Origin of the sequence: Methylobacterium ajmalii (assembly GCF_036448855.1) — a bacterium.
Classification (GTDB): domain Bacteria; phylum Pseudomonadota; class Alphaproteobacteria; order Rhizobiales; family Beijerinckiaceae; genus Methylobacterium; species Methylobacterium ajmalii.
In genome coordinates, this window is sequence record NZ_JAZFXT010000028.1 from 166940 (window position 1) to 222639 (window position 55700).

The 55700-nt window shown below is 71.0% G+C and carries 52 protein-coding genes (2 of these 52 running past the window's edge); 34 read left to right on the forward strand and 18 right to left on the reverse strand.

The window, feature by feature from the left end:
- Positions 1-109 carry the 3' end of an FAD binding domain-containing protein gene (locus V3T34_RS14245; RefSeq protein WP_305079039.1) on the forward strand. It extends 947 nt beyond the left edge of the window, so the window shows 109 of its 1056 coding nt (coding positions 948-1056); its start codon lies off the left edge, out of view; its stop codon occupies positions 107-109.
- On the forward strand, positions 102-2339 hold the full coding sequence (locus tag V3T34_RS14250) for a xanthine dehydrogenase family protein molybdopterin-binding subunit (RefSeq protein ID WP_305079038.1): 2238 nt from the start codon (positions 102-104) through the stop codon (positions 2337-2339). Before V3T34_RS14245 ends, V3T34_RS14250 begins: the two co-directional genes overlap by 8 nt.
- Before the next feature lie 92 nt (positions 2340-2431).
- Here the strand turns inward: V3T34_RS14250 and V3T34_RS14255 are convergent, their stop codons facing one another.
- Positions 2432-3640 carry a Zn-dependent hydrolase gene (locus V3T34_RS14255; RefSeq protein WP_305079037.1) on the reverse strand — a complete coding sequence of 403 codons (1209 nt, stop codon included), beginning with the start codon at positions 3638-3640 and terminating at the stop codon, positions 2432-2434.
- A 234-nt stretch (positions 3641-3874) separates the two neighbouring features.
- On the opposite strand from V3T34_RS14255, the gene V3T34_RS14260 reads away from it, so the two are divergent.
- Positions 3875-4324 (forward strand): hypothetical protein, encoded by a 450-nt coding sequence (locus V3T34_RS14260; RefSeq protein ID WP_305079036.1) that lies wholly within the window; start codon positions 3875-3877, stop codon positions 4322-4324.
- 224 nt (positions 4325-4548) lie between these two features.
- On the opposite strand, the gene V3T34_RS14265 is transcribed toward V3T34_RS14260, so the two are convergent.
- Complete coding sequence (locus tag V3T34_RS14265) at positions 4549-4782, reverse strand: DUF2171 domain-containing protein (protein WP_060846912.1); 234 nt, start codon at positions 4780-4782, stop codon at positions 4549-4551.
- Between the two features lie 96 nt (positions 4783-4878).
- The gene (locus V3T34_RS14270) at positions 4879-6462 is read right to left on the reverse strand and encodes an aldehyde dehydrogenase (NADP(+)) (protein WP_305079035.1); all 1584 of its coding nucleotides are present in this window, start codon (positions 6460-6462) and stop codon (positions 4879-4881) included.
- 219 nt (positions 6463-6681) lie between these two features.
- Between V3T34_RS14270 and larC the strand changes: the two genes are divergently transcribed.
- The 5 genes from larC (at position 6682) to V3T34_RS14295 (ending at position 10922) form a co-directional block, all read left to right on the forward strand.
- A complete protein-coding gene (gene larC, locus V3T34_RS14275) occupies positions 6682-7983 on the forward strand; it encodes a nickel pincer cofactor biosynthesis protein LarC (RefSeq protein WP_305079034.1) in 1302 nt (433 codons plus the stop codon).
- A complete protein-coding gene (gene larE / locus V3T34_RS14280) occupies positions 7980-8804 on the forward strand; it encodes an ATP-dependent sacrificial sulfur transferase LarE (RefSeq protein ID WP_305079033.1) in 825 nt (274 codons plus the stop codon). Before larC ends, larE begins: the two co-directional genes overlap by 4 nt.
- Complete coding sequence (gene larB, locus V3T34_RS14285) at positions 8801-9478, forward strand: nickel pincer cofactor biosynthesis protein LarB (protein WP_060846908.1); 678 nt, start codon at positions 8801-8803, stop codon at positions 9476-9478. Before larE ends, larB begins: the two co-directional genes overlap by 4 nt.
- A 22-nt stretch (positions 9479-9500) precedes the next feature.
- Positions 9501-10616 (forward strand): aldo/keto reductase, encoded by a 1116-nt coding sequence (locus tag V3T34_RS14290; RefSeq protein ID WP_060846907.1) that lies wholly within the window; start codon positions 9501-9503, stop codon positions 10614-10616.
- Between the two features lie 96 nt (positions 10617-10712).
- Positions 10713-10922 (forward strand): hypothetical protein, encoded by a 210-nt coding sequence (locus tag V3T34_RS14295; protein WP_060846906.1) that lies wholly within the window; start codon positions 10713-10715, stop codon positions 10920-10922.
- Between the two features lie 218 nt (positions 10923-11140).
- Here V3T34_RS14295 and V3T34_RS14300 read toward each other — a convergent pair whose 3' ends face one another.
- A complete protein-coding gene (locus tag V3T34_RS14300) occupies positions 11141-12064 on the reverse strand; it encodes an SDR family oxidoreductase (protein WP_305079032.1) in 924 nt (307 codons plus the stop codon).
- Between the two features lie 103 nt (positions 12065-12167).
- Here V3T34_RS14300 and V3T34_RS14305 point away from each other — a divergent pair, with 103 nt between their 5' ends.
- Positions 12168-12800: a TetR/AcrR family transcriptional regulator gene (locus V3T34_RS14305; RefSeq protein WP_060846904.1), complete on the forward strand. Its 633-nt coding sequence runs from the start codon at positions 12168-12170 to the stop codon at positions 12798-12800.
- Between the two features lie 16 nt (positions 12801-12816).
- Here the strand turns inward: V3T34_RS14305 and V3T34_RS14310 are convergent, their stop codons facing one another.
- On the reverse strand, positions 12817-14271 hold the full coding sequence (locus V3T34_RS14310; protein ID WP_305079030.1) for a pyridoxal phosphate-dependent decarboxylase family protein: 1455 nt from the start codon (positions 14269-14271) through the stop codon (positions 12817-12819).
- 485 nt (positions 14272-14756) lie between these two features.
- Here V3T34_RS14310 and V3T34_RS14315 point away from each other — a divergent pair, with 485 nt between their 5' ends.
- The 9 genes from V3T34_RS14315 to atpC all read left to right on the forward strand — a co-directional run bounded on the left by V3T34_RS14315 (position 14757) and on the right by atpC (position 24120).
- Positions 14757-15077, forward strand: a complete 321-nt coding sequence (locus V3T34_RS14315; protein WP_305079029.1) for a hypothetical protein — start codon at positions 14757-14759, stop codon at positions 15075-15077.
- A 107-nt stretch (positions 15078-15184) separates the two neighbouring features.
- Positions 15185-17161 (forward strand): PhoX family protein, encoded by a 1977-nt coding sequence (locus V3T34_RS14320; RefSeq protein WP_305079028.1) that lies wholly within the window; start codon positions 15185-15187, stop codon positions 17159-17161.
- Positions 17162-17352: 191 nt separating this feature from the next.
- Positions 17353-17844: a glutathione peroxidase gene (locus tag V3T34_RS14325; protein WP_331369196.1), complete on the forward strand. Its 492-nt coding sequence runs from the start codon at positions 17353-17355 to the stop codon at positions 17842-17844.
- Positions 17845-17952: 108 nt separating this feature from the next.
- Positions 17953-18654 carry a DsbA family protein gene (locus V3T34_RS14330; protein WP_060846899.1) on the forward strand — a complete coding sequence of 234 codons (702 nt, stop codon included), beginning with the start codon at positions 17953-17955 and terminating at the stop codon, positions 18652-18654.
- A gap of 419 nt (positions 18655-19073) precedes the next feature.
- On the forward strand, positions 19074-19646 hold the full coding sequence (locus V3T34_RS14335; protein ID WP_060846898.1) for a F0F1 ATP synthase subunit delta: 573 nt from the start codon (positions 19074-19076) through the stop codon (positions 19644-19646).
- Between the two features lie 64 nt (positions 19647-19710).
- Positions 19711-21240, forward strand: coding sequence for a F0F1 ATP synthase subunit alpha (atpA, locus tag V3T34_RS14340; protein ID WP_060846897.1), 1530 nt, complete (start codon positions 19711-19713; stop codon positions 21238-21240).
- A 30-nt stretch (positions 21241-21270) separates the two neighbouring features.
- Entirely contained in the window at positions 21271-22155 is an 885-nt protein-coding gene (locus tag V3T34_RS14345) for a F0F1 ATP synthase subunit gamma (RefSeq protein WP_060846896.1), read from the forward strand.
- Positions 22156-22180: 25 nt separating this feature from the next.
- A complete protein-coding gene (gene atpD / locus V3T34_RS14350; protein WP_060846895.1) occupies positions 22181-23638 on the forward strand; it encodes a F0F1 ATP synthase subunit beta in 1458 nt (485 codons plus the stop codon).
- An 80-nt stretch (positions 23639-23718) separates the two neighbouring features.
- Entirely contained in the window at positions 23719-24120 is a 402-nt protein-coding gene (gene atpC / locus V3T34_RS14355; protein ID WP_060846894.1) for an ATP synthase F1 subunit epsilon, read from the forward strand.
- 77 nt (positions 24121-24197) lie between these two features.
- Here the strand turns inward: atpC and V3T34_RS14360 are convergent, their stop codons facing one another.
- From V3T34_RS14360 to V3T34_RS14370, 3 genes are all read right to left on the reverse strand, one after another.
- Positions 24198-25529 (reverse strand): sulfatase-like hydrolase/transferase, encoded by a 1332-nt coding sequence (locus V3T34_RS14360; RefSeq protein WP_305079026.1) that lies wholly within the window; start codon positions 25527-25529, stop codon positions 24198-24200.
- A 247-nt stretch (positions 25530-25776) separates the two neighbouring features.
- Positions 25777-27405, reverse strand: coding sequence for an acyl-CoA synthetase (locus V3T34_RS14365; RefSeq protein ID WP_331369197.1), 1629 nt, complete (start codon positions 27403-27405; stop codon positions 25777-25779).
- Complete coding sequence (locus V3T34_RS14370; RefSeq protein ID WP_288582777.1) at positions 27402-28004, reverse strand: nitroreductase family protein; 603 nt, start codon at positions 28002-28004, stop codon at positions 27402-27404. Before V3T34_RS14370 ends, V3T34_RS14365 begins: the two co-directional genes overlap by 4 nt.
- A gap of 161 nt (positions 28005-28165) precedes the next feature.
- On the opposite strand from V3T34_RS14370, the gene V3T34_RS14375 reads away from it, so the two are divergent.
- The 4 genes from V3T34_RS14375 to V3T34_RS14390 all read left to right on the forward strand — a co-directional run bounded on the left by V3T34_RS14375 (position 28166) and on the right by V3T34_RS14390 (position 30556).
- Positions 28166-28525 (forward strand): hypothetical protein, encoded by a 360-nt coding sequence (locus V3T34_RS14375; protein WP_305079024.1) that lies wholly within the window; start codon positions 28166-28168, stop codon positions 28523-28525.
- Positions 28526-28529: 4 nt separating this feature from the next.
- Positions 28530-28823, forward strand: a complete 294-nt coding sequence (locus V3T34_RS14380; RefSeq protein WP_305079023.1) for a hypothetical protein — start codon at positions 28530-28532, stop codon at positions 28821-28823.
- A gap of 10 nt (positions 28824-28833) precedes the next feature.
- Positions 28834-29010: a hypothetical protein gene (locus tag V3T34_RS14385; protein WP_167543914.1), complete on the forward strand. Its 177-nt coding sequence runs from the start codon at positions 28834-28836 to the stop codon at positions 29008-29010.
- Positions 29011-29170: 160 nt separating this feature from the next.
- On the forward strand, positions 29171-30556 hold the full coding sequence (locus tag V3T34_RS14390; protein ID WP_305079022.1) for an MFS transporter: 1386 nt from the start codon (positions 29171-29173) through the stop codon (positions 30554-30556).
- A 21-nt stretch (positions 30557-30577) separates the two neighbouring features.
- Here the strand turns inward: V3T34_RS14390 and V3T34_RS14395 are convergent, their stop codons facing one another.
- From V3T34_RS14395 to V3T34_RS14415, 5 genes are all read right to left on the reverse strand, one after another.
- Positions 30578-31963 (reverse strand): FAD-binding oxidoreductase, encoded by a 1386-nt coding sequence (locus V3T34_RS14395; RefSeq protein ID WP_305079021.1) that lies wholly within the window; start codon positions 31961-31963, stop codon positions 30578-30580.
- Between the two features lie 73 nt (positions 31964-32036).
- Positions 32037-32831: a shikimate dehydrogenase family protein gene (locus tag V3T34_RS14400; RefSeq protein ID WP_060846887.1), complete on the reverse strand. Its 795-nt coding sequence runs from the start codon at positions 32829-32831 to the stop codon at positions 32037-32039.
- Positions 32828-33544, reverse strand: a complete 717-nt coding sequence (locus tag V3T34_RS14405; RefSeq protein ID WP_305079020.1) for an FAD-binding oxidoreductase — start codon at positions 33542-33544, stop codon at positions 32828-32830. Before V3T34_RS14405 ends, V3T34_RS14400 begins: the two co-directional genes overlap by 4 nt.
- 237 nt (positions 33545-33781) lie before the next feature.
- Positions 33782-34387, reverse strand: coding sequence for a sulfite oxidase-like oxidoreductase (locus V3T34_RS14410; RefSeq protein ID WP_305079019.1), 606 nt, complete (start codon positions 34385-34387; stop codon positions 33782-33784).
- Between the two features lie 39 nt (positions 34388-34426).
- The gene (locus tag V3T34_RS14415) at positions 34427-35848 is read right to left on the reverse strand and encodes an SNF2-related protein (protein ID WP_305079018.1); all 1422 of its coding nucleotides are present in this window, start codon (positions 35846-35848) and stop codon (positions 34427-34429) included.
- Between the two features lie 132 nt (positions 35849-35980).
- On the opposite strand from V3T34_RS14415, the gene V3T34_RS14420 reads away from it, so the two are divergent.
- Both V3T34_RS14420 and V3T34_RS14425 read left to right on the forward strand, forming a co-directional pair.
- Positions 35981-36886, forward strand: coding sequence for an NAD(P)-dependent oxidoreductase (locus V3T34_RS14420; protein WP_305079017.1), 906 nt, complete (start codon positions 35981-35983; stop codon positions 36884-36886).
- A 189-nt stretch (positions 36887-37075) separates the two neighbouring features.
- Complete coding sequence (locus V3T34_RS14425) at positions 37076-37840, forward strand: alpha/beta fold hydrolase (protein ID WP_305079016.1); 765 nt, start codon at positions 37076-37078, stop codon at positions 37838-37840.
- Positions 37841-37967: 127 nt separating this feature from the next.
- Here V3T34_RS14425 and V3T34_RS14430 read toward each other — a convergent pair whose 3' ends face one another.
- Complete coding sequence (locus tag V3T34_RS14430) at positions 37968-39821, reverse strand: ABC transporter ATP-binding protein (RefSeq protein ID WP_305079015.1); 1854 nt, start codon at positions 39819-39821, stop codon at positions 37968-37970.
- Between the two features lie 413 nt (positions 39822-40234).
- Between V3T34_RS14430 and V3T34_RS14435 the strand changes: the two genes are divergently transcribed.
- The 3 genes from V3T34_RS14435 (at position 40235) to V3T34_RS14445 (ending at position 43616) form a co-directional block, all read left to right on the forward strand.
- A complete protein-coding gene (locus tag V3T34_RS14435) occupies positions 40235-40498 on the forward strand; it encodes a hypothetical protein (RefSeq protein ID WP_305077634.1) in 264 nt (87 codons plus the stop codon).
- 93 nt (positions 40499-40591) lie between these two features.
- Entirely contained in the window at positions 40592-42421 is a 1830-nt protein-coding gene (ilvD, locus tag V3T34_RS14440; RefSeq protein ID WP_305077635.1) for a dihydroxy-acid dehydratase, read from the forward strand.
- Positions 42422-42425: 4 nt separating this feature from the next.
- Positions 42426-43616: a winged helix-turn-helix domain-containing protein gene (locus V3T34_RS14445; RefSeq protein ID WP_305077636.1), complete on the forward strand. Its 1191-nt coding sequence runs from the start codon at positions 42426-42428 to the stop codon at positions 43614-43616.
- 183 nt (positions 43617-43799) lie between these two features.
- Here the strand turns inward: V3T34_RS14445 and V3T34_RS14450 are convergent, their stop codons facing one another.
- From V3T34_RS14450 to dnaE, 3 genes are all read right to left on the reverse strand, one after another.
- A complete protein-coding gene (locus tag V3T34_RS14450; RefSeq protein WP_305077637.1) occupies positions 43800-44711 on the reverse strand; it encodes an ATP-binding protein in 912 nt (303 codons plus the stop codon).
- 15 nt (positions 44712-44726) lie between these two features.
- Positions 44727-45353, reverse strand: a complete 627-nt coding sequence (locus V3T34_RS14455) for an AlbA family DNA-binding domain-containing protein (protein ID WP_305077638.1) — start codon at positions 45351-45353, stop codon at positions 44727-44729.
- Between the two features lie 303 nt (positions 45354-45656).
- Entirely contained in the window at positions 45657-49193 is a 3537-nt protein-coding gene (dnaE, locus tag V3T34_RS14460; protein WP_305077639.1) for a DNA polymerase III subunit alpha, read from the reverse strand.
- Between the two features lie 526 nt (positions 49194-49719).
- Here dnaE and V3T34_RS14465 point away from each other — a divergent pair.
- From V3T34_RS14465 to V3T34_RS14490, 6 genes are all read left to right on the forward strand, one after another.
- Positions 49720-51087, forward strand: coding sequence for a glutamate--cysteine ligase (locus tag V3T34_RS14465; protein ID WP_305077640.1), 1368 nt, complete (start codon positions 49720-49722; stop codon positions 51085-51087).
- A 234-nt stretch (positions 51088-51321) separates the two neighbouring features.
- Positions 51322-51756 carry a hypothetical protein gene (locus V3T34_RS14470; protein WP_060846875.1) on the forward strand — a complete coding sequence of 145 codons (435 nt, stop codon included), beginning with the start codon at positions 51322-51324 and terminating at the stop codon, positions 51754-51756.
- A 179-nt stretch (positions 51757-51935) separates the two neighbouring features.
- Entirely contained in the window at positions 51936-52202 is a 267-nt protein-coding gene (locus V3T34_RS14475; protein ID WP_305077641.1) for a sulfurtransferase TusA family protein, read from the forward strand.
- Entirely contained in the window at positions 52199-52837 is a 639-nt protein-coding gene (locus tag V3T34_RS14480) for an NUDIX domain-containing protein (protein WP_305077642.1), read from the forward strand. Before V3T34_RS14475 ends, V3T34_RS14480 begins: the two co-directional genes overlap by 4 nt.
- 150 nt (positions 52838-52987) lie before the next feature.
- Complete coding sequence (locus V3T34_RS14485; RefSeq protein WP_060846872.1) at positions 52988-53290, forward strand: hypothetical protein; 303 nt, start codon at positions 52988-52990, stop codon at positions 53288-53290.
- Between the two features lie 264 nt (positions 53291-53554).
- Positions 53555-53713 carry a hypothetical protein gene (locus V3T34_RS14490; protein WP_167543913.1) on the forward strand — a complete coding sequence of 53 codons (159 nt, stop codon included), beginning with the start codon at positions 53555-53557 and terminating at the stop codon, positions 53711-53713.
- Positions 53714-55103: 1390 nt separating this feature from the next.
- On the opposite strand, the gene V3T34_RS14495 is transcribed toward V3T34_RS14490, so the two are convergent.
- On the reverse strand, positions 55104-55304 hold the full coding sequence (locus tag V3T34_RS14495; RefSeq protein ID WP_060849328.1) for a hypothetical protein: 201 nt from the start codon (positions 55302-55304) through the stop codon (positions 55104-55106).
- A 306-nt stretch (positions 55305-55610) separates the two neighbouring features.
- Here V3T34_RS14495 and V3T34_RS14500 point away from each other — a divergent pair, with 306 nt between their 5' ends.
- On the forward strand, positions 55611-55700 hold the beginning of the coding sequence (locus tag V3T34_RS14500) for a hypothetical protein (protein ID WP_060846870.1). Its footprint extends 321 nt past the window's final position; 90 of the gene's 411 nt are visible here — the first part of the coding sequence; it begins with the start codon at positions 55611-55613; the stop codon falls past the right edge of the window.

Sequence of the window (55700 nt, forward strand, 5' to 3'; positions counted from 1 at the left end):
CCGCCTCGCGGTGCGGGCGCTGACCGCCGCCGCCGCCGGCACGCCCGCGCGCCTGCCCGCGCTGCCGGGTTCCGTCCTCGCCCCCGCCCCGGAGGCCGCGCATGTCTGAGACCGCTCTTCGCCCGATCCGCCACGGCTCGAATCTCGGCCAGCCCCTCACCCGCCGGGACGGCATCCTGAAGGTGACGGGCGCCGCTCCCTACGCCGCCGACCGCCACCCGCCCGGGATGCTCTATGCCGTGATGGCGGTGAGCCGCATCGCCCGCGGCCGGGTCACCCGCCTCGACGTCGCGGCGGCGCAGGGCCATCCCGGCGTCGTCGCCGTGATGACGCCGCAGAACAAGCCGGCGCTGGCCCAGCACCCCGACGAGAAGCACGACGGCTTCACCTTCCGGCTCGACCTCCTCCAGGACGACCGGGTGCGCTATGCCAACCAGCCCGTCGCGGTGGTGATCGCCGAGACCCTGGAGGCCGCCACCGAGGGCGCCGCCCTGCTCGATCCGGCCTACGAGGTCGAGGCGCCCGCGGTCGGCCTCGACGGGGCGGAGCCCTACACGCCAGAGGCGATCGGCGTCGGCGACCCGGCCGACATGGAGACCGGCGACGTCGCGGCCGGCCTCGCCGCGGCGGCGCGCACCGTCGCGGCGATCTACGAGACGCCCGCCCAGTACCACAACGCGATGGAGCCCCACGCCGTCGTCGCCACCTGGGACGGCGACCGGCTCGACCTCGACATGCCCTCGCAGGGACTGGCGATGGCGCAAGCGCGCATCGCCGGCCTGTTCGGCATCCCGCCCGCGAACATCCACATCCGCAGCCCGTTCCTCGGCGGCGGCTTCGGCTCGAAGGGGATGATCGCCGGGCCCCAGGTGCTCGGCATCATGGCGGCCCGCCTCGTCGGCCGGCCGGTGAAGCTCGTGATGAGCCGGCCGCAGATGTTCGGCCCGGTCGGCCACCGCGCCCCGACCCGCCAGACCCTGCGTCTCGGCGCGGCGGAGGACGGGGGCCTGACCGCCCTCGATCACGAGACGCTCACGGCGACGAGCACCTTCGACGACTTCGTCGAGCCGAGCGGCGGCGTCTCGCACACGCTCTACGCCGCCCCGGCGCTCGCCACCCGCCACCGGGCGGTGCGGCTCGATACCGGCACGCCGCTCTTCATGCGTGCGCCCGGCGAGGCCTCGGGCAGCGCGGCGCTGGAGGCCGCGATCGACGAGATGGCCGAGGCCTGCGGCATGGACCCGCTGGACTTCCGCCTGCGCAACTACGCCGAGACCGAGCCGGCCTCCGGCAAGCCCTTTTCCTCGAAGGCGCTGCGGGCGTGCTACGCCCAGGGCGCGGCGGCGTTCGGGTGGAGCAAGCGCCCGCTAGCGCCGCGGCAGATGCGCAATGCCGACGGGCTGCTGGTCGGCTGGGGCGTCGGCACCGCCACCTTCCCGGCGCTGATGTTCCAGGCCGAGGCGGTGGCGGTGGTGAGGGCCACCGGCGCGGCCTCGGTGGCGATCGGCGCCATCGACATGGGGCAGGGGGCCTGGACCGCGCTCGCCCAGATCGCCGCGGAAGAGCTCGGCCTTCCCATCGACGCGATCGACTTCCGCATCGGCTCCTCGGACCTGCCGAACGGCGGCATCGCCGGCGGCTCGGCCCACACCGCCACCGCCGGCACGGCGATCAAGGCGGCGGCAACGGATGCGATCGCGCAGCTGACGGCGCTCGCGACGCAGGACCAGCGCTCGCCCCTCTACGGCGCCGGCAATGCCGGGGTGATCGCCCGGGACGGCCGCCTGGTGCGGCGCGACGACGAGACCCGGTCCGAGAGCTTCGCCGACATCCTGACCCGGGCCGGCAAGGACGCCGTGGAGGGCAAGGGCGCGGCCGGGCCCGACGCGGCGCGGGAGCACTACGCCATGCACGCCCACGGTGCGGTCTTCGCCGAGGTGACGGTCGATCCCGATCTCGGCCAGATCCGGGCGACGCGCCTCGTCGGCGCCTTCGCGGCCGGGCGGATCATCAACCCGCGGCTGGTGCGCAGCCAGTATTACGGCGGGATGATCTGGGGCGTCTCCTTCGCCCTGCACGAGCAGGCGGTGATGGACCCCCGCACCGGCCGGCCGATGAACGCCAACTTCGCCGAGTACCACGTGCCGGTGAATGCCGACGTGCCCTCGCTCGAGGCGATCCTGGTCGAGGAGGAGGATCCCCACGTCAACCCGCTCGGCATCAAGGGGGTGGGCGAGATCGGCGTGACGGGAAGTGCCGGGGCGATCGTCAACGCGATCTGGCACGCGACCGGCAAGCGGGTGAGGACGCTGCCGGTGACGCTGGACAAGCTGCTGTAGGGCCCCCTTCGGCGAAGCGGGGTCCGGTTCGTCGAAAGAAGACGCGATCGGGCGCCGCTCCGGGGAACCGGCGGCGACCCGATCGGCGGCGATCACGCGCCGGCGGCCAGCACCCGCTCGGCCGCCGCCCCGAGCACCCGCACGCCGAGCGCCAGGTCCTCCTCCCGGGTGTCCTCGCTCCAGTGATGGCTGATGCCGCCGATCGAGGGCACGAACAGCATCGCGGCGGGCATCACCTTGGCGACGTTCTGGGCGTCGTGGCCGGCGCCCGAGGGCATCGCCTGCCAGCCGCCCGGGCACAGGACCTCGGCGGCCTGCGACAGGGCGTCCATCAGTCCGGGATCGCACAGGGCCGGGCTGTTGCGGGAGATCTCCTCCAGGGTCGCCGTGCAGCGCTCGCGCCGGTTGCTCTCGCGGATCAGCGCCCGCAGCGTCGCCTCCATCCGCTCCAGCACCGGCACCGACACGTCGCGGAACTGGAAGAGAATCTCGGCCCGGCCCGGGATGATGCTCGGCGCGCCGGGATCGAGGGTGATGCGCCCGGTGGTCCAGGTGCTGCGCTCGCCGCAGATCCGTGGAAACGCCTCGTCGATGGCCGAGAGCAGGCGCACGGCGGCGAGCCCCGCGTCGCGCCGCTCCGCCATCGTGGTGCCGCCGGCATGGTCCTGCGCGCCCTCGATCACGATCCGGAACTGCCAGATCGCCACGATGCCGGTGACGACGCCGAGGCGCAAACCGGCCGCTTCGAGCTGCGTGCCCTGCTCGATATGCATCTCGAGGAAGCCGCGGTAGCGCCCGGCCTCCAGCTGCATCCGCGGCAGTCCGGCGAGGCCGGCCGCCTGCAGCGCCTCGCGCAGGGGCGTGCCGTCGGTGCTGTTGCGGCTTTCGTCGATCGCCGCCTCGGTGACCTCGCCGATGGCGGAGCGGCTGCCGAGGAAGCCGACGTCGAAATGCCCCTCCTCGTCGGCGAAGGCGCAGACGTCGACCGGCAGCCCGGCCCGGGCGAGCGCGATCCCCGCCACGACGCCGAGCGCCCCGTCGAGCCAGCCGGCCTCGTTCTGGCTCTCGATGTGGCTGCCGACGAGGAGATGCGGCCCCGCGCCGGGATGGCGCCCGAGCACGGTGCCGACCCCGTCGATGGTGGGAGCGAGCCCGCATTCCTCCAGCCGTCGCATCAGCCAGCGCCGGGATTCCATGTCCTGCGGCGAGTAGGTCGGACGGTGCACGCCGGTGCGGAAGCGGCCGATCGCCCGCAACGCGTGGAGGTCCTCGAGAAAGGCCCGGGTGTCGATCTCCGCCATGGTCCTCGCCGTCCTCGCCGGGGCTCGCGCCGCGCCGAAGGGAACGACGCGGCGCGGGATGGAGCACGATCCGTACCACGGGAGTGTTCAAGATATAACAAACTGGGACCTGACCTGCCCGCCTCGCGTGCCTGCAGGCTGGATAAACGGGCCGGAGCGGTGCGGTTCAGCCGCCCGCCGCCACGAACGGGGCGGGGCGATCATTCAGGGTACACACAGAAAGGTACTTTCAGGATGAGCAAGCCATTCGGTCTGGCGGCGGCCGCCCTCGTGCTCGCCGCCCTCTCGATCGCACCGGCCTCGGCGCACGGCCGTCACCACGACCACCATCATGGCCGTCACCCTCATGGGCATCATCATGGGCATGAAGGCCGGCATGGGCATCACGGCTGGGACGGATGGCACCGGCACGGGGATCGACACGGGGGCGGTCCGCGGATCTACGTCGACCGGCGTCCCGTCGTCGTGCGGGGTGGGGCCCGGCCCGTCTTCATCGATCGGCGCCCGATCTATGATCGGCGCCCGATCCTGGTCGACAGCGGGCCGCGCCGCGTCGTGGTGGCGGGAGGCTACCCGGCCTACGCGCCCCGCCCCGGCTACGGCTGCTCGACCCGGCAGCGGGTCGGCCTGACGGAGTGGGGGATGCGCAAGGTCGTGACCACCCGGACCTGCATCGTTCCGTAAAAGTCCCGCCGCATGAATCGAGGCGGAACCAAGGCTCGACCGCACGGACCTTGGTACCGGGCCCTGATCCGGAACCACGCGACCGCGGACCGGATTTATCCCCGGCAACGCGGCGGCGACGCCACCGCGCGGCACTCGCCCTCCCGGGCGTTTCCTCCCTGGACTTCGGGCCGCCCGACGAGGGCGGCCTTTTTTCGTCGGCGAGGATCGCTCGGGCGCCGCCCTCAGGCCGTCGCCCACTCGTCCTTGGCCTCGGCGGTCGTGCGGTTGAGGCGCACCTGCCCGTCCTCGACGCTGGCGATCGAATCGACGTGGATGAAGTGGTGGTGGCCGCCGGCCTCCGGGTCGGTCTTCGTCAGCTTGATCCGCTGCCCGTCGAGATGATCGATCGTGCCGACATGGCCGCCGTCGGAGCCGACGACGGGCATGTGCTCCTTGATGCGGCTGGTCTCGATCATCGCGTGCTCCTGTGCTGGTGCGGCGATCAACGAGAATACGGGGGGTGAGTTCCAAGCGCTCCGGGAGGCCCCGCGGCCGCCCGGAGCGGGGTGGGATCAGGCCCCCGGCACCACGACCTTGCCGTCCTCGCGGCGCCACAGCTTGAGGGGGTTGCCGGTGCGCAGGGCCGCCGGCAGCAGGGCCTCGGGCAGGTCCTGATAGCTCACCGGGCGCAGGAAGCGGTCGATGGCGAGGCTGCCGACCGAGGTGGTTCGCCCGTCCGAGGTCGCCGGATACGGCCCGCCATGCACCATGGCGTGGCCGACCTCGACGCCGGTACCGAAGCCGTTGACCAGGATGCGCCCGACCCGACGCTCCAGCACCGGCATGAGCGCGCGAGCCGCATCGTGGTCGGCCTCGTCGAGGTGCACGGCCGCGGTCAGCTGGCCCTCCAGCCGCTCCAGCACCGCGCGGATCGTCGCGAGGTCGGGGCAGCGCACGACGAGCGAGGCGGCGCCGAAGACCTCCTCGGCGAGGGTGTGGTCGGCGAGGAAGGCTTGCGCTGTGGTCGAGAACAGGGCCGCCTGGCCCTGGTTCGTGCCGCCGGCGAGTCCGCGCGCCAGCGTGGTCACGGCGGGGTTGGCCTCGAGCGCCGCGACGCCGGCGCAGTAGGCCTTGTGGATGCCGGGCGTCAGCATCGTGGCGGCCTGGATCTCGGCCAGGGCGGCGGAGGCCGCGTCCAGGAAGCTGTCGAGGCCCGGGCCCTCGACCGCCAGGATCAGGCCCGGATTGGTGCAGAACTGGCCCGAGCCGAGGGTGAGCGAGCCGGCGAAGGCCCGGCCGATGTCGCGGCCGCGAGCCTCGAGCGCCGCCGGCAGCAGGACGACCGGGTTGATGCTGCTCATCTCGGCATAGACCGGGATCGGCACGGGGCGGGCGGCGGCGGCCTGCATCAGCGCCACGCCGCCGCGGCGCGAGCCGGTGAAGCCGACCGCGGCGATGCGCGGATCGGCCACCAGCGCCTGGCCGACCGGGATGCCGGCATCGAGCAGCAGCGAGAACACGCCCTCGGGCAGGCCGCATTGCTTCACCGCCGCCTGCACGGCGCGGCCGACGAGTTCGGAGGTCCCGGGATGGGCCGGGTGGGCCTTGGCCACCACCGGGCAGCCGGCGGCGAGCGCGGAGGCCGTGTCGCCGCCCGCCACCGAGAAGGCGAGGGGGAAGTTCGAGGCGCCGAACACCGCGACCGGGCCGACGGCGATCTGGCGCAGGCGCAGGTCGGGGCGCGGCAAGGGCTTGCGCTCGGGTTGCGCCGGGTCGACCCGGGCCTCCAGGAAGCCGCCGTCGCGCACCACCCCGGCGAACATCTTGAGCTGGCCGACGGTGCGGCCGCGCTCGCCCTCGAGCCGGGCGCGGGGCAGGCCGCTCTCGGCCATGCAGCGCACGATCAGCTCGTCGCCGAGGGCGAGGATCGCCTCGGCCACCGCTTCCAGGAAGCGGGCACGGTCCTCCAGCGCGGTCTCGCGGTAGGGGTCGAAGGCCTCGGCCGCGAGGGCGCAGGCCCGGTCCACGTCGGCCGGCGTCGCCGCCGCGAAGGCCGGCTCCAGGCTGTTTCCGGTGGCGGCCTCGACCGCCCGGAAGGTCTCGCCCTCGCCGCGGCGGGAGGCGGCGCCGATCAGGTTCTCTCCGGTGATCCGCATGGGTCGCGTCCTCTCCTGTGATGCGCGACCGCCCGGGCGGTCGGCGTCGTGTCGTTGGTGGGGCTTATGCCCCGGGGCGTGGGGAGGATCCACCGGGGCGGGGCGTGAAAGTCCGGGCGGTCCCCGCTGCGACCGTCTGTCCGGGGCGCTTGCCGTGAGGCCCCGCGGACCGATCTGCCCACGACCGGCGTCAGCTCCGAGGCCGGGACGAAGGACCCGATGCAGATTCATCTCGACGCCGTCGGGGGCGTGGCCGGCGACATGGTCGCGGCGGCGCTCCTCGACGCCTTTCCGGAGCACGAGGCGGGGGTGCGCGAGAGCGTGGCGCGGGCAAGCCGCGGCCGCACCGCCTGCACGCTCCTCGCCCATGGCGACGGCGTGCTCCAGGGCCGTCGCTTCGCCGTCGCCGGCCCCGAGGGCGAGGCGCCCGACCGCCCGGCGGACGACCACGGCCATCACCACCACGATCACCATCATCACGGCGACCACACCGCCCATCACCACCATGACCGTCACCACCATCACGGCGGCGGTCACGCGCACCGGCACTGGTCCGCGATCCGCCGCGACCTGGAGGGGAGCGGGCTGTCTCCCTCGGTGCTCGCCCACACGCTGGCGATCTTCGGGCATCTCGCCGAGGCCGAGGCGCGGGTGCACGGCATCCCGGTCGCGGACGTGGCGTTCCACGAGGTCGGCGCCTGGGATTCGATCGCCGACATCGTGGCGGCGGCGCACCTGATCGATGCGATCGGCGCCACCCGCTGGTCGGTCTCGGCCCTGCCCCTCGGCTCGGGGCGGGTGATGACCCAGCACGGGCCGCTTCCGGTCCCGGCGCCCGCGACCGCGCTCCTGCTCGAAGGCTTCCTCACCCTCGACGACGGCGTGCCGGGCGAGCGGGTGACGCCGACCGGCGCGGCGATCCTGCGCCATCTCTGCGGTGAGCAGCCCAGGAAGAGCGGGCCGCGCCGGCTCCTGCGCAGCGGCCTCGGCTTCGGCACCAAGGTGCTGCCGGGCCTGAGCAACGTGCTGCGGGTGCTGGCCTTCGAGGAGCAGGGCGAGACCGGCTCTCCCGGTCACCGCGAGCTCGGCATCATCGAGTTCGAGGTCGACGACCAGTCGGCCGAGGACCTCGCCATGGGGCTCGACCGGTTGCGGGCGCACGACAAGATCTTCGACGTCGTGCAGATGCCGGTCTTCGGCAAGAAGGGCCGGATGATGACCCATGTCCGGGCGCTCGCCCGGGCCGACGCGATCGAGGAGGCGATCGAGGCCTGCTTTCGCGAGACCACCACGATCGGGCTGCGCCACCACACCGTCTCGGGGGCGGCGCTGACGCGGCGCCTCGACACCGTCGAGGTCGCGGGCCGGACGGTCCGGGTGAAGAGCGTCGCACGGCCGGGCGGGCGGACCGCCAAGGCGGAATCCGACGACGCCCTGGCGACCGAGGGCCACGCCGCCCGCCAGGCCCTGCGCCGCGAGGCCGAGCGCCTGGCCCTCGCACTGCCGGAGGACGGGCGATGAGCGCCACCCTCGCCTCCGTCCTCGACGGGCTCGGGCCGATCGCCGTCGCGGTGAGCGGCGGGGTCGACAGCCTGACGCTGGCGACGATCGCGCATCGCACCAGCCCTGAGCCGCCCCTGATGGTGCACGCCGTCTCCCCGGCCGTGCCCGGCGAGGCGACCGCGCGGGTGCGGGCGGAGGCCGCCCGCGAGGGATGGCGGCTCCGGGTGATCGAGGCCGGCGAGTTCGCCGATCCGGCCTATCGCGAGAATCCGGTCAACCGCTGCTTCTTCTGCAAGACCAACCTCTACGGGGCGATCCGGCGGGTGACCGGGCGCCAGATCGTGTCCGGTGCCAATCTCGACGACCTCGGCGAGTACCGCCCGGGCCTCGACGCCGCCCGCGAGCACGGGGTGCGCCACCCCTTCGTCGAGGCGGGGTTCAGCAAGGCGATGGTGCGGGCGCTCGCCCGCGACCTGGGCCTCGGCGCAGTGGCGGAGCTGCCCTCGGCGCCCTGCCTGTCGAGCCGGGTCGAGACCGGCATCTGGATCGAGCCCGAGACCCTGGCCTTCATCCACGCCGTCGAGCGGCTGGTCGGCGAGGATTTGACGGCGACGGGCGCCGAGAGCGGTCCCAGGAGCGCGGTGCGCTGCCGGGTGCGGGCCGCCGGTATCGTGGTCGAGCTCGATCCCCACAGCCTCGCCGGCCTGCCCGATGCGAGGCGGGCCGATCTCGGCCGCCGCATCGCGGCGCGCGCGCCGGCCCGGCTCGCCGCAGCGCCGGTCTCCTTCGCGCCCTACCGCACCGGCAGCGCCTTCCTGACGGGGGGGCCGGCCCGATGAGCCTTTCCGACGAATTCACCCTCGACTTCGCCCGACCCGAGCGCATCGGCCTCGAGGAGGCGGTATTCGCCGCCGGCAAGTCGCCGGCCCAGATCGACGCCATCCTGGCGGCGGCCGACGAGCGGGGCGCGCGTTTCCTCGTCACCCGCCTCGACCCGGAGCGCCACGCGGCCCTCCGGTACAGGGACCGGCTCGATTACTGCGCGGTCTCGCGTACGGCGTTCTTCGGCGCGGCGCGTCCGGTCGAGGGGCCCGCCCGCATCGCCATCGTGGCGGCCGGCACCTCGGACGTGCCGGTGGCCCGCGAGGCCGAGCGGACGCTGGCCTACCAGGGCCATGCCACCACGCTGATTGCCGATGTCGGGGTCGCCGGCCTGTGGCGGCTGACCCGGCGGGTCGAGGAGATCCGGGCCCATCCGATCGTCATCTGCGCCGCCGGCATGGATGCGGCGCTCCCCAGCGTGCTCGGCGGCCTCGTCGCCGGCGCGGTGATCGCGGTGCCGACCTCGGTCGGCTACGGCGTCGCGGAGGGCGGGCGCGCCGCCCTCGACGCGGTGCTGGCGAGCTGCGCGCCCGGCATCGCGGTCGTCAACATCGACAACGGCTACGGCGCGGCCTGCGCGGCGCTCCGCCTGCTCCACGCGGCGAACCGCCTGACGGAGTCGTCCCGATGAATCCCGCTCAAGGAGAAACGCCATGGAACGTCGCAGCTTCCTGCAGGGTGCGGCCCTCGGGGCCGGTCTCGCGGTCTCCGGCTCCGCGGGGGCGGCCGTGAACGCCCCGCCCGCCCCGTTGCCCACCACGCGGCCCAACGACCCCGCCGACCTGCCGCTCGTCACCGATCCCGGCGAGCGCCGGGGCGAGATGCTCTACCGGCCCTTCGGCCGCACCGGCGAGAAGATCTCGGCGATCGGCATGGGCGGCTTCCACCTCGGCAAGTCCGCGGTGACCGATGCCGAGGCGACGCGGCTGATCCACGAGGGCGTCGACCGCGGCATCACCTTCATGGACAATTGCTGGGACTACAACGAGGGCCGCTCGGAGGAGCGGATGGGCATCGCCCTCGAGCAGGACGGCTATCGCAACAAGGTCTTCCTGATGTCCAAGATGGACGGGCGGACCAAGCAGGAGGCGATGAAGCAGATTGACCAGTCGCTGCGCCGCCTGCGCACCGACCGGATCGACCTCGTGCAGCACCACGAGATCCTGCGCTACGACGATCCCGACCGGGTCTTCGCCGAGGGCGGCGCCATGGAGGCGTTCCAGGAAGCCAAAAAGGCCGGCAAGCTGCGCTATATCGGCTTCACCGGCCACAAGGACCCGCGCATCCACCTGCAGATGCTCGAAGTGGCGGCCGAGCGCGGCTTCCACTTCGACTCCGTGCAGATGCCGCTCAACGTGATGGACGCGCATTTCCGCAGCTTCGGCCACCTCGTGCTGCCCTACCTCGTCCAGAACGGCATCGCGGCGCTCGCCATGAAGACCTTCGGCGACGGGGTGATCCTGAAGAGCGACGCGCCGATCAAGCCGATCGAGTACCTGCACTTCTCGCTCAACCTGCAGACCTCGGTGGTCATCACCGGCATTCAGAACCAGCGCGACCTCGACCAGGCCTTCGAGGCGGTGAAGACCTTCAAGCCGATGGACAAGGCGACGGTGGCGGAACTGCTCACCCGCAGCCGCCCCTACGCGCTGGAGGGCAAGTACGAGCTGTTCAAGACGAGCGCCACCTTCGACGGCACCGCCAAGAACGCCGCCTGGCTCGGCGAGGACGTGCCGGGGGTGAAGAAGCTGGCGCCCACCATGGAGTGAGGGCGGCGCATTTAAGACACAACCATGACGGCTGCCGGCGCGTTGACCCTGCGTCTTCCCGCCGGCACGACCTAGTCGTCAAGGATGGCCGCCCCCATGAACGAACCGTCCACCCCGCACCGCAACCCGTCCGCCGAACTCCACACGATGAACGAGCGGTTGGCCGCCTGGGCCGCCTGCGCCACCGAGGACAGCCCGGCGCTGATCGAGCGCTTCGAGGCGATGGGTTACGCGGTCCGCGGCAAGACCCGCGAGGAGGTGGAGGCGGTTTTACGCTGCCCGCCGGAGCGGGCGGGGCGGGGGTGAACGAGGCGTGTCTTCGCGCTCGCCGCGCGACCGTCTGCCGTCCTGCATCGCACCGCGTAAAGGCAGCACCGCGTCGCCTGCGAGGTGGACGGGCCCTGCCTCGCCCACGGCGACGGAGCGCTCTGCGCGATCGGCCGCCTTCGCGGTACAGGGCGGGAGGTTCACGAGAGATGCGGAGGCGACCAGCCCTGCGCTGACCATCCGGGCGAGGATCGGCGTCATCGGACCTCCGGGAAGCTCACGCCGGCGAGGCGCTCGGATATCTCCCACAGCCGCGCGGCCGCCGCCTCGTCCAGCGCCTGGGAGGGGATCCGCGCGGGGCCGGGCGCGCCGCGGGTCTCGCCGAGGCGGATCGGGCCGTAATAGCCGCCCGCTTTCGCCGCCGGCGCGGCCGCGGCGTAGAGGGTCGGCAGCGCGCCCTGCGCGACGGGCTGGAACAGGAACCACAGGAGGCTCCGCGCCAGCCCGCCGACGCTGCGGGCGCCGGCGCCGTTCGGCAGCAGATCGGTGCGGGCGATGCCCGGATGGGCGGCGAGGCTGGCAAGGCCCCATCCCCCGGCATCGCTGCGGCGCTGGAGTTCGAGGGCGAACATCAGGCAGGCGAGCTTCGACTGGCTGTAGACCGCCATCGGCCGGTAGGCGCGCTCCGACTGGAGGTCGTCGAAGGCGATGCGCCCGCTGCGGGCCGCGACGCTCGACAGCGATACGACCCGCGGGGCGCCGGCCCGGCGCAGCAGCGGCAGCAGGCGCGCGGCGAGGGCGAAGTGGCCGAGATGGTTGGTGGCGAATTGCAGCTCGTGGCCGTCGGCGGAGACCTGCCGCGTCGGCGGGGCCATCACGGCGGCGTTGTTGATCAGGAGGTCGATCCGGTCGCTTCTTCCCGCCATCCGCTCGGCGAAGGTGGCGACCGAGGCGAGGCTCGCGAGGTCGAGGGGCTCGAACGCGACCCGCGCCTCCGGCACCGCCTGCCGGATGCGGGCGAGCGCCGCCGCGCCCTTGTCCGGGTTGCGCCCGGCGACGATCACCTCCGCCCCGGCGCCGGCGAGCGCCAGGGCGTCCTCGAGGCCGAGGCCCCCGGTTCCGGTGACGATCGCGGTGCGTCCCGCCTGGGACGGCAGATCGGCCAGCGTCCAGCCCGACATGGTCGCGACTCCCTTTCACCGAGTGCATGATCGCACTCAGTGCAAATTTATTACTGCACCGGGTGCAACTTTTCAAGGGGGGAGCGTCGTGCGAGAAGGCCGCATGGAGAGCGAGTCTGGACAGCCCGTGAGCCTGCGCGCGCGCAAGCGCCAGGAGACGCTGCGGCGGATCGCCGAGACCGGCCTGCGGCTGTTCGGCGAGCGCGGCTACGAGGCGACGACGCTCGACGCCATCGCGGAGGCCGCCGGCATCTCGCGTCGGACGTTCTTCTCCTACTTCCGGTCGAAGGAAGAGATCCTGCTGGACTGGCAGATGCGGGGTTTCGGCGCGCAGCTGCGCGAGGCGGTGCTGGCCCAGCCCGACGCGGCGCCGGTCGACGTCGTCCGGGGCGCCATGCTGCACCTGGTGGCGGGCATCCGCACCCAGGAATTCATCAGCATCGACCGGGTGCTGCGCGCGAACGAGACCCTGCAGGCACGCAAGCAGGCGACCTACGGCCTGCACGAGCGGGCCTTGCACGAGGCCCTCGTCGAGCGCTGGCCGGACCCCGCCCGCAGCCAGGCCTTGCGCCTCGTCGCGATGGTCTCCCTCGGCGCGATGCGGCTGGCGATCGAGGCCTGGATCCAGGCCGGCGGCGACCGGAGCGCCGCCCCGTTCCTGGAGGAGGCCTTCGCGCAGATCAGGGCCGAGGTCTGCGGACACTCCGGAACGAGCAGGGAGCTATCCGCATCGTGATGCTCTGGCCTTCAGTTCACCCCACCCGCAACCCCGCGGCGATCTCCCGGATCGCGTCCCACGCCGTCATCACGTCCGCCCGCGTCGTATTGGTCTGGCCGACCTGGAAGCGGAGGACGAAGCGGTCCTCGTGGCGGGTCTGGGTCAGGTAGGTGCGGCCGTCGTCGTTGATCCGCTCCAGAAGCCGGGCGTTCAGCGCGTCGAGGTCGTCCGCACCAGCACCGGTGCCAGCACCGGCACCGGTGCCGGCACCGGCAGGGGCGTAGCGGAAGCTGAACAGGGACAGGACCGGCGCCGAGGTCAGCTCGAAATCCGGGTCGGCGTCGATGATCCCGGCGAGTTCCCGCGCCCAGGCGACGTGGGCGCGGATCATCTCCCGCAGCGTCTCGACGCCGTAGGAGCGGATCACGAACCACAGCTTCAGGGCCCGGAAGCGGCGCCCCAGCGGGATCGACCACTCGTTGTAGTCGACGACGCCGTCGCGCCCGAGCGTGCGCAGGTAGGCGGGGCGCAGGCCCAGCGTGTCGGTCAGCGCCTTCGGGTCGCGGACGAAATGGGCCGAGCAGTCGAAATGGGTGAACAGCCACTTGTGCGGGTTGAACACCAGGCTGTCGGCGAGCTCGGCGCCGCGCATCAGGTCGCGGAACTCGGGACAGATCATCGCGCTGCCGGCCCAGGCGGCATCGACGTGGAGGAACACCCCGTGCCGCTGTGCCACCGCGGCGACCGCCTCGATCGGGTCGCAGGCGCCGATGCCGGTGCCGCCCAGGCACGCGACGATGGCGGCCGGCACCCGCCCGGCCTCCCGGTCGGCCCGGATTGCCGCGTCGAGGGCGTCCGGGTCCATGCCGTGGAGCGGGCCGGTCACGGGGATCCGCACCAGGTTGGCGTCGCCGATGCCGGCGATGCGCACCGCCTTGTCGACGGAGGAATGGACCTGCTGCGAGGCGTAGACCCGCAGGGCCGGTCCGCCCGCGAGGCCGCTCGCGTTGCCGGTGAAGCCGAGCGCCCGCTCGCGCGCGGTGAGGAGGGCGGCGAGCGTCGCGCCCGAGGCCGAATCCTGGATCACGCCGGAAAAGGCTTCCGGCAGGCCGATCATCTGGCGCAGCCAGTCCATCACCCGGGTCTCGAGCTCGGTCGCGGCCGGCGAGGTCTGCCAGAGCATGCATTGCGCGGCGAGCGCCGCGGTGACGAACTCCGCCACCAGGGAGGGCGGGCTGGCATTGGCCGGGAAGTAGGCGAAGAAGCGCGGGTGCTGCCAATGGGTCATGCCCGGCATCACCACCCGGTCGAGATCGGAAAAGATCCGCTCCATCGGCTCGCCCGCGGCGGGCGGGGTCTCGGGCAGCTGGCGGAAGATCTCGCCGGGGGCCACCTGCGCCCGCACCGGCCGCTCGCCGACGCCTTCGAGGTAATCCACCGACCAGTCGGCGGCCCTGTGCGCCCAGGCCCGAAACGTCTCGTCGTCCATCGCGTCCGCGCTCCTCCCGACGGCCCGGTCTTCCGGTGCCCGGACGGGGGTCTAGAGCATTTTCCGACGAAGTGGATGCCGGTTCGTCGACGAAAATGCGGCAAAATCAAAAACCTAGAGAGCTTCGCGATTGCAACGCGATCGTGAAGCGCTCTAGCAGGTTTCGAGGAGCGCGCCTCCCCGCGCCGGGCCCGGGGCCGGCAATCGAGGCCGGGGCGCGGCAGCAGGCGTTTCCCGGCGGACAGTCCATCGCGCGGGCGATCCACTTGAGCGCCCCACCGAAACATGCCACGCTCAATCAAGCGAGAAATATTTTCTGTTATTTAACTAATTTACGGTTGTAATGATCGAGTATCGAATCATTTCAGCGTGGTGCCGCAGGTCGTTTGCATCAATTTATCGATGATGGATTGGATTGTCGCCATCTGTTTCGGGACTTCTTAACACGTCGTGTTAGTTCATGGGGCGGAGACGAGAGGAGCGGGATGTTCGGCAGACGCACCCAGGCGAGACCGTCCGGCACGCTGACCCAGCGCCATGCCCGCATGAACCGCGACGGGGCGGACCAGGACACCTGCCTGATCTCTCTCGGCGATCAGCCGGTCTCGTTGCTGGTGCGCCTCCAGCCCGTCACCGCCGCGCCGGAGCACCGCCACAAGTGGCGCGTGGCCGAGACCTACGGGCCCTGCCGGGGCCTCGCCCGCGCGCCGCTCTTCGATACCCCGGACGCGGTGATCGACTGGATCGCCCACAGCCTGCCCGACCCGACCCCGCGGCCCTGGCTGGACGCGCACCTGCTGCCCTGAGGCCCGCCCGCCCGGCCGCGGACGCATCGACGAGCGCCGTCATCCCGCCGCCATGGTCCGCCGGGTAAGCTCCCGGGTCGCATGACAGGGAGCGCCGAGGGGACCCGATGACGCAGCCGTCGCTGAACCGTTCGCAGCAGGCCGAGGCGGCCGAGGATGCCGGCTCCAACCCGAGCCCGAACCCGACCCTCGGCGAGGTCGTGGCCCGGCGCTTCGACCGGCGCGAGATCCTGCGCGGGGGCCTGGCCGCGAGTCTGGCCGTCTCGGCGATCTCGGCGACGCTCGCGCCCCGGGCCGTCGCGGCGGCGACACCGGAGACATTCCCGTTCCGCGAGCTGCCGGCCGGCGCCGACGAGCGCCACCATGTGGCGGAGGGCCACGACGCCGAGGTGCTGATCCGCTGGGGCGACCCGGTCCTGCCGGGCGCGCCGGCCTTCGACCCGCACAAGCAGAGCGCCGCCGCGCAGGCGCAGCAATTCGGCTACAACAACGACTTCCTGGGCTTCTTCCCGCTACCCGGCGCGAGCGACCCGGCCGGCCACGGCCTCCTCGTCGTCAATCACGAATACACCAACGAGGAGCTGATGTTCCCCGGCCTCGGCCGGCAGGACGGCAAGGCGGCCTTCGCGGGCATGAACCGCGATCTCGTCGACATCGAGATGGCGGCCCATGGCGGCTCGGTGATCGAGGTCAAGCGCGAGGACGGGCGCTGGCGCGTGGTGCCGGATTCCCGGTACGCCCGCCGCATCACCGCGACGACCCCGATGCGGATCGCCGGCCCCGCCGCCGGCTCGCCCCGCCTGCGCACGGGCGCCGACCCGGACGGCACCCAGGTGCTGGGCATGCTCAACAACTGCGCCGGCGGCGTGACCCCGTGGGGCACCTGGCTGACCTGCGAGGAGAACGTTAACTACTACTTCCAGGGCCGCCTGGCCGAGGGTTCGCCGGAGGCCCGCAACCACAAGCGCCTCGGCATGCCGGGCAACCTCTACGGCTGGGCCCGCTTCCACGAGCGCTTCGACCTGGCCAAGGAGCCCAACGAGCCGAACCGCTTCGGCTGGGTGGTCGAGATCGACCCGTTCGATCCGACGAGCGTGCCGGTGAAGCGCACTGCCATGGGCCGCTTCAAGCACGAGGGCGCGGCGGGCGCGATGGCGCGCGACGGCCGCTACGTCGTGTTCCAGGGCGACGACGAGCGCTTCGACTACGTCTACCGCTTCGTCACCGGGGACCCGGTGAACACCGCCGACCGGGCGGCCAACCGCGACCTCCTCGACCACGGCACGCTGTCGGTCGCCAGCTTCGACGCGGATGGCCGCGGGACCTGGCTGCCGATCGTGTTCGGGCAGGGGCCGCTGACGCCGGAGAACGGGTTTCGCGACCAGGCCGACGTGCTGGTCGAGACCCGCCGGGCCGCCGACCTCCTCGGAGCCACCAAGATGGACCGGCCGGAGGACGTCGAGGCCAACGCCAAGACCGGCAAGATCTACGTGATGCTGACCAACAACACGCGTCGCAAGGCCGACCAGGTCGATGCGGCGAACCCGCGGCCCGACAACCGCTTCGGCCACATCGTCGAGCTCTCGCCCGAGGGCGGCGACTTCGCGGCCGACGCCTTCGCCTGGGAGGTGCTGGTGCGCTGCGGCGACCCGTCGGTCGCGGCGGTCGGCGCCACCTTCTCGTCGGCGACGACGAAGGACGGCTGGTTCGGCATGCCGGACAATTGCGCGGTCGACGGAGCGGGCCGACTCTGGGTCGCCACGGACGGCAACTCGCCGTCGAAGACCGGCCGGGCCGACGGCATCTGGGCGATGGAGACGGAAGGCGCCCGCCGCGGCACCGCCAAGCACTTCTTCCAGGTGCCGATGGGGGCCGAGATGTGCGGCCCCTACTTCACCCCCGACGACACCACCTTCTTCGTCGCCGTGCAGCATCCCGGCGAGGCCGACGAGGAGGATCCGAACGCCGTGCCCGCCACCTTCGAGAACCCGGCGACCCGCTGGCCGGACTTCGACCCCGCCCTGCCGCCGCGCCCGGCGGTGGTAGCGATCACGAAGCGGGGCGGGGGGAGGGTGGGGGCGTAGACGCCCCTCGGGCCCGCAGCCTCCCTCGCAGGGCCATGCCCGCCGAGGGAGGCGCGTCGCAGCCGGTCCGCCGGACGGGCAGCGATCCGCGATGCCGCGGATCGGCCAACCTTGGGCCGGAACGCGGGCTGCCGTTCCCGTGTCCGCCTCCGCGCGAGACGAAGGGCGGCGGACTGGGGCATAAGGCGGCGATGACCACCGTCCACGACTTCGCCCCCGCCGCCCCGGACGGCACGCCCCACCCGCTGGCGCAGTACCGCGGGAAGGTGCTGCTCGTCGCCAACACCGCCTCGGCCTGCGGCTTCACCCCGCATTATGCCGGGCTGGAGGCGCTGTGGCGGCGCCACCGCGATGCCGGCCTCGTGGTGCTGGGCTTTCCCTGCAACCAGTTCGGCGCCCAGGAGCCGGGCGATGCGGCGGAGATCGCCCGGTTCTGCACGACGACCTACGACGTGACCTTCCCGCTCCTCGCCAAGGTCGCGGTGAACGGGCCCGGGGCCGAGCCGCTCTTCGCCCATCTCAAGCAGGCGAAGCCCGGGCTCCTCGGCACCCGGGCGATCAAGTGGAACTTCACCAAGTTCCTGGTCGGGCGCGACGGTCGGGTGATCGCCCGCTTCGCCCCCCGGGTGACGCCGCAGGCGCTGGAGGCGGCCGTGGTGGAGGCGCTGGCGGCGCGGGCGTGAGGCCATCATCCGGCCAAAATGGCCGAGCTAGACCTTCGGGGTAACGACAGCCCGTCGCGTGCCGGACCCGGGCTCCCGAGGCCCGCCCAGGATCCCCCGAGGACTCCCATGCCGCTTTCCCGCCGTACCCTGATCGCCGCCTCCCTGGCGGCGCTCCCCGCCCTCGCCCCGGAGGCGCGGGCGCAGGCCGACGGCCAGTGGCGTGCGATCACCGGCGACAACGGCCAGCCGCTGCCCAACACCCGCCTGCCGGGCGAGCTCGTCTCCGAGATCGGGCGGCTGCGCGGCGTGACCTGGATCGGGCCGCGCGAGGCCTCGGTCACCCTCTTCGAGTTCTTCGACTACAACTGCCCCTGGTGCCGGGCGGCGGCGCGCGACCTCGACGATCTCGTCAGGGCCAATCCGGACCTGCGCATCGGGCTGATCAACAATCCGATCCTGTCGGTGCAGTCGGCCCAGGCCGCCAAGGTGGCGCTGGCCGTGCAGCGAGCCGGCGGCTCGGCGGCGACCGCGGGGCTCTACGCCGCCCTCCTCGGGCCCGGCACCGCCGGGCGGATCGACGGGACGCGGGCGCTCGAGGCGGCGGCCCGCCTCGGCCACGACCGGGCGGCGATCGAGCAGGCGGCGGATTCCGACGAGGTGCGCGAGGCCTTGAAAAGCCAGATGCGGCTCGCCGCGAATCTCGGCCTGCACGCCACCCCGTCCTACGTCGTCGGCACCGCGGCCTTGCTCGGCTATCCGGGACCGAAGAGCCTCGCCCGGGTGCTGGCCGCGGTGGCCGAGTGCGACGAGATCGCCTGCGCGAGCTGACTTCCCGGACCGCCCCGGCCTCCCGGACCGGCGCGGCCCGAAATTTTTCGGAAACCATCACGAAACCTCGCCCGTCCGCCCCGGTGCCGGCGCGGCCTTGCACGGCGCGGCGCCGGCGGGTTTTCGCGCGTGCCATCCGACCAACGTCGAAGGCGCGCCCCGGGTGAGGCCCGCGATGACGCGCGGAAGGCCCCCGGACCGGATTAAATCCAGGGCCCGCCTCGCGATTGGCGCACGCCCGCGCTCGCCTTGCGCCCCCCGAAAACCCATGCTAGGCCGGCGCCGCGCCGGGGGAGGGGGCAGTCTTCTCGCGCCGGAGCCTTTCCCATCATCGACGGGCCGCGCGCCGCCGCCGCTCCTTTTCAGGCCGGCGCGATGCGGCCGGACCCGTCGGGCCAGGACATGAAGAGAGAGCGCTGGTGGCTCAGAACGCATCGGAATCGGGTTCTCCCCTGGCGGGCGTCGCCGGGCGGTACGCCTCGGCGTTGTTCGAGCTCGCCCGCGACGAGCGGGCCGTCGACGCGGTGGCGGAGGGGCTGGACCGGTTCGACGCCCTGCTGACCGAGAGCGACGACCTGCGGCGCCTGGTGCGCAGCCCGGCCTTCTCGGCCGAGGACCAGGTCAAGGCGATCGACGCGGTGCTGGCCAAGTCCGGCATCCAGGGGTTGGCCGCCAACTTCATCCGCCTCTCGGCCGCCAACCGCCGGCTGTTCGCCCTCCCCAACATGATCCGCGCCTACCGCGAGCTGGTACGCGAATCGAAGGGCATCGTCCGCGCCGAGGTGCGGCTCGCCGAGAAGCCCTCCGACGCGGTGCTCCAGGACATCAAGGCGTCGCTCAAGGACGTCGCGAAGGCCGAGATCGACCTCGACCTCCGCATCGACCCGAGCCTGATCGGCGGCATCGTCGTCAAGCTCGGCTCGCGCATGGTCGACGCCTCCCTGCGCACCAAGCTCAACAGCATCCGCCTGGCGATGCAGGGCGCCCGCTAAGGGCCCCGCCGCACCCGCCGCCTCCAGAACAACGCCCGACACGAACGAACGAGGGAAGGTCCAGATGGACATCCGTGCCGCCGAGATCTCCGCCATCCTGAAGGAGCAGATCAAGAACTTCGGCCAGGAGGCCGAGGTCACCGAGGTCGGTCAGGTCCTGTCGGTCGGCGACGGCATCGCCCGCGTCTACGGCCTCGACAACGTCCAGGCCGGCGAGATGGTCGAGTTCGAGTCGGGCGTGCGCGGCATGGCCCTGAACCTCGAGCAGGACAACGTCGGCGTCGTGATCTTCGGCTCCGACCGCGAGATCAAGGAAGGCCAGACCGTCAAGCGCACCGGCGCCATCGTGGACGTGCCGGTCGGCAAGGGCCTGCTCGGCCGCGTCGTCGACGCGCTCGGCAACCCGATCGACGGCAAGGGCCCGATCGTCGCCGAGAAGCGCAGCCGGGTCGACGTGAAGGCCCCGGGCATCATCCCGCGCAAGTCGGTGCACGAGCCGATGGCGACCGGCCTCAAGGCGATCGACGCCCTGATCCCGATCGGCCGCGGCCAGCGCGAGCTGATCATCGGCGACCGCCAGACCGGCAAGACCGCGGTCGCCCTCGACACCATCCTGAACCAGAAGCCGGCCCATGCCGGCACCGACGAGAAGGCCAAGCTGTACTGCGTCTACGTCGCGGTCGGCCAGAAGCGCTCCACCGTCGCGCAGTTCGTGAAGGTGCTCGAGGATAACGGCGCGATGGAATACTCCATCGTCATCGCCGCCACCGCCTCGGACGCCGCCCCGATGCAGTTCCTGGCGCCCTTCGCCGGCTGCGCCATGGGCGAGTACTTCCGCGACAACGGCATGCACGCCGTGATCGTGTACGACGACCTGTCGAAGCAGGCCGTGGCCTACCGCCAGATGTCGCTGCTGCTGCGCCGCCCGCCGGGCCGCGAGGCCTATCCGGGCGACGTGTTCTACCTGCACTCCCGCCTGCTCGAGCGCGCCGCCAAGATGGGCGACGCCGCCGGCAACGGCTCGCTGACCGCGCTGCCGGTCATCGAGACCCAGGCCAACGACGTCTCGGCCTACATCCCGACCAACGTGATCTCGATCACCGACGGCCAGATCTTCCTCGAGACCGATCTGTTCTACCAGGGCGTGCGCCCGGCGGTGAACGTCGGCCTCTCGGTGTCGCGCGTCGGCTCCGCCGCCCAGACCAAGGCGATGAAGTCGGTCGCCGGCAAGATCAAGGGCGAGCTGGCGCAGTACCGCGAGATGGCGGCCTTCGCCCAGTTCGGCTCGGACCTCGACGCCTCGACCCAGAAGCTGCTCAACCGCGGCGCCCGCCTGACCGAGCTCCTGAAGCAGCCGCAATTCTCGCCGCTGAAGATGGAAGAGCAGGTCGCGGTGATCTACGCCGGCGTCAACGGCTACCTCGACACGATCCCGGTCAACCGGGTCCGTGCCTTCGAGGACGGCCTGCTCTCGACCCTGCGCACCCGCCACGCCGACCTGCTCGACACGATCCGCTCCTCCAAGGAGCTGTCGGCCGACAGCGGCGCCAAGCTCAAGGGCGTGGTCGAGTCCTTCGCCAAGTCCTTCCAGTAAGCCTCCGGCTCGACACCAAAGGACCCTCCGATGGCGAGTCTGAAGGACCTGCGCAATCGCATCACCTCGGTGAAGGCGACCCAGAAGATCACCAAGGCGATGCAGATGGTCGCCGCCGCCAAGCTGCGCCGCGCGCAGATGGCGGCGGAGAGCGCGCGGCCCTACGCCGAGCGCATGGCGCAGGTGCTCGGCAACCTCGCCTCCAACCTGACGCCCGGGGCGGAGACGCCCCGGCTGCTCTCCGGCACCGGCCAGGACCGCACCCACCTGCTCGTCGTCTGCACGGCGGAGCGGGGCCTGTGCGGCGCGTTCAACTCCTCGATCTCGCGGCTCGCCCGTGACCATGCCCGGCGCCTGATGGCGCAGGGCAAGACGGTCAAGATCATCTGCGTCGGCAAGAAGGGCTACGACGTCCTGCGTCGCGAGTTCCGCGACCAGATCGTCGAGCTGATCGAGCTGCGCGGCGTGCGCCAGCTCGGCTTCGAGAACGCGGAAGGCATCGCCCGCAACCTGCTCGGCCGCTACGACGCGGGCGAGTTCGACGTCGCGACCCTGTTCTACTCGCGCTTCCGCTCGGTGATCGCCCAGATCCCGACGGCGCAGCAGATCATCCCGGCCGACATCGCCCCGACGGACGCCGCCCCCGCGGTCTCCTCCGACGCGGTCTACGAGTACGAGCCCGGCGAGGGCGAGATCCTCGCCGCCCTTCTCCCGAAGAACCTCACCGTTCAGATCCTTCGGGCGCTCCTGGAAAACGCCGCCTCCGAGCAGGGCGCGCGCATGGGCGCCATGGACAGCGCCACGCGCAACGCCGGCGAGATGATCAAGAAGCAGACCTTGATCTACAACCGGACGCGCCAGGCGATGATCACCAAGGAGCTGATCGAGATCATCTCGGGCGCCGAGGCGCTCTGACCGCACGCAATCAGGGATTAGCATCATGGCGAACACTGCCACCCCCGTCGCCGGCTCGACCAACACCGGCCACATCACCCAGGTCATCGGCGCCGTCGTCGACGTGCAGTTTCAGGGTCACCTGCCCGAGATCCTGAACGCCCTCGAGACCAAGAACAACGGCAACCGCCTCGTCCTCGAGGTCGCCATGCAGCTCGGCGAGAACACCGTCCGCTGCATCGCCATGGACACCTCCGAGGGCCTGGTCCGCGGCCAGGAGGTCACCGACACCGGCTCGCCGATCCGCGTGCCCGTCGGCGCCAACACGCTCGGCCGCATCATGAACGTCATCGGCGAGCCGATCGACGAGGCCGGCGAGATCAAGACCGAGTCGCTCCGCGCCATCCACCAGCCGGCCCCGTCCTACGCCGAGCAGTCGACCGAGGCCCAGATCCTCGTCACCGGCATCAAGGTGGTGGACCTGCTCGCCCCCTACGCCAAGGGCGGCAAGATCGGCCTGTTCGGCGGCGCCGGCGTGGGCAAGACCGTGCTCATCATGGAGCTCATCAACAACATCGCGAAGGCCCACTCGGGCTACTCGGTGTTCGCGGGCGTCGGTGAGCGGACCCGCGAGGGCAACGATCTCTACCACGAGATGATCGAGTCCAAGGTGAACATGGACCCCAAGGAGCACGGCTCCGCGGAAGGCTCCAAGTGCGCCCTGGTCTACGGCCAGATGAACGAGCCCCCGGGCGCCCGTGCCCGCGTCGCGCTGACCGGCCTCACCGTCGCCGAGCACTTCCGCGACGAGGGCCAGGACGTGCTGTTCTTCGTCGACAACATCTTCCGCTTCACGCAGGCGGGCTCCGAGGTGTCGGCGCTGCTCGGCCGCATCCCGTCGGCGGTGGGCTACCAGCCGACGCTCGCCACCGACATGGGCGCCCTGCAGGAGCGCATCACCACCACCACCAAGGGCTCGATCACCTCGGTGCAGGCGATCTACGTGCCGGCCGACGACCTGACCGACCCGGCGCCCGCCGCCTCGTTCGCCCACCTCGACGCCACGACCGTGCTGTCGCGCTCGATCGCCGAGAAGGGCATCTACCCGGCGGTGGACCCGCTCGACTCGACCTCGCGCATGCTGTCGCCGGCGATTCTCGGCGAGGAGCACTACACCGTCGCCCGCCGCGTCCAGCAGGTGCTGCAGCGCTACAAGGCGCTCCAGGACATCATCGCGATCCTGGGCATGGACGAGCTGTCCGAGGAGGACAAGCTCACGGTGGCCCGCGCCCGCAAGATCGAGCGCTTCCTGAGCCAGCCGTTCCACGTCGCCGAGATCTTCACCGGCTCGCCGGGCAAGCTCGTGGCGCTCGAGGACACCATCAAGGGCTTCAAGGGCCTGGTGGACGGCGAGTACGACAACCTCCCCGAGGCCGCCTTCTACATGGTCGGCTCGATCGAGGAGGCCAAGGAGAAGGCCCAGCGCCTCGCCGCCGCGGCCTGATCGGCAGCGATAAGACGGGCCCGGCTTGAACGCCGGGCCCTTTCGCGCGCGTCTGACGAAACCGGAAACGACCTGACCCCATGGCCACCTTCCAGTTCGACCTCGTCGGCCCCGAGCGGATCCTGTATTCCGGCGCGGTCGATGCCGTGCAGCTTCCGGGTTCCGAGGGCGAGATGACGGTGCTGCCCGGGCATGCGCCCGTGCTCACCACCCTCAAGACCGGCATGCTGGTGATCACCGAGAGCCCGCAGAAGGGCAAGCGGGTGCTGGTGCGCGGGGGCTTCGCCGAGATCAACGCGACCTCGCTCACCGTGATCGCGGAGCGCGCCACCCCGCTCGAGGAGCTGACGCCGGCGATCATCGATGCCGACATCGCGGCGGCCGAGCTCCTCTACGACGCCACCGACGATTACGACCGCAAGATCGAGATCGAAGGCCAGATCGCGCAGCTGCGCGAGGCCAAGGTGGCGCTGAGCTTCTGATCCTCGCGCCTTTCGGCGACGAGCGACCGTTCCTCGAAGGGCGGCGGAGCCTCACGGCTCCGCCGCCCTTCTCGCGTTCAGGGTTTGGCCGCGGCCATACCCGTGGCGGCGACCGGGATCGGCGACAGGCGGATCCACGGCACCCGGCCGGGCGCGAAGGCGTCGCGGGCGCTCCTGCGCCACAGCGGCGGGGCGTGGTCGCCGACGAGCAGGATCTCGGTCCCGGGATGGGCCACCGCGAGGCGGGCGACCGCCTCGAACACGTCCTGCCACACCTCGACCATGGCGCAGACCTCCCGGTCGGCGAATCGGCTCTCCGGCTCGCCGCAATGCTGGCGCGGCGTGCCCGTGCCGGGCGCCACCGGGACGTGCGAGGACAGGGTGAGCCAGTAGACGAAGGCCGGCCCCGGGGCCGCCATCTCGACCGCCATCGCCTGCGCCACGTCGGTGTCGCAGGCACCCGGGAAGGGGCCGCCGCAGGGATGGGGAAAGCGGGGCTCCAGCGCCTCGGCGAAGAGGCTGTGCTGGAAGCCGGCTTGCGGGTACCAGCGTGCCCGGTGGTAGAAGCCGGCATGGAAGCCGTGCAGCGAGACCGTGCGGTAGCCGCGGGCCGCGAACCGCTCGGGCAGGCAGGAAGGGGCGTCGCGCAGGAAAGCCTCGTCGTAGGTGCGGTAGGTGCCGCACAGCTCGCGCATCTCTCCCGACGCCGTCGCGCCGAAGAAGGCGGTGGTGCCGGTGGCGACGGTGTAGAGCCGGCGCAGGTCCGGAGCCTCGAACGGCGCGGCGAGGATCGCCCGCTCAGCCGGGTCGCGCAGGAGGCCCAGGCTCTCGACCACCACCATCACGACGCGGCGGGGTGGATGCGCCCGGTCGGGCAGGGCGTCGAAGCCGGAGGCGAGGCTCGCCGATTCGAACGGATGGCCGAGGCTCGCCAGCGCGCCGAAATCGTAGGCCGTGGTGCCGTTGGCGAGCCCGTCGCCGATCATCAGCGCGGCTGCCGCCGCGGCGAAGACCGCGCGGCTGCCCCGGCGCATCGCCGGCCCCGCCCGCACCAGGAACGCCAGGTAGGCGAGGTTGATGGAGGCTGCGGACACCGCGCCGGCCGCGTAGGCCGGGGTCGCGAGGAGCGAGGCCAGGACGCCCGGGTCGAGCGCCCGCCAGGTCGCCTCGAAGCCGAGGAAGAACATCCGGCCGACGACCTCGATAACGTCGAACAGGACCGTCGCGAGGCCGAGCAGAGCCAGGATCCAGCCGCGCATCCGCCCGCCCAGCAGGGCGACCGCCGCGTAGAGCGCGATGGCGCTGGTCCGTGCCGGCACCCCGGCGACGGTGCTGGCGGTCAGGGCCAGGATGTTCGGGAGCAGCAGACCGCCGGCGAGCAGCAGCAGATCCGATCGGCCCAGTCGCAACCTTGTCGGGATTCTTCGGACGAACTGGAACATGGCCAGCCACGGCAAGAGGTCGTTGTCGCGAGGACACGACCATCCCTAGCCCGGCCTTGGTTAAGGTCGTCCTCGGAGTTGGCGGGATTTCGTGGCTGACCGAAGGTTATCCGCAGTGATCCGGGGCGGGTCGGCCCGGATCTATGGATCGTCTGCCAATGATTGGCGCACGATCGATCCGTTGCGGCACCGTCCCGGGGACACTGCTACGGGGTCACGCCTCGTCGCGCAGCACCCGGCGGATGATCTTGCCGGTGGTGGTCAGCGGCAGGCTCGTGCGGAAGGCGATCTCGCGGGGGTATTCGTGCGCGGACAGGCGGGTGCGCACGAAGGCCTGGATCTCGGCCGCCAGCGCGTCCGAGGCGGCGTGGCCGGGGCGCAGCACCACGAAGGCCTTGACGATCTCGGTGCGCACCGGATCGGGCTTGCCGACCGCCGCGGCGAGCGCCACCGCCGGGTGGCGCAGCAGGCAATCCTCGACCTCGCCGGGGCCGATCCTGTAGCCCGACGAGGTGATGACGTCGTCGTCGCGCCCGACGAAATGGACGTAGCCGTCCGCGTCCATCCGGCCCTGGTCGCCGGTGGTCATCCAGTCGCCTGAGACTCCATCGCTCACGAACTTGCGCTCCGTCGCCTCCGGGTCGTTCCAGTAGCGCAGGAACATCACCGGGTCGGGGCGGGCGACGGCGATCTGGCCGGTCTCGTCGACGGCCGCCGGGCTTCCGTCCGGGCGGATCACCGCGACCCGGTGGCCCGGCACCGGCCGTCCGGTGGAGCCCGCCCGCGCCACGCCCAGGGCCGCGCAGGAAGCCAGCACCAGGTTGCACTCGGTCTGGCCGTAGGCCTCGTTGATGGTGAGCCCGAGCGCCTGCTCCGCCCAGTGGAAGGTCTCCGGCCCCAGCATCTCGCCGGCCGAGGCCAGGGTGCGCAACGAGCGCAGGTCGAAGCGCCGGCGCGGCTCCTCGACGATGCGGAGCATCCGGAGCGCGGTGGGCGGCACGAAGGCATTGGCGACCGCGAGGTCGGCCATCAGCCGGAAAGCCTCCTCGGGATCGAACTTCTCCGCCTTGCGCGCCACCACGGCGACGCCGTGATGCAGGCTCGGCAGGAGCGCGTTGAGCAGCCCGCCGGCCCAGGCCCAGTCGGCCGGCGTCCACATCCGGTCGCCGGGCTTCGGCATGAAGTCGTGCATCATCGAGAAGCCCGGCAGGTGGCCGAGCAGCACCCGGTGGCCGTGCAGCGCGCCCTTCGGCGGGCCGGTGGTGCCGGAGGTGTAGATCATCAGGGCCGGGTCGTCGGCCCGGGTGTCGACGGGCGCGAAATCGGCCGAGGCCGCCCCCACCAGGTCGGCGTAGCCGAGCGCGCCGTCGCCGGCCCCGTCGGTCGAGATCACCAGGGCGAGGCCGGGCAGGGCGTCGCGCAGGGTCGCCAGCTTGGCGACGCCCCCCGCATGGGTCACCACCGCGGTCGCGCCGGCATCCGACAGGCGGTGCAGCAGACCTTCCGGCCCGAACACCACGGCGAGCGGCAGCGCGACGGCGCCGAGCTTGTAGATCGCCAGGTGCGCCACCACCACGGCGGGGGATTGCGGCAGCAGCACCGCCACCCGGTCGCCCGCCCGGACGCCGTGGGCCCGCAAGCCGTTGGCGAGGCGGTTCGAGGCCTCGGCGAGGGCGGCGTAGCTCCAGGTCTCGACCCGGCCGGCCGGGTCGACGTCGAGGATCGCCGGGCGCGTCGGGTCGGCGGCGGCCCAGCGGTCGCAGACGTCGACCGCGATGTTGTAGCGCTCCGGGATCCGCCAGCGGAACCCGGAGACGAAACCCTCGTACGAGGTGGGGATCACGCCTCGCGCGGCGGGAACCCGCCCTCGAAGACGAAGTCGGCGAGGGGGTGGCGGCCGTTCGGGGTCTCGCGGGCGCGGGTCTCCTCCGGCAGGGTCGCCGGATCCGCCTTGCGGCCGACCGCGAAGGCGGCCTCGACCCGGTGGTGCGGCGGCAGGTTCAGCGCGGCCGGCGCCCGCTCGTGGTCGAAGCCGGTCATGCCATGGGCGTGCCATCCCATCTTCACCGCCTGGAGCTGGAACAGCGCCGAGGCCGTGCCGGCATCGAAGGAGGCGCTGTAGGAGGGCTTGAGCCCGTCCGGGGTGTTCATCATCCCGTTCGAGGCCAGGAACACCAGCGCGCCGGCATTCTTCACCCAGCCCTGGTTGAACGGCACCAGGAGCCCGAACAGCGTCTCCCAGGCCGGGGTGTCGCGAAGCGCGTAGGCGAAGCGCCAGGGCTGCGAGTTGTAGCCCGAGGGAGCCCAGCGCGCCGCCTCGATCATCGTCATCAGGTCGGCCCGGGGCACGGCCTCGCCGGTGAAGGCGCGGGGCGACCAGCGCTCGAGGAAGAGCGCGTCGATCGGGTGGTCGGCGGTACGGGAATTGGCGGATGTGGTCACGGGCGGAAGGATCTCCGTGGAACTCGCGCCGTCCTGCCAGCAAGCGCGACGGTTGTCACGGCCCGCCGCCCCGGACTTCCGGGGGACCCGACCCGCGGAAACCTCATACCTCCGGCGGTGTTGTCCCCCACATGCCGGATCGGCCGCGACAGGAGACTTCCATGGACAAGACGGATCGGGCGCGGCCCAGCTTGCGCGACTTCGACCCCTATACCGACCGCAACGGCCAGGACATGGGGCAGGACTCCCCTCTCGATGTCGGCGTGCCGCCGCGCACGCAAGCCGACATGGCCCACGACCCGATGGGCCAGGCCCGGGACGCCCGCGTCGCCTCCGACTTCAACCGCCTCGACGCGATCGGCGCGACCGACAGCAGCCAGGCGACCGAGGACGAGACCCCGCCCGAGAACCTGCGCCGGATCAGCGACCCCTCGACCGGCGGGCCTGCCGCCCAGAGTCCCGCCGCGAAGGAAGCCATCGACCGGGCGACCGCCGCGGTCGGCAAGGACGAGGGGGAGTGAGGCGATGACGAGGAAGCCCGACGACGTGGTGGGCAGCCGGGGCGAACCCGCCGTCGGCGGCGGCCACCAGACTCCCGAGCAGGCGGCGATCACCCGGCAGGAAGGCGGCGGCCGCGACGAGGCCGAGCTGAAGAAGGACTGGTCCTCCGCCGGCACCCCCGGCCGCCCGCCGGTCTCGGTCGGCGGCAGCTCCGGCGGTCATTCCGACCAGATCGCCGCGCAAGGTCCGCACGAGGGCCGCAAGGTGGCGGACGGCGAATACCGGACCGAGAAGACCGGAGGCGAGACCGATGGTTGAGGAGAGCGAGATGGCCGAGCGCAGGGACGAATCCGCGGAGCGGGACAAGGCGCGCCGGGACAAGATCACGGCCGACGACCTGAAGGGCGTGGCGGCAGTGCCGCAGGACGGCGACGGCGAGGCCAACACGTCGGGCGCCAATGCGGGCGACCGGCAGAAGGTCGAGGCCGATCCGGGGACGGGTTGAGCCGTCTGGAAAGTCGGGGGGACGAGAAAGTGTCTCCCCTTCCCGCCCCCGGGGAGGGGAGAAGACCCGCGCCCGCTTCTCGAGGATCTTCGACCTGCCCGAACCAACCTGTTCCGTGTGATTGCTTGCGGCGACGCCTCTGCGGGCGCAAACGGATGCCGTGACCGACTCCGTCCTCTCCCCCTCCGCCCGTTCCGCCCCCTCCGAGCTCACGCCGGCCCGGAGAAGACGGGCGACGGCCGCGATCCTCGCCGGCGTCGCGCTCGCCACCCTCGACACCGCGATCGCCAACACCGCGCTGCCGACGATCGCGGCCGATCTCGGCGTCGATCCGGCGGATTCGGTCTGGATCGTCAACGCCTACCAGCTCGCCGTGGTGGCCACGCTCCTGCCGATCGCGGCGCTCGGCGAGATCGTCGGGCAGAGGCGGGTCTATCTCGTGGGCCTGGCACTGTTCACGGTCGCCTCGCTCGTCTGCGCGCTCGCCTGGTCGCTGCCGGCGCTGGTGGCCGCCCGGGTGCTCCAGGGCGTCGGCGCCAGCGCCCTGATGGCGGTCAACGTCGCACTGATCCGCTTCGTCACCCCGCCCCACCAGCTCGGGCGGGGGATGGGCCTCAACGCCTTCGTGGTGGGCGTCGGCTTCGCCCTCGGGCCGACTGCGGCCTCGCTGATCCTGCTCGTGGCATCCTGGCCGTGGCTCTTCGCCGTCAACCTGCCGATCGGCCTCGCCGCCCTGGCGCTCGCCCGGCGCGCCCTGCCGGAGACCGGGCGCTCGGGCCACGCCTTTGACGGGGTCGCCGCGCTCCTCAACGCCGCGACCTTCGCGCTCCTCGTCCTCGGCCTCGGCGAGGCCGCCCATGCCGGGCCGCTCTGGCGCGTGCTCGCCGAGTTCGCCGGGGCGCTCGCCTGCGGCGCCCTGCTCCTGCGCCGGCAGGCCGGCCACCCGGCCCCGATGCTCGCCGTCGACCTCTTCCGCCGTCCGCTCTTCGCGCTGTCGGCGGCGACCTCGGTCTGCTCGTTCGCCGCGCAGGGCCTCGCCTTCGTATCGCTGCCGTTCCTGTTCCAGCACGCGCTCGGGCATTCGCAGGTCGAGACCGGCTTCCTGATGACGCCCTGGCCCCTGGTGGTCGCCCTGATGGCGCCGGTCGCCGGCCGCCTCTCGGACCGCTACCCGCCGGGTCTCCTCGGCGGGATCGGCCTCGCGCTCCTCGCCGTCGGCATGGCCTCGCTGGCGCTGCTGCCGGCCGCGCCGGACGTCTGGGGCATCGCCTGGCGGATGGCCCTGTGCGGGGCCGGCTTCGGCTTCTTCCAGGCGCCGAACCTGCGCGCCATCATGACGAGCGCGCCGGCCGCGCGCTCCGGCGGCGCCAGCGGCATCGTCGCCACCTCGCGGCTCGTCGGCCAGACCACCGGGGCGGCCCTGGTGGCGGCCTGCTTCGCGCTCGCCGCCGCGCACGGCCCCGTCCTCGCGCTCGGCCTCGGCGCCGCCTTCGCGGGCGTCGCCAGCCTGGTCAGCCTGTCGCGCCTCGCGCTCGAGCGGGAGTGACGCCCGGGCGGGGAGGGCTGCCTACCCCCGCGCCAGCACCTTGCCGGGATTCATCAGTCCCTGCGGGTCGAGCGCCGCCTTGATCCGGCGCGCCAGCGCCATCTCGTCCGGATGGCGGTGGCGCGCCAGCTCGGCGACGCGGTACTGGCCGATGCCGTGCTCGGCCGAGATGCTGCCGCCGTAGCGGTCCACCACCCCGTGGACGAGGCCGTTGATCGCCTCCGAGGCATGCTCCGGCCCGATCAGGACGTTGTAGTGGATGTTGCCGTCGCCCATGTGGCCGAAGGCGTTGACGCGGGTGCCGGGCGCGCCGGTCTCCAGGACCCGGCCGGCCTCGTCGAGGAAGGCGGGGATCGCGGTGATCGGCACCGAGACGTCGTGCTTGACGCTCTTGCCCGCGCGCGCCTCGCACTCGGTGACGTGCTCGCGCAGGGCCCAGAGGTCGGCGGCCTGGCGGCCGGATTCGGCCAGCACGCCGTCGAGCGCGTCCTCGCGCTCGAGCGCGGTGCCGAGCACCCCCTCCATCGCCTCGCGCAGGCCCGAGAGCGACGAGGCCGCCTCGATCAGCACGGTCCAGCCCGCCGTCCCGACCGGGCTCCTGAGGCCGGCATGCGTCTCGACGAGGGCGAGCGAGGTGCCGGAGATCAGCTCGAAGGCCTGGATGCTGTCGCCGATCTCCTCCTGCGCCAGGGTGAACAGGCGCAGGGCCGCCGCCGGATCGGGCACGGCGAGCAGCGCCGTCGCGGTGTGGCGCGGCTTGGGCACGAGGCGCAGGACCGCCGCCGTGACGATGCCGAGCGTCCCTTCCGTGCCGATGAAGAGCTGCTTCCAGTCGTAGCCGGCATTGTCCTTGCGCAGGGCCCGGAGGCCGTCGACGATGCTGCCGTCGGCGAGCACGACCTCGAGGCCGAGGACGAGGCCGCGGGTCATGCCGTAGCGCACCACGTTGATGCCGCCGGCATTGGTGGCGATGACGCCGCCGACCAGCGCCGAGCCCTCTGCCGCGAAGCTCACCGGCAGCAGCCTGCCGGCTGCCTCGGCGGCGTCCTGCGCCAGCTTGAGCACGCAGCCGGCCTCCGCCGTCAGCGTCAGGCCGACCGGATCGACCCCCCGGATCGCGTTCATGCGGGCGAGCGACAGCACCACCTGCGTGGCGGAGCCGTCCGGCACCGCGCCGCCGGCGAGCCCGGTATTGCCGCCCTGCGGCACCAGGGCGGCCCCGGCTTCGGCGCACAGCCGCACCACGTCGGCGACCTCGGCGGTGGAGGCGGGGCGCACCACGCAGGCCGGCCGGCCCGGAAACAGGCGCCGCCAGTCGATGGCGAAGGGCGCCATGTCGGCCTCCTCGGTGAGGAGGCCGGCGGGGCCGAGGCGTGCCCCGAGGCGGTCGATCAGGGACTGGGTCATGACGGCATTCTGGGCTGACGAATTCACGGCTGTCGAGATCATGCCGGGGCCCTCGCGCGGGAGGCCCCGCCGGTCAAGGGCGCATGCGCAGGAAATCCGCCATCAGGGCGAGCTGGCCCTCCAGCATCGGCAGGCCGGGATGGGTGCGGCAGCCCCGCGCGGCGGCGGCCGCGAGGAGCGGGGTCTTCGCCGGCTGCATGATGATCTCTGCGACGAGCTGACCGGCCGCGAGACCGGCGGGGTCGAGCGGCAGGGGATCGTCCGGCCGCAGGCCGAGCGAGGTCGCGTTGACCACGAGGTCGTGGCCGGCCGGATCGGCGGCGCTCGCGAGCGGCAGGGCGGGATGGAGCCGGCGCAGGCGCGCGAACAGATCCTCGACTCGCGCGGGCGTGCGGTTGTGCACGGTGAGGCGGCCCACCCCGGCCTCGGCGAGCGCGAACGCGATGGCGTTCGCCGCGCCCCCCGCTCCGGCGAGATAGGCGCTCGCTCCCCGCGGGTCGTGGCCCGCCGCCCGCAGGCCCGCCACGAAGCCGGCGCCGTCCAGGATCTCGCCGACGAGGCGGCCGTCGGGCTCGCGCCGCACCGCGTTGACGGCGCCGACGAGCCGGGCCGCGTCGCTCACCGCGTCGAGGAGCGGCACGATCGCGGTCTTGTGCGGCACCGTGACGATGGCGCCGCCGAAGCTTTGCGTCGCCCGCAAGCCCGCCACCACCGTGGGAAGGTCGGCGGCCGCGACGTGGAGCGGCACCATCACCCCGTCGACTCCGCGCTCGGCCATCAGGCGGTTGAGGCCCTGCGGCGCCTTCACCTGGGCGATCGGGTCGGCGAGGATCGCGAAGACGCGGGTGCGGCCGGTGATCTCCGTCACGGTGTCTCTCCTCCGAAGCGCTCGGTGCGGATCGTGGCCGCCGGCACCCCGGCATCGACCAGGAGGTCGGAGACCGCGGAGACGAAGGGATTGCTCCCGCACACGAAGGTGTGGGCCGGGGCCCCGAGGGCGGCGAGCGACTCGCCGATCCGGGCGGCGTCGATCCGCCGGCCGCCGGGCTCCCGGGTCAGCGCCAGCCGCAGCCCGAATCCCGGCTCCCCGGCGTCGCGGCGGATCAGCTCGTCGCGGGCGATCACGTCCGCGGCGGTGCGGGCGGAGTAGAGCAGCAGGGCCGGCACGTCGGGCGCGGCCTCCGCCCGATGGCGCAGCATGGCGAGCAGCGGCACCACCCCGGAGCCGCCGCCGACCAGCAGCAGCGGCCCGCCCTGGGCCGGCTCCCAGACGAAGGCGCCGCCGATCGGCCCGCGCAGCTCGATCGCGTCGCCGGGCTCGGCCACGTCGGAGAAGAAGCCCGAGACCTCGCCGTCGTCGAGGCGCTCGATCAGGAGGTCGATCGCCTCGGGGCGCGTCGGCGAGGAGGCGATCGAGTAGCTGCGCTGCGCCTGGTAGCCGTCCGGCGCGGTCAGCCGCACGTCGACGTGCTGGCCGGCCCGGAACGGCCGGTCCCAGCCGACCGCCAGGGTGAGGCGCCGCACCCGCGGCGTCTCGGGAGCGGCGGCGACGATCCGGGATTCCTGCCAGATCAGGGCCATCGCGGAGCCTCATGGCGCGAAGGCCCTGCCTCGAAGACGGGGAGGGCTGCGATCGAGGATGTCGTCCCACCCGCGACCTCATCCTGAGGTGTCAGTCGATCGACGATCGACTGACCTAGAAGGAGCCTTCCAGACATCACGGCGACGGCTGGAGCCCTCCTTCGAGGCCCACTGTGTGGGCACCTCAGGATGAGGTCGTGGACGGGACGGAGGGAGTCGCTCAAGGCGTGCGGAGCCTCAATCGCCGGTGAAGCGCTGCTCGCGCCAGGGATCGCCGTACATGTGGTAGCCGCGCAGCTCCCAGAACCCGGCCTCGTCCACTTTCGTGAAGCGCAGGCCCTTCACCCACTTGGCGCTCTTCCAGAAGTAGAGGTGCGGCACCAGCAGGCGGGCGGGTCCGCCGTGGTCGGGCGTGATCGGCTCGCCGGCGTAGCGGGTCGCCACCATGGCCTTGCCCTCCGTCAGGTCGGCGACCGGCACGTTGGTGGTGTAGTCGTCGTAGCCCTCCGCCAGCAGGTAGGCGGTCGGCGCCGCGATCCCGGCCGCCGCCAGCAGGTCGTCGATCGTCACGCCCTCCCAGTCGGTGTCGAACTTCGACCACTTGGTGACGCAGTGGATGTCGCCCTTCCAGCGGGTGCGCGGCAGGGCCTCGAACTCGGCCCAGGTCCAGCTCTTGAGGGGCTTCGATCCCTCCCGCAGGGTGAAGCTCCAGCGGGCCGGATCGATGCGCGGCGTCGGGCCGAGCTGGAGAACCGGGAAATCCTCGGTCAGGTACTGGCCCGGCGGCAGGCGCTCGGCCTCCGGCCGCGGCGGGCGGCGCCCCGTGAACCCTCGCGTCACCATCGCGTGCCTCCTGTCCTGCCCGGCCCTCGACGGCCGGGATCAGCCGGCCTCACCATCGATGATCCGCCCGATGGCGTCGAGGAGGGAGGTATCCTCGCCGGCCATCCTGTCCATCCCGGCCATGCGGGCGATCACGGTGGCGGCGACCCGCTCCTCCACGGTGCCCTCCGCGTAGGCGAACAGGATCGCGGCGCGCTCGCCGTCGCGGTGGCAGCGGCCCTCGATCTGGCTGAGCTGGATCGCGCTGTGGCGCATGTCGTGGACGATCAGGCTGCGCGGGCGATCGCCGCCGGGCAGTTCGTTGCGGTGGAGCGAGATCGATTCGGTGACGGTGAACACCACCGCGTCGAGCTCGCCGCGCTGGAAGGCGACCCGCACCGTCTCGTTGGCCTCCGCCGTCCGCGTGCCGTCGATGGTGCCGGCGCGCCAGCCGCGGCCGGTGAAGGCCTCGACCAGGGCCGCCCCGGTCTCGAGGAACGCCACCGAGACCGCGACCTGCTCGCCGGCCTGCAGCAGGTCCTCGGCGAGGTCGACCGTGCCGGCGACCCGGATCAGGCTCGCCTTCTGGCGGAAGCGCAGGTCCGCCGCCCAGCCGGCGGCACGCCGGTTCGAGCCGCCGGCGAGGCCCCATTCGCGGCGGAATTCGCGCCAGGTCGCGTCGTAGAGCCGCTGGTCGGCGGGCGAGAGGGCGGTGGGGGCGAGGTCCCGCTGCACCTCCGGCCAGCCGGCGATATCGGCCGGGCGGCGGCGCAGCCCGATCGCGTCCGGGCCGCGATAGAGCAGGCCGGCCATCGTCTCCTGGTCGCGGGCATTCGGCTCCCACGACCAGTTCTGCCAGCGCCCCTTGGCCCGGCCGATCTTGAGATGCTGCATCAGGGCGCGGAAGTCGGCGGTGGTCTCCACCGGCCGGCCGACGGCGTGGCCGAGCAGCGCGCCGAGATAGGACAGCTCGTGCGGCGCCTGGCCGGCGGTGGCGCTGGCATAGACCGTGAAGGCGGCGGCCTCGGCCATGCGCCGGCAGGCCTGGCCCTGCTGCGAGGTCGGGTTGCGCAGGCGGTGGGCCTCGTCGAACACCACCAGCGGCCAGACGCGCTTGGGCCGGCCGAGCTTGGCGAGTTCGTTGTTCTTCGCCCGCACCGAGCGGCGGCCGCTCGCGGCCGGCAGCGCCAGCAGGGACTTGGTGCGCTCGTAGTTGAGGAGCGTCACGTCCTTGTCGGCGAGACCCGAATCCCGGATCGTCCGGCGCCATTGCGGCATCGCGCCCTTCGGGCAGACGATCAGCACCGCCCGCTCCGGCATCGCCGCGATCGCGCCCCAGACCGACAGGGTCTTGCCGAGCCCGGTCATGTCGCCGAGGAGGAAGCCCGGCCGGCCCTCGGCCCGCGCCGCCAGGATGGCGCGAATCGCCTCGACCTGGTGCGGGCGGGGGACCAGGCGGGGGGCGTCGGATTCGGGTGTCATGGCGCCCCTATGCCGGGGGGCGGGGCCGGGCTCAAGCCTCGCCCGGGTGCGACGCCTTTTTCGCGCCCACCCCGCGCATCGGCGCCGCCGACGCGGTATCGCGGTGGAACGCCACGACGGAGGAACCGCACGATGAGCCGCCGCATCGCCCTGATGGGCCTCGGCCAGATGGGCCGCCCGATCGCCCGCCACCTCGCCGCGAAGGGGGAGGGCGCCGACACGGTGGTGGCGATCGATTCCGACCCGGCGCGGGTCGCCGGGCTCGACGGGCCCGGGCTGGTCGCGACGACCGATAGGGCGGCGGCGGCCGGCGCCGACGTGCTGATCCTGTGCCTGCCCGACGGCGACGTGGTCGAGGCGGTGCTGCTCGGGCCGGACGGGCTCGCGGCGCGTCTCGCGCCCGGCGCCCTGGTGATCGACCTGAGCACCATCGCGCACGCGACGGCGGTGCGCCTCGGCCGGGCGCTCGCGGATCGCGGCCTACGCTTCCTCGACGCCCCGGTCTCCGGCGCGCCGGCCGGCGCGGAGGCCGCGACCCTCACGGTGATGTGCGGCGGCACGCCGGAGGACTTCGCCGCGGCCGAGCCGCTGCTCGCCCGGATCGGCACGCAAGTGCTGCACATGGGCCCCCTCGGCAGCGGGCAGCTCACCAAGACCGTCAACAACGTCATCTACGACATCAACATCGCGGCCCTGGCCGAGGTGCTGCCGATGGCGGTGGCGATGGGCCTCGACCCGGCGCGGCTCGCGACCGTGGTCACCACCGGCACCAGCCGCAGCTACGCCTCGCAATACTTCGTGCCGCGGATCCTGCAGGGCACGTTCGACGAGGGCTACCCGCTGGCCAAGGCCTACAAGGACCTCGTCAGCGCCGCCGCGGTCGGGGCGGAGGGCGGCTTCCCGCTGCCGGTGACGGCCGCCGCCACCGCGACCTACCAGATGGCTCTGCGCCACGGCCACGGCGCGCGCGACAAAGGCGCGATGATCCTGCCGTTCGAGGCGATGCTCGGCGTCGCGGTCCGGACGCCGCCGGAATAGGGACGTCCGCCGGCGGTCCTGCTACGCGTTGCGAGCCCGCCCGCCCCTGCGCTAGAGAGCTTCACGATCGGCTGCAATCGCGAAGCTCTCTAAGCCTTTGTTTTGTCGCATTTTCTCCGACGAACCGGTTTCCACTTCGTCGGAAAATGCTCTAAGCCGGCCTCGACCCCGCGCAGGAGCCCATCGCCCATGCAGACCTTCGATTCGGACGGCGTGCCGATCGCCTATGTCGACGTCGCCCCCAAGGAAGGTGCGGGCGATCCGATCCTGCTGATCCACGGCTTCGCGTCGAACCACGCGGTCAACTGGGTCAACACCTCCTGGGTGCGCAGCCTGACCGGGGCCGGGCGGCGGGTGATCGCCCTCGACAACCGCGGCCACGGCCGCAGCGGCAAGCTCTACGAGCCGGAGGCCTACGGCTCCGACCTGATGGCCGAGGATGCCCGCCGGCTCCTCGACCATCTCGAGATCCCCCGCGCCGACGTGATGGGCTACTCGATGGGGGCGCGGATCACCGCCTTCCTGGCCCTCGCCCACCCGGACCGCGTCCGCTCGGCCCTGCTCGGGGGCCTGGGCATCCACCTCGTCGAGGGGAGGGGGCTGCCCCCCGGCATCTCGGAGGCGATGGAGGCCCCCTCCCGCGACGCCGTCACCGACCCGACGGCGCGGATGTTCAGGGTCTTCGCCGAATCGACCGGGAGCGACCTGCGCGCGCTCGCCGCCTGCATGCGCGGCTCGCGCCAGACCCTGTCGCGGGCGGAGGTGGCGCAGATCGAGGTGCCGGTGCTGGTCGCGGTCGGCACCACCGACACCGTGGCGGGTTCGGGCCCGGCGCTCGCCGCCCTGATCCCGGAGGCGAAGGCCCTCGACATCCCCGACCGCGACCACAACCTCGCCGTCGGCGACAAGGTGCACAAGGCCGGCGTGCTGGCGTTCCTCGACGCGCGGCCCTGACTCGGTTCGAGACGTCGACCGCCCGCAGGGCCGCGCGCCCGGACCGGACCGGACCGGACCGCGCGCGGATCGCCGATGCGGCCGACCTCGCCGACGACGAGGCGGCGCGGCGGGCCGCGGGAGCGCCTCAGCGGTAGCCCGCCGCCTGCAGCTCGAAGAGTTCGGCGTAGCGGCCGCCGCGGGCCACGAGGTCGGCATGCGTGCCCTCCTCCAGCACCTGTCCGCCGGAGAGCACCACGATCCGGTCGGCCCGGCGCACGGTGGAGAAGCGGTGCGAGATGAGGAGCGCGGTGCGGCCCGCCGCGAGGTCGGCGAAGCGGCGGAAGATCTCGGCCTCGGCCGCGGCGTCGAGCGCCGCCGTCGGCTCGTCGAGGACCAGCATCGCGGCGTCGCGCCGGTAGGCACGGGCGATCGCCACCTTCTGCCACTCCCCGCCCGACAGCTCGACCCCGTCCTCGAAGCGCCGGCCGAGGCGCTGGTCGTAGGTCGCCGGCAGCCGCTCGATCACCGCATCGGCGAGCGCCCGCCGGGCGGCGGCCGCGATGCCCTCGCGGTCCTCCCGCGCCTCGATCCGCCCGACCGCGATGTTGTCGCCGGCGGTGAAGTCGAACCGCAGGAAATCCTGGAAGATCACGCCGATCCGGGCGCGCAGGGACTCGATGTCGTATTCGGCGAGGTCGCGGCCATCGAGGAGGATGCGCCCCTCGGTGGGGGCGTAGAGCCGCGCGAGCAGCTTGACGATCGTGGTCTTGCCGGCGCCGTTCTCGCCCACCAGCGCCACCACCTCGCCGGCCCCGATCGCGAGCGAGAGGTGGCGCACCGCCCAGCGGCTCTGGCCCGGATAGCGGTAGCCCACATCCTCGAACACGAAGCCCGTGCGCAGGCGCTCCGGCACCGGGTGCGACCCGGAGCGGATCGTCGGCGCGATGGTGAAGAACGAGAAGAGGTCGTCGAGGTACTGGGCCTGGCCCATCACCTGCGAGGCGCCGAGCAAGAGCCCCTCGACGAGGCCGCGCAGCCGCAGGAAGGCGCCGCCCAGGAAGGTGAGGTCGCCGACGGTGAGCGTGCCGGCGAGCGCCTCCCCGGCAATGACCAGGTAGGCGGCGTAGTAGGCGAGCGTGCCGAGCGTCGCGAAGGTGCCGCCGGCGAGCGCCCGGTGGCGGGCGAGCTCCCGGTTCTCGGCGAGGAGCCGGGCGGCGAGGTCGCGGAAGCGCGCGGCGAGGTGGGCGGCGAGGCCGAACAGCTTCACCTCCTTGGCGCTCGCCGCGTCCGCCCCGAGGTAGCGCAGGTAGTCGGTCTCGCGCCGGTCCGGGCTGCGGCGGAAGGCCAGGCGGTAGCCGCGGGCGTTGAAGTGCAGCTCGTTGAGGAAGGCCGGGATCAGGGCCAGCACCAGGAGCAGCACCAGCCCCGGCAGCATCGTGCCGACCGCGACCGCCAGCGTGATCGCCGTGACGAGGTCCTGGAGCTGGCCGAGCAATTGCCCGATCAGGTTCGAGCGCCACGCCACCTGGCGCCGGGCCCGCTCGAGCCGGTCCTGGATCGCGCTGTCCTCGAACTGCTCGAGGTCGAGGGCGGCGGCATGCGTCATCAGGCGCAGGGACGTGGCGTTGCCGACTTTCTCCGCCAGCACGCCGTCGACGTAAGCGGTCGCCCGCCCGAGGAGGTCCGACAGGACCGCGAGCCCGAGCTCGATCCCGACGAGCATCCCGAGATGGTGCAGCCGCGGATCGGCGAGCCACCCGGCCTCCGGCGGCGGCCCGGCACGTCCCGCCACCACGGCGTCGACCACGAGCTTGGCGGTGTAGAGCATCAGCGCCGGCAGCCCGGCGCGCAGGAGGCGCAGAGTGAGGCTCGCCGCCGTCAGCCGCGGATCGGTCGCGAGCGCGAGGCGAAACAGGGCGGGCAGGTGGCGCAAAGGCCCGAGCCGGGCGCTGGCGGCGCGGCGCAGGCGATCGAGGCGGCTCTCGGCGGGGGTGTCCATGGGGGCGGATATAGGTTGGCCGGCCCCGCTTTCGCCGGCCGCACCACGTCCTGGAACCGGCGCACCCGGCCCCTCCCCCGCAGAGGCCGGTTTGTCCGGGGAAAATCCCTACAAGAATCGAGCGCGGGATCCCCTCTCCCGTGTGGGAGAGGGGTAGGGGTGAGGGTGTGACACTTCTGAATAAAGCTCGGGCCATCGTGCCGGCAGCGGGACGGCTCAAGCTTTCTGCGGAACCGTAGCACCCTCACCCCCGGCCCCTCTCCCACACGGGAGAGGGGAGGCGCACTATTCTCTTCCCGACAGCCCCGCCCTCTGCGGGGGAAGAATTCGGGCCCGCGAAGCGTGACCACGGTTCGGGAACTTCGCCGTGTGCCCCGCGTCGACTCAGGCCAGGTTTCACGAAGGATCCCCCCATGCCGGCCCGCTTCCTCGCCCCTCTTCTCGCCCTCGCGATCCTCGCCCCGCTCCCCGCCCTCGCCCAGGTCAGCGAGACCGGCACCGGCGGCGGGCCGGCCTCGACGATCAAGGCGCCCAACACCGCCGGCACCGGGCAGACGGTGCCCAAGCCCGGCGCGCTCGGTCCGAACGAGACCGCCACCGTCTCGCCGCAGATGCGCCGGGAGGCCAAGCGCGAGGACGCGATCATGAAGGGCATCTGCATCGGCTGCTCGAAGTAGCGACCGGTCGCGGACCAGACCTGCACGGAAGGACTTGCGGGAGACGGGCCGGCGGCGGCATGACGCGAGGGAGCCTCCCTTAGAAGAGTTCCCATGCCCGCCTATCGCTCCCGCACCACCACCCACGGCCGCAACATGGCCGGCGCCCGCGGCCTGTGGCGCGCCACCGGCATGACCGACGCCGATTTCGGCAAGCCGATCATCGCGGTGGTGAACTCGTTCACGCAGTTCGTGCCCGGCCACGTCCACCTCAAGGACCTCGGCCAGCTCGTGGCGCGGGAGATCGAGGCGGCGGGCGGCGTCGCCAAGGAGTTCAACACCATCGCGGTCGATGACGGCATCGCGATGGGGCACGACGGCATGCTCTACTCGCTGCCGTCCCGCGACCTGATCGCCGATTCGGTCGAGTACATGGTCAACGCGCACTGCGCCGACGCCATGGTGTGCATCTCGAACTGCGACAAGATCACCCCCGGCATGCTGATGGCGGCGCTGCGCCTCAACATCCCGGTGGTCTTCGTCTCCGGCGGGCCGATGGAGGCCGGCAAGGTCAACGTCTCGACCGGCATCAAGAAGGTCGACCTCATCGACGCGATGATCGCCGCCGCCGACGACCGCGTCTCCGACGAGGACGTGCAGGTGATCGAGCGCTCGGCCTGCCCGACCTGCGGCTCGTGCTCGGGCATGTTCACGGCGAACTCGATGAACTGCCTCACCGAGGCTTTGGGTCTCTCGCTGCCCGGCAACGGCTCGGTGCTGGCGACGCATGCCGACCGCAAGCGCCTCTTCGTCGAGGCCGGCCACCTCATCGTCGATCTCGCCAAGCGCCACTACGAGCAGGACGATTTTTCGGTTCTGCCGCGCGCCATCGCCTCGATGACGGCGTTCGAGAACGCCATGACCCTCGACATCGCCATGGGCGGCTCGACCAACACGGTGCTGCACCTCTTGGCCGCCGCCTACGAGGGCGAGGTGCCCTTCACCATGGCGGATATCGACCGGCTGTCGCGCCGGGTGCCCGTTTTGTGCAAGGTCGCCCCGGCGGTGGCCAACGTCCACATGGAGGACGTGCATCGTGCCGGCGGCATCATGGCGATCCTCGGCGAGCTCGACCGGGCCGGCCTGATCGACACCAATGTCGGCAATGTCGGTTCCGGCACCCTCAAGGAGGCGCTGGCGCGCTGGGACGTCGCCCGCACCACCAGCGAGAGCGTGCGCGAGTTCTACCGCGCGGCGCCGGGCGGCATCCCGACCCAGGTCGCCTTCAGCCAGGCCTCGCGCTGGGACGAGCTCGACCTCGACCGCGAGGGCGGGGTGGTGCGCGATTCAGCCCACGCCTATTCGCAGGATGGCGGCCTCGCGGTGCTCTACGGGAACCTGGCGGAGGACGGCTGCATCGTGAAGACCGCCGGTGTGGATGCCAGCATCCTCAGCTTCTCGGGCCCGGCCCACGTCTTCGAGAGCCAGGACGCCGCGGTCGAAGGCATCCTGGGCGGCAAAGTCAAGGCCGGCGAGGTGGTGCTGATCCGCTACGAGGGCCCCCGCGGCGGCCCCGGCATGCAGGAGATGCTGTATCCGACGAGCTACCTGAAGTCGAAGGGCCTCGGAAAGGCTTGCGCGCTCGTCACCGACGGGCGCTTCTCGGGCGGCTCCTCGGGCCTGTCGATCGGCCACGTCTCGCCGGAAGCAGCGGAAGGCGGCCTCATCGGCCTCGTCGAGCAGGGCGACCGGATCGAGATCGATATCCCGAACCGGCGCATCCACCTCGCGGTCGATGCCGCCGAGATCGAGCGCCGCCGCGCGGCGCAAGCCGCGAAGGGCTGGCAGCCCGCCGCGCCGCGCAAGCGCAAGGTGAGCGCCGCGCTGCGGGCCTTCGCCAGCATGACCACCAGCGCCGCCCACGGGGCCGTGCGGAAGATCTGACCCCATGACGGTCGTGCGGCTGACGCCCAGCGAAGCCCGCCGGGTCGCCCTGGCGGCGCAGGGGTTTCACGCCGCACGCCCTGCCAAAGCCGGTCCCCGGCACCTCGCCGCCACGATCGACCGTCTCGGCCTGCACCAGATCGACAGCGTCAACGTCTTGGTGCGGGCGCATTACCTGCCGGCCTTCTCGCGGCTCGGCGCCTACGACACGGCCCTCCTCGACCGCCGCGCCTGGGGCCCCAGGCGCGACCGGCGGCTGTTCGAGTACTGGGCGCATGAATGCTCGCTCCTGCCGCTCAGCCTGCAACCCCTCCTGCGCTGGCGCATGGCCCGGGCCGATCGGGGCGAGGCCGGCTACCGGGCGATGCGGACCTTCGCCACCGAGCGCCGGCCCGAGGCGATGGCGTTGCTCGCGCGGCTTCGCGACGAGGGCCCGCTCTCGGCCTCCGACATCCAGACCGGCCGGGCCGGCTGGTGGGAATGGAGCGAGCCCAAGCGCATGCTCGAATGGCTGTTCTACGCCGGCCACGTCACCACGGCGACGCGGCGGCGCAGCTTCGAGCGGGTCTACGACCTCACCGAGCGGGTGATCCCGCCGGACATTTTGTCCTTGCCCGATGTGCCGGAGGCGGAGGCGCAGGCCCAGTTGGTCGCCCTCTCCGCCCGGGCCCTCGGCCTCGCCACGGCGTCAGAACTCCGCGACTATTTCCGCCTCGACGCGCCGGACGTCGCCGCGGCCATCGCCCGGCTGGTGGAGGAGGGCATCCTGCTCCCGGCCGAGGTGCCCGGCTGGCCCCCCGCCTACCTCCACCGCGACGCCAAGATCCCCCGCCGTGTCTCGGCCCGAGCCCTGCTCGCCCCCTTCGACCCCCTGGTCTGGGAGCGCGCCCGCACCGAGCGCCTGTTCGGTTTTCGCTACCGCATCGAGATCTACACCCCGGCGGCGCAGCGGCAGTATGGGTATTACGTGCTGCCGTTCCTGTTCGGGGAGGAACTGGTGGGGCGGGTGGATTTGAAGGCGGATCGGGCTGGGGGACGTCTCCTGGTGCATGCGGTGCATTGGGAGCCGGGAAGGGCGGATGGGGCGCGGGAGGCGTTGGGGGTGGAGTTGGGAGTTTTGGCGGGATGGTTGGGGTTGAAGGAAGCAGTCAGAATGATTCAGTTTGACGCAGCACCGGAATATTTAATGAAATAGAGTTTCTCCGTCAATCCTTTCGGAGTCGATGTCGGGATACGCTTGTGCTCGCTCGCTATAACGCCCGACGCATTCTTATTACAATAATATATTATTTTGTAGTACCACGTTACCTGCATTAATATCTAATATAAATTTGCATTTTTAGCTATGATGTTTGTGCTCACTCCTCGCATTAATAGATTACGATTTAGCATTATTTATAATATAGTGAGCTTTTGGATCTCGTTGATATTCTCCGGGAACGAATAACAGAACGCCTTTCTTGGTTAGACGCTCAAGATCTTTCTTGCTTGTAGCCCAAGTCCTTCCAGTCAGCCGCTGAGCTTCAGAAACTTGGATACTTTTATTTCTAAAAGCGTATGCGGCAATTTTTATTTCGTGCTCTTGAAGCGATTTCCATAACTCAGCGCCAAAAAATTGCGTCACATCTTTGTCAGTTGATCTCTTTCTAGATTCATGATCATTGCGAAGCGTCACTCTGACAACCACGCCATATATTGCTTCTTGCTTAAATTGGGGATCTGGGAGCCCCCAGCCCTGCATACTCTCTCGAATACGGCGGGTTCCTTCTCTCGCCATCAGTACATAACCAAGGTACCTAAGGGCGTCCATAGTGTGATGGTTACGCGACGCCCGCGTGTTATATATTGTATTTTCGTTAACCGGGGGTACGAACCCACCTGGACTTTCAATTTCCAATCTTCCGGGGAAAAATTTTATGGTAATTTCCGTTCCGCTAAAACTATAAGAGCGATGTACGCAGGCGTTTATCAATGACTCATGCCACGCCCATTTAGGATATTCAGGAGTTGTTACAAATTTTCCGTCTTTATTTAGCCAAGTAACATCGTAATTTAGCTCTTCAATTAGCTCTGTCGATCCTGCGATAATTGTGACGAGATTGCCCTCTACAAACTTGTCGCGTATAGGGCTGTATGTTTCGCCAGTACCTTCATGATCTGTCGAAAATCTTTGAATACGTACTCTGCATCCCGGAATAGTACGTAGCGGATCCTTCGCAGCCAGCAAAACCAAACTATTAAGAGGAACTATATTTTGACCATCGCTTGATATAAGATGCCGGTCAAGCAAAACCTCTTCGTTTGATCACTTGTTGCGACCTTCACGGTGCCTGAAATTATCACAAAAATCATTTATTATCTTAATGTCGAAATCATCTGGATATTTATACGGTGCTTTCTCCATTTCAAATGATAGTTCTTGCCGCGTTGCCCGGAAATCACGCTTCTCTTCGTCGCTCATTTTATGGCGAGAGTCGCCATAGCGTATCCACGCCTCGCCCTTATTCGTCTCAACAAGTCTTCCAACATACGGTATGTAAACGGCAATACAAAAATCTTCTTTCCCATCTATCGTGACAGGAACGTTTTTGAAAACTGGCTTAGCTTGTGGACACATTTTGGTGTGACATTGTTCCAGTCTGTTTCGCAGATTAGTGCCAGCAGCAGTACACCCAGTAGCTTCGCCCTTGGAGGTAGCACCAAATACGATGGTTCCACCATCAGGAGTGTTTGAGAAAGCGCTAAGATAAGTTGCAAAATCTTCGAAATGCACTTTTTCAGCGCGTTTATATTCAACTCGGCGATCTTCCCCAAGGAAGCTCATCAGGCGCTGACTTAGCCGCACCCAAATATCGCGCGGCGCCCATAGCGCGGGGTTCTCCCCTAGCTGGTAGGGAGTATCAAATGGTAGATCGAGCTGCCCTTCACCCACGGCGTCACTTCATATAGTAGGTCGAGCCTGACTCGACACGCTACATATGGGGTGTCGAGCTATGCTCGACACCCCAGTTCGATAGCTGCTCGCTCGTGTCACGGCGAACTGGCACTTGATACGTCAGCCTTTTACCGACCGCTACCTCGAACACCCATTCCGCACCTTCAAGAATGTAAGCAATAAAAATAAATCACTTACTACACGTCGAAAGCAGTAAATTCCATGTAATGGCAAATATTTCAGCACAGCAACGCTGCTAAATGCATTCTATATTGCGTTGATTAAGGCTGTACCCATTCCTCAACTTACCTCCACCTGCACCACCCCCGGCACCGCCCTGAGCGCCCCCGCAATCTGCGGCGTCGCCTGATACTTCCCCCCCAGCTTCACCTCCACCTCCCGCTCTCCGCCATCGAGGATCAGGATCAGCGACACCTCCCCCTCCCCTTTCACCTGCAACCGCTGCTGCACGCTGGAGATCGGGCGCTCGTCGCGCAGGTAGATCCGCATGCCCTTCTGGTGGCGGGCGGCGGCCTGGTCGAGGGGTTCGCAGGTCTGGATGCGGGCGCGGACGTCCTCGCCCTCGGTGCTGGCCTGGAGCTGGAGCACCAGGGCGGCGCCGGGTTCCAGCATGTCGCGGTAATGCGAGAGGCCTTCGGAAAAGATGATCGCCTCGAAATGGCCGGTCTGGTCGGAGAGCGTGACGATGCCGAGCTTGTTGCCGGTCTTGGTGCGGCGCTCGGCGCGGTCGAGCACGCTCGCCGCGACGCGGCCGACCGTCGAGGTGCCGGCGCGGACCGAGCGGCAGAACTCGGCCCAGGTCTGCACCCGGAGCTTTTGCAGGAGGTCGCCGTACTCGTCGAGCGGGTGACCGGAGAGGAAGAAGCCGACCGCGTCGTATTCGCGCTTGAGCCGGTCGGCCATCGGCCAGTTCTCGTAAGCCGGGATGCGCAAAGCCACCTCGGCGGCGATCACACCGCCGAACATGTCCATCATGCCGACGGTCTCGGCCTCGGCCGCGCCTTGGGCGAGACGCATCATCGGCTCGACGGCGGCGAAGGCCTTGGCCCGGTCGGGCTCGATCGCGTCGAGGGCGCCGGCGGCGACGAGGTTTTCCAGCGTGCGCTTGTTGACCTGCTTGGGGTTGAGGCGCCGGGCGAAGTCGCCGAGATCGCGGAAGGGTGTGTCGCCGCGGGCCTGGACGATCGCCTCGACGGCGGCGCGGCCGACGCCCTTGATGGCGGCGAGCGCGTAGCGGATCGCGCCGTCATGCACCTCGAAGACGACGCCGGAGCGGTTCACGTTCGGCGGCTCGACCTTGATGCCGAGGCGCTGCGCGTCCTGGCGCAGTTCGGCGAGCTTGTCGGTGTTGTCGATGTCGAGCGACATCGAGGCGGCCATGAACTCGACCGGAAAGTTCGCCTTGAGATAGGCGGTCTGGTAGGTGATCAGCGCGTAAGCCGCGGCGTGCGACTTGTTGAAGCCGTAATCGGCGAACTTGGCCAGAAGGTCGAAGATCTCGTTGGCCTTGGCCTTGTCGAGGCCGCGCTCGACCGCGCCCTTCACGAAGCGGTCGCGCTGGGCGTCCATCTCCGCCTTGATCTTCTTGCCCATGGCGCGGCGCAGGAGGTCGGCGTCGCCGAGCGAGTAGCCGGCCAGGACCTTGGCCACCTCCATCACCTGTTCCTGGTAGACGATGATGCCGAAGGTCTCGGCGAGGATCGGCTCCAGCTTCTCGTGCGGGTACCAGTTCTTCTCGTTGCCGGCGTCGCGGCCGAGCTTGCGCTCGCAATAGACCGGGATGTTGGCCATCGGGCCCGGGCGGTAGAGCGCCACCAGCGCGATGATGTCCTCGAACCGGTCGGCGCTCATCTCGACCAGCGCCTTGCGCATGCCGGCCGATTCCACCTGGAACACCCCGACCGTCTCGCCCTTGCGCAGGCGCTCGTAGGTGTATGCGTCGTCGATCGGCAGCGACGGAAGATCGACCTCGATCCCGCGCAGCTTCAGGAGGTCGGTCGCGGCGCGGAGCACCGTCAGGGTCTTGAGGCCGAGGAAGTCGAACTTGACGAGGCCCGCCTGCTCGACCCACTTCATGTTGAACTGGGTCACCCGCATCCCGGTCTTCGGATCGCGGTAGAGCGGCACAAGCTCTTCCAGCGGCCGGTCGCCGATCACCACGCCGGCGGCGTGGGTCGAGGCGTGGCGGTGCAGGCCCTCGAGCTTCTTGGCGATGCTCATGAGCCGCGCGACGACCGGCTCCTCCTCGATCGCGCTCTGGAGCTTCGGCTCGCCCTCGATGGCCTGCGCCAGCGTCACGGGATTGGCCGGGTTCTGAGGCACCAGCTTCGTCAGCTTGTCGACCTGGCCGTAGGGCATCTCCAAGACCCGGCCGACGTCGCGCAAGACGCCGCGGGCGAGCAGGGTGCCGAAGGTGATGATCTGGCCGACCTGCTCCTCGCCGTAGCGCTCCTGGACGTAGCGGATCACCCGCTCGCGGCCCTCGACGCAGAAATCGATGTCGAAATCCGGCATCGAGACGCGCTCGGGGTTGAGGAAGCGCTCGAACAGCAGGCCGAAGCGGATCGGGTCGAGATCGGTGATGAGGAGCGACCACGCCACCAGCGAGCCGGCGCCCGAGCCGCGGCCCGGCCCGACCGGGATGTCGTGCTCCTTGGCCCACTTGATGAAGTCCGAGACGATCAGGAAGTAGCCCGGGAACTTCATGTTGGTGATGACGCGGATCTCGTATTCGAGCCGGTCGCGGTAATCCTTCTCCGTCAGGCCCTCGGCCGGGCCGTGCTGGCGCAGGCGCTCGGTCAGGCCCTCCTCGGCCTGGCGGCGCAATTCGGCGGCCTCGTCGGGGGCGATGTCCTTCGCGACCGCGGTCGTGGCGGCGGCCACCTGCGCCTGGAGGGCGGCGCCCTCCGGCGTGCCTTGCGCGGGCGTCGTCAGGCTCGGCGCGCCGAAGCTCGGCAGGATGGGCTTGCGGGTCCGCGCCCGGTAGGCGCAGCGCATCGCGATCTCGACGGTGGCCTGGAGCGCGTCGGGCAGGTCGCGAAACAGCTCGGCCATCTCGGCGCGGGTCTTGAAGGCGTGGCGCGGGGTCAGGCGCCGGCGCTTGTCGTCGGAGACGAGCCGCCCCTCGGCGACGGCCAGCAGCGCGTCGTGCGCCTCGTAATCCTCGGGCTTGGCGAAGTAGGGCTCGTTCGTCGCCACCAGCGAGAGGCCGTGCCGGTCGGCGAGCCGAATCAGCTCGCCCTCGACGGCGCGCTCGTCGGAGAGGCCGTGGCGCTGCAGCTCGACGTAGAGACGGTCCTCGCCGAAGGCGCTTTTGAGGGATTCGAGGCGAGCGAGCGCCAGTTCGGGGCGGTTGGCGCGCAACGCCGCATCGACCGGGCCGCCCATGCCGCCGGTGAGCGCGATCAGGCCGCCGGCGCAGTCCTTGAGCGCCTGGGCCGAGACCCGCGGCACCTCGCCGAGGTGGTTGTCGAAATAGGCGCGGCTGGCGAGCCGCAGCAGGTGGCCGTAGCCGGTCTCGTCCTTGGCCAGCAGCACGATGTGCGGGTGAGAGGCGTTGAGCTTGGCGTTCGCCTCCGGCGCCTCGAAGGCGACGCTGAGCTGCATCCCGGCGATCGGCTGGATGCCGGACCCGGCCGCCTTCTCGGAGAATTCGAGCGCGCCGAACAGGTTGTTGGTGTCGGTGAGCGCCAGGGCGGGCTGCCGGTCGGCGCCCGCGGCCTTCACGAGGTCGCCGATCTTGAGCGCGCCCTCGAGCAGGGAATACGAGGAGTGGACGTGCAGGTGGACGTAGCCGACGGGCTTCAGGATCTGCAAGGCGACTCTCGCGCTGACATGAGCGCGGCAGGATTCCCCCCGAGGCCTTAAGAGTCACGGCTGCCGGCGCACCACCGGCGCGAAATCCACCGGATTCGGGCCGAACGACCCGGGCCGTGGCCCGTGGGCCACGGCGCGCAAAGCCGGGTCGGCTCAGTGCATCGGCGAGAGCGCCACCGCCCACAGCACCACCGCGCCGGTGAGCAGGCCCATCGAAGCGACCTCCGTGACAGCGAGGAGGATCTTGCGTATGTTCATGGTCTGTCCCCTTTCGACGCCCGTATGTTTGTTCTTGTTTTGTTCCATGTCAAAGGGGGCCGGGGCCGAATCCGGTCGCGGTGGTGAACGGAGCGTTGACGGGGCACCGCCACCCCGGACGCATGTGTCGCGGGGATGGGTCTCCGGGGGTATGCGGTCGGTCGCGTTGCGGGTCGGTCGTCCGCGGCCTATTTAGGCGCAACCTTGGCGGTGGGCCGCGCGCCCGCCGGCATCATCGGTTTTTCGTTCTTCAAGCACGAGGTGGCGCATGGCGCGCGACGTGTCCGACGCGACCCCGCTCAGTGCGCGGTCCGAGCTGATCGAGTGGTTTTCGGCGGGCGAGAAACCGCACGACGCCTTCGCCATCGGGACCGAGCACGAGAAGGTCCCGTTCTACCGCGCCGACCACGCGCCGGTGCCCTACGAGGGCGAGAACGGGATCGAGGCCCTGCTGGAGGGCCTGCGGGGGCTCACCGGCTGGGAGACGATCGAGGATGCGGGACGGGTGATCGGGCTGTCCGCGGTCGAGGGCGGCGGCGCGATCTCGCTCGAGCCCGGCGGCCAGTTCGAGCTCTCGGGGGCGCCGCTGCCGGACGTGCATGCCACCGCGCACGAGCTGAGCCAGCACCTCGACGCCGTGGGCCGGGCCGCCGATCCCCTCGGCATCGGCTTCCTCACCCTCGGCATGAGCCCGAAATGGACGCGGGAGGAAACGCCCGTGATGCCGAAGAGCCGCTACCGCATCATGAAGGGCTACATGCCCAAGGTCGGCTCGCTCGGCCTCGACATGATGCTGCGCACCGCCACCGTGCAGGTGAACCTCGACTTCGCGTCCGAGGCCGACATGGTGACGAAGATGCGGGTCGGGCTGGCGCTGCAGCCGGTGGCGACCGCGCTCTTCGCCAACTCGCCCTTCACCGACGGCAAGCCGAACGGCTTCCTGTCGCGCCGCTCCGAGATCTGGCGCGACACCGACCGCGACCGCACCGGCATGCTGCCCTTCGCGTTCGACGACGGCTTCGGCTACGAGGCCTACGCGGACTGGCTCCTTGACATGCCGATGTACTTCGTCAAGCGCGGCGAGACCTACCACGACGTCAGCGGCGCCTCGTTCCGCGACCTGATGGCAGGGCGGCTTTCCGCCCTGCCGGGCGAGCGCGCCACGGTGTCGGACTGGGCCAACCACGCCTCGACCGCCTTCCCGGAGGTGCGCCTCAAGCGCTTCCTGGAGATGCGCGGCGCCGATGTCGGCGATGCCGCGATGATCGCCGCGCAGGCCGCGTTCTGGACCGGGCTCTACTACGACCAGGGCGCGCTCGACGGCGCCTGGCAGCTGGTGCGCGAGCTCTCGGCCGAGGAGCGCGAGACGATGCGCGCCGAGGCGCCGCGCCTCGGCCTCGACGCGCCGGCCGGCAAGCGCACCCTGCGCGAGCTGGCCCGCGACGCGCTGGCGCTCGCCGAAGCCGGCCTCAAGGCGCGGGCGCGCCGCGACGCGCAAGGCCGCGACGAGACGCTCCATCTCGCCCCCCTCCAGGCCATCGCGGCGACGCGGACCCGGGCCGAGGATCTGCTGGCGGTCTATCACGGGCCCTGGAACGGCTCGGTCGATCCGGTCTTCGGCGCCTGCGCCTTCTGACCGCCCGGTCTACCGGCCCGGCGCGGGACGCGCGCCGGGCTTATGCTCAAGCTTAAATCGCCGGTTCCGTACCGTCGCCCCAGTCGATCCCCTGGCACCGGCTAACCGTAAGCGCGACCGGGGCCGCCTGACGGACGGTCAATTCTTCTCTCCCGATCCTGGAACAGACCCGGCCCCTTGCCCGTTCTTGAGGCCTACGAGGCACGTTCCTCAGACGCTTGGAGAGACGCAGACATGTCGCGCATCACCACCCTCGCCCTCGCGGCCGGCGCCGCCGCCGCCCTCACCGCCGGCACCGTCGGGGCGCAGGCCGCCCCGTTGCCGGCCGCCACCTCGGCCGCCGTCGCCGGCTCGGGCGCGACCGTCGACCAGGTGCGCTGGCGCGGCGGCGGATACTACGGTGGCGGCTACCGTGGCTATCGCGGCTACGGCTACCGTCGCGGCATCGGCGCCGGCGGCGCGCTGGCGGCCGGCGCGGCGCTCGGGATCATCGGCGGCGCCATCGCGGCCGGCTCGGCCTCGTCCTACGGCTATGGCTACCCGGCCTACGGCTACGGCGGGTACGGCGGCGGCTACGCCCCGGTCGGCGGCTATGGCTACGGCTACGGCTACCCGTCCTACGGCTACAGCTACCCGTCCTACGGCGGCTACTACGGCTACGGCTACTGATCGGCGCAACCCAGCCAGGCCGAGCCGGCTGGGTTGAGAAGGAAAGCCCGGCGCGGGACGCCCCCGCGCCGGGCTTTCTCGTGCGGGCCGGATGTGCTCCAACCATCGTCACGCGACACGAAACCGTCGCAAGGGGCGGCACAGGGCCGTCGCGGCGCGGTGCGGCAACTCGGGCGACCATGCGACGACACGACCTCGATCTGCGCGGGCTCAAATGCCCCTTGCCTGTCCTGCGGACGGCCAAGGCCCTGCGCGACCTCGCGCCGGGCGAGGGGCTGTCGGTACGCTGCACCGACCCGATGGCGGCCATCGACATTCCCAATCTGCTGCGCGAGCGCGGCGACCACCTCGATCGGATGCTGCGGGACGACGGGGTCCTGATCTTCGAGATCCACCGCCGGATCGGCGAGATGCCGCCCGGCGAGACCGGGGAGGATGCCGCGTGAGCCGGGACAGCCGGGACAGCCGGGACAGCCAGGACGACGCGCCGCGCATCGTCGGCACGCGCACGGTCTACGAGGGCTGGGCGCGCTACCTCGTGGCGGAGGTGCGGATGCCGGACGGCAGCCGGATCGGCCGCGAGGTCGAGGATCACGGGCCCGCGGTCGCGGTGCTGCCCTACGATCGCGAGCGCCGGGTCGCCCTGCTGGTGCGGCAGTTCCGCACGCCGCCCTGCTTCGTCGACGGCACCGCCTCGCTCCTCGAGGCGCCGGCGGGCCTGCGCGAGGAGGACGACCCGGAGGCCTGCGCGCGCCGCGAGGCCTTCGAGGAGGTCGGCCTCAGGCTGTCGATCCTCGAGCCCGCCGGTCGGGTCTGGTCGCTGCCGGGCCTGTCGACCGAGCGGATGGACCTGTTCCTCGCCCCCTACCGCGCCGTCGACCGGGAAGGCGCCGGCGGCGGGCTGGCGGAGGAGCACGAGAGCATCGAGGTGGTGGAGGTTGCCCTGGCGACGCTCGCCGCCGAGGCCGATGCCGGCGCCATCGCCGACATGAAGACGCTGTGCCTCCTCCAGACCCTGCGGCTGCGGCATCCCGACCTGTTCGCCGACCCGTCCGTCGCGACGGGGCGAGAACAGGACTAAGGAAAAGCCGCAACGCCGGCTTCCTGAACGGCCGGTGTACAAGCCTGCTCGTTCACGGGTTCGTGATCAGGGGTAGCGCGTCGTTCACCAGGTGTTAACTTTAGGCGGTTCCGATAGCCTCCGTCGCAGGGGCCTCGACAGGAGACGCCGATGTTCAACATTGGACCCTTCCACCGCGCGACCGGCCAGCCGGCCGGGTTCTACGACTCGCTGCTGCCGCTTGCGCCCGAACCGCTGGACAGTGCGCCGGCGAGGACGACGGAGGCCGCGCCGGCCCCTGCCGAGCCGAGCATGACCCGGCACGCGCTCTCGATGCTGGTCCTGCTCTGCCTCACGCTCGCCGTGCATTCGGCGGTCGGGTGGTGGACCCTGCCGGGCCGCGCGCCGACCCTGGCACCCTCGGCCCAGACCGCGCCGACGGTGCACGTTTCGAGCGTCCGCTCCCCGTCCTGAACGGTGGGGACGCGCTCTCCGATTGTTTCCGCATGATGTCGATGGCTGCCTCTTAAGCCGGCAACATTGCATCATAAGTGATCAACTTCACGTCTTCCTTGCCGAGGAGGCTCCGCGGCCTTTCTTGCGCGGCTGTACTTTGGTCCGATCGTGTCGAGATCCGGGCGGTTTCGTGCTCACCCCCCTTGCGCGCATCCCCCGAGTTGTTAACGTCACGTTCAAATCCAAGAAAATCAGTTGTGATTCGCGCAAGGGAGCCAGCGCATGTCCCACGTCATTCGCGTCAAGCCCACGCAGGACGGCACCTACACGGTCTATCGCGGCACGCTCGTGCTGATGAGCGGTCTGACCCGTGCCCAGGCCGAGAGCTACGAGGCCTCGCTCGCCCAAAGCGAGCGCAAGTCCGATCAGTCGATCCACTGATCTCGCGCCTCCGGCGCGGCGGGCCCATCCGTTCGTGCCTTCGAGACGGGCAAAGCCGGCCATTCGTCCGGCTCTGCCCCAACGTCACCCGCATCCCGCGCCCGACCCACCCTCACATGGGTCCTCGCTGGCGCCAGTGAAGACGCGGGCGGCGGGTCGTCCAATCGATCCGCCCTGCCGGCAAGATATGCCACCCGCGCCACGTGCGGCTGGCAGTGCGCGCACGCGATCGTCCCTCCGCATGCGGCATCCGCCGCGAGGACCGGCCGACCCGCGAGGCCGGCGGTCTCGCGGAGCCCGTTCGGCGGCCTTTTCCCGGGCGGAATTCCGGTCGTGACGTTCTCGTCGTGACGGTCGTTGGAGCCGGGTAAGCGCGGTCCGGATCTGCGCTGCGGATTCGGGGTCCGCAGCGATCGACCGGCCGGTCTACCGCGACCCCGCCGATCGCAGGATGTCCCGATCGATGCTGACGCCCGCTTTCGGGATCGCCCGCCCGGCCGCCCGGCATGGCTTTCCCATCGCCGGAAGCGGAGCGCAATGATCGACGAATCGTGCCGACGGATCCCCGGGACGACGCTCACTCCGCGCCCGGCCCCTTCCAACCGGTGATCGCGCCGTAGAACGGGCAGGAGGGCGTTCGGCGCGTCGGTCGCCGTGCCGGGGTCGCGATGAGCGCGCCCGGCTGGCGATTTCCGACAACGCGATCAGGCCGAGGCGCGGAGGCCGGTCAAACGCCGGTGCTGCTCGATGGCTGACGTTGCCGGTCTCATCCGCGAAGACCGAGGTTGCCCCGGCCGGCACCGGGACGGCGGGTCGGCCGCGAAGGCCCGTATCGCCCGGCGGCGTCCTCCTCGACCCGATGGATGTCGCCCATGCGGCCCAAAGCCCGCGATCTGGCCGATCCAGTGCCGGAGCGTCGCCACCACCACGGCGGCGACCCGGACGGTACCGGAGACTCGCGATTGCAGCCCGATGATGCCGATCACCGAGAACACGACGGCCCCCGGGAAGGTCGGGAGTGCGTTCTGCGAGGTCGAGTCGCGGATCGGGAGCCGCGTCGCGCGTCGCCCGCGGGCAACGTCGTCGAGCCGCAGGCGCTCGCCATCGCCGTGAGCGAGGGGGTGGTCACCGCCAGCATGCCGGACGCCGTGACCTGCAGGGTCGTCCCGACCGCGTCCCGTCCCAGCCGGCCGTGTACGCCTCCGGTGGGAGCGGGCCGACGAGCGCCGCGACTACCGCCAGGCCGACGCCGAGCAGGCCGATCAGCGCCGCTCGGAACCGGATCTGCTGGACGGACCCCCTGCCGATTCACGCCCGGCGGCCCGCTCAGCGGCCGATGCGCGCATGCCCATGCCTGCGACCCGACGGGCGCATTCGGGGCCGGCCGGCCTCAATGATCCGGCCCGCCGGGCGATCCTTCGTTCGGCTCGGCCCGGTCGCGGTCGAGCTGGCGCATCAGCTCGGCGAGGCGCGGATCGAGTCCTTCGTCGAGCACGGGCTCGTAGAGGGCCTGGAGGTAGCGGCCGAGCCGCTCCCGGCTCGCCGCGTCGAGGGTCGGGCTGCCGCCGGACGGCTCGCGCGACCCGGGCATGTCGGAATCGGATGCGATCATCCGTCCTACATTTGGCATCCGGCCCGGCCCGGCAAGTCTTGCCGGGTGCTCTTTCTCGTGGATCCGGCACGGATCAGGTCGTCATGCGCCCCCGATCCGGCGAGCAACCGCCCCGGGAAGCGAGACCGTCCGACGCAACCCCGGAACCGGCGCCGTGGGTCCCCCGTTTGCCGCCACATGTCGGCTGAAGCCGATCCATCCTGGGCCGATCCACCCTGGACGGCTCGCTCCGAGGGATTGCCGGATCCCAAGGATCGTCTCGCTATGCGAAGGGACTCCTCGACGATGCGCCTCGCCACCCCGCTCATCCTCGCCTGCGGCCTGTCCACCGCCGCCCTGGGCTCCGCCCTCGCCCAGGACCGGCCGCCAGCCCTC

Excerpts from the sequence above, each read along its gene's own strand:
- V3T34_RS14250 (WP_305079038.1), top strand. The coding sequence starts at position 102 with ATGTCTGAGACCGCTCTTCGCCCGATCCGCCACGGCTCGAATCTCGGC.
- V3T34_RS14255 (WP_305079037.1), bottom strand. The coding sequence starts at position 3,640 with ATGGCGGAGATCGACACCCGGGCCTTTCTCGAGGACCTCCACGCGTTG.
- V3T34_RS14260 (WP_305079036.1), top strand. The coding sequence starts at position 3,875 with ATGAGCAAGCCATTCGGTCTGGCGGCGGCCGCCCTCGTGCTCGCCGCC.
- V3T34_RS14265 (WP_060846912.1), bottom strand. The coding sequence starts at position 4,782 with ATGATCGAGACCAGCCGCATCAAGGAGCACATGCCCGTCGTCGGCTCC.
- V3T34_RS14270 (WP_305079035.1), bottom strand. The coding sequence starts at position 6,462 with ATGCGGATCACCGGAGAGAACCTGATCGGCGCCGCCTCCCGCCGCGGC.
- larC (WP_305079034.1), top strand. The coding sequence starts at position 6,682 with ATGCAGATTCATCTCGACGCCGTCGGGGGCGTGGCCGGCGACATGGTC.
- larE (WP_305079033.1), top strand. The coding sequence starts at position 7,980 with ATGAGCGCCACCCTCGCCTCCGTCCTCGACGGGCTCGGGCCGATCGCC.
- larB (WP_060846908.1), top strand. The coding sequence starts at position 8,801 with ATGAGCCTTTCCGACGAATTCACCCTCGACTTCGCCCGACCCGAGCGC.
- V3T34_RS14290 (WP_060846907.1), top strand. The coding sequence starts at position 9,501 with ATGGAACGTCGCAGCTTCCTGCAGGGTGCGGCCCTCGGGGCCGGTCTC.
- V3T34_RS14295 (WP_060846906.1), top strand. The coding sequence starts at position 10,713 with ATGAACGAACCGTCCACCCCGCACCGCAACCCGTCCGCCGAACTCCAC.
- V3T34_RS14300 (WP_305079032.1), bottom strand. The coding sequence starts at position 12,064 with ATGTCGGGCTGGACGCTGGCCGATCTGCCGTCCCAGGCGGGACGCACC.
- V3T34_RS14305 (WP_060846904.1), top strand. The coding sequence starts at position 12,168 with ATGGAGAGCGAGTCTGGACAGCCCGTGAGCCTGCGCGCGCGCAAGCGC.
- V3T34_RS14310 (WP_305079030.1), bottom strand. The coding sequence starts at position 14,271 with ATGGACGACGAGACGTTTCGGGCCTGGGCGCACAGGGCCGCCGACTGG.
- V3T34_RS14315 (WP_305079029.1), top strand. The coding sequence starts at position 14,757 with ATGTTCGGCAGACGCACCCAGGCGAGACCGTCCGGCACGCTGACCCAG.
- V3T34_RS14320 (WP_305079028.1), top strand. The coding sequence starts at position 15,185 with ATGACGCAGCCGTCGCTGAACCGTTCGCAGCAGGCCGAGGCGGCCGAG.
- V3T34_RS14325 (WP_331369196.1), top strand. The coding sequence starts at position 17,353 with ATGACCACCGTCCACGACTTCGCCCCCGCCGCCCCGGACGGCACGCCC.
- V3T34_RS14330 (WP_060846899.1), top strand. The coding sequence starts at position 17,953 with ATGCCGCTTTCCCGCCGTACCCTGATCGCCGCCTCCCTGGCGGCGCTC.
- atpA (WP_060846897.1), top strand. The coding sequence starts at position 19,711 with ATGGACATCCGTGCCGCCGAGATCTCCGCCATCCTGAAGGAGCAGATC.
- V3T34_RS14345 (WP_060846896.1), top strand. The coding sequence starts at position 21,271 with ATGGCGAGTCTGAAGGACCTGCGCAATCGCATCACCTCGGTGAAGGCG.
- atpD (WP_060846895.1), top strand. The coding sequence starts at position 22,181 with ATGGCGAACACTGCCACCCCCGTCGCCGGCTCGACCAACACCGGCCAC.
- atpC (WP_060846894.1), top strand. The coding sequence starts at position 23,719 with ATGGCCACCTTCCAGTTCGACCTCGTCGGCCCCGAGCGGATCCTGTAT.
- V3T34_RS14375 (WP_305079024.1), top strand. The coding sequence starts at position 28,166 with ATGGACAAGACGGATCGGGCGCGGCCCAGCTTGCGCGACTTCGACCCC.
- V3T34_RS14380 (WP_305079023.1), top strand. The coding sequence starts at position 28,530 with ATGACGAGGAAGCCCGACGACGTGGTGGGCAGCCGGGGCGAACCCGCC.
- V3T34_RS14385 (WP_167543914.1), top strand. The coding sequence starts at position 28,834 with ATGGCCGAGCGCAGGGACGAATCCGCGGAGCGGGACAAGGCGCGCCGG.
- V3T34_RS14395 (WP_305079021.1), bottom strand. The coding sequence starts at position 31,963 with ATGACCCAGTCCCTGATCGACCGCCTCGGGGCACGCCTCGGCCCCGCC.
- V3T34_RS14405 (WP_305079020.1), bottom strand. The coding sequence starts at position 33,544 with ATGGCCCTGATCTGGCAGGAATCCCGGATCGTCGCCGCCGCTCCCGAG.
- V3T34_RS14410 (WP_305079019.1), bottom strand. The coding sequence starts at position 34,387 with ATGGTGACGCGAGGGTTCACGGGGCGCCGCCCGCCGCGGCCGGAGGCC.
- V3T34_RS14415 (WP_305079018.1), bottom strand. The coding sequence starts at position 35,848 with ATGACACCCGAATCCGACGCCCCCCGCCTGGTCCCCCGCCCGCACCAG.
- V3T34_RS14420 (WP_305079017.1), top strand. The coding sequence starts at position 35,981 with ATGAGCCGCCGCATCGCCCTGATGGGCCTCGGCCAGATGGGCCGCCCG.
- V3T34_RS14425 (WP_305079016.1), top strand. The coding sequence starts at position 37,076 with ATGCAGACCTTCGATTCGGACGGCGTGCCGATCGCCTATGTCGACGTC.
- V3T34_RS14430 (WP_305079015.1), bottom strand. The coding sequence starts at position 39,821 with ATGGACACCCCCGCCGAGAGCCGCCTCGATCGCCTGCGCCGCGCCGCC.
- V3T34_RS14435 (WP_305077634.1), top strand. The coding sequence starts at position 40,235 with ATGCCGGCCCGCTTCCTCGCCCCTCTTCTCGCCCTCGCGATCCTCGCC.
- ilvD (WP_305077635.1), top strand. The coding sequence starts at position 40,592 with ATGCCCGCCTATCGCTCCCGCACCACCACCCACGGCCGCAACATGGCC.
- V3T34_RS14445 (WP_305077636.1), top strand. The coding sequence starts at position 42,426 with ATGACGGTCGTGCGGCTGACGCCCAGCGAAGCCCGCCGGGTCGCCCTG.
- V3T34_RS14465 (WP_305077640.1), top strand. The coding sequence starts at position 49,720 with ATGGCGCGCGACGTGTCCGACGCGACCCCGCTCAGTGCGCGGTCCGAG.
- V3T34_RS14470 (WP_060846875.1), top strand. The coding sequence starts at position 51,322 with ATGTCGCGCATCACCACCCTCGCCCTCGCGGCCGGCGCCGCCGCCGCC.
- V3T34_RS14475 (WP_305077641.1), top strand. The coding sequence starts at position 51,936 with ATGCGACGACACGACCTCGATCTGCGCGGGCTCAAATGCCCCTTGCCT.
- V3T34_RS14485 (WP_060846872.1), top strand. The coding sequence starts at position 52,988 with ATGTTCAACATTGGACCCTTCCACCGCGCGACCGGCCAGCCGGCCGGG.
- V3T34_RS14490 (WP_167543913.1), top strand. The coding sequence starts at position 53,555 with ATGTCCCACGTCATTCGCGTCAAGCCCACGCAGGACGGCACCTACACG.
- V3T34_RS14495 (WP_060849328.1), bottom strand. The coding sequence starts at position 55,304 with ATGCCCGGGTCGCGCGAGCCGTCCGGCGGCAGCCCGACCCTCGACGCG.